Source organism: Streptomyces poriticola (genome assembly GCF_036689765.1).
In the GTDB taxonomy this organism is placed as follows: domain Bacteria; phylum Actinomycetota; class Actinomycetes; order Streptomycetales; family Streptomycetaceae; genus Streptomyces; species Streptomyces poriticola.
This window is the reverse complement of the sequence record NZ_JBAGKH010000005.1, coordinates 166,337-222,723: the sequence shown is the minus strand read 5'-3', so window position 1 is coordinate 222,723 and position 56,387 is coordinate 166,337. Positions and strand designations below refer to the sequence as shown.

The window sequence follows — 56,387 nt, the reverse complement described above, 5'->3', positions numbered from 1 at the left end:
CGGCGGGGGCCCGCGCCGGGAGCGGCCGTTCCGGGAAGATCCGTCCGCGTCGCGCTGTTGGGGAGACCGTGAACGCAGCACGCGAGGTCGATGTCGTCGTCGTGGGCGCGGGTCAGGCGGGCCTGTCCGGCGCCTACCACCTGCTGCGCGCCGGGCTGGAGCCCGGGCGCGGCTTCGTGGTGCTCGACCGCTCCCCCGGCCCGGGCGGCGCCTGGCAGTTCCGCTGGCCGTCGCTGACGTTCGGCAGGGTGCACGGCATGCACGCCCTGCCGGGGACGGAGCCGACCGGGGCGGACCCGGACCGGCCGTCGGCGGAGGTGGTCGCGGAGTACTTCGCCGCCTACGAGCGCGCCTTCGATCTGCGGGTGCGGCGCCCGGTCGACGTCCGCGCGGTGCGGGAGGGGGACGGGGAGCGCCTGCGCGTGGAGACGTCGGCCGGGGTCTGGTCGACGCGGGCGCTGATCAACGCCACCGGCACCTGGGACCGGCCGTTCTGGCCGCGCTACCGGGGCCAGGAGACGTTCCGTGGGCGGCAGTTGCACACCGCGCAGTACGCCGGGCCCGAGGAGTTCGCCGGGCGGCGGGTGACCGTGGTCGGCGGGGGTGCCTCGGGCACCCAGCATCTGCTGGAGATCGCCCCGTACGCCGCCGCCACCACCTGGGTGACCCGGCGACCGCCGGTGTTCCGCGAGGGTCCCTTCGACGCGGAGGCGGGCCGGGCCGCGGTGGCACTGGTGGAGGAGCGGGTGCGGCAGGGGCTGCCGCCGCGGAGCGTGGTGTCGGTGACCGGTCTGCCGCTGAACGACGCGATCCGGGCGGGCCTGGACTCCGGAGTCCTGGACCGGCGGCCCATGTTCCAGCGGATCACGCACGACGGGCTCGTGTGGGCGGACGGGCGGGAGGAGGACGCCGACGTCATCCTGTGGGCGACCGGGTTCCGGCCCGCGGTGGATCATCTGGCGCCGCTGCGGCTGCGCGAGGCGGGCGGCGGCATCCGTGTCGAGGGGACTCGGGCGGTCGCGGACCCGCGGATCCATCTGGTCGGCTACGGCCCGTCGGCCAGCACCATCGGCGCGAACCGGGCGGGCCGCGCGGCGGTACGGGACATCAGGCGGCTGCTGACCGGTAAAGGGGCGGTCGCCGCGTGATGCCCCGTCGGGTCAGCCGGACGTGGCCGAGGCGCTGCGCCGGTTCTTGTTGAACTCGGCGACGTTGCGTTGGTGCTCCTGGTAGTCGGCGGTGAAACGGGTGTCGCCGGGCTTGACCGTGACGAAGTACAGCCAGTCGCCCGGAGCGGGGTTGACGGCGGCGCGCAGCGCGTCGTCGCCGGGGTTGTCGATCGGCGTCGGCGGCAGGCCCATGCGCTGGTACGAGTTGTAGGGGCTGTCGATCTTCGTGTCCTTGATGGTGGTGTGCAGGGTGGTGCGGTTCAGGGCGTAGTTGATGGTGGAGTCCATCTGCAGCGGCATGCCGCGTTCCAGCCGGTTGAAGATCACCCGGGCCACCTTGCCCATCTCGGCCTTGGTCCCGGCCTCGGCCTGCACGATGCTGGCGATGGTGACCGCCTGGTAGACGTTCATGGCGTTGCGCTGGGCTCCGGCGGCGACCGGGGCGCCGTGGAACTTCTTGTTCGCGGTGTCGACCATGGCCGAGAGCAGTTTCCCGGGAGTGGTCCGCTTCCCCTTCTCCTCCAGCGGATACGTCGCCGGGTAGAGATACCCCTCGGGGTTGCCCTCGGCGTCCTCGGGCAGTTTGAGCTCGGCCTCGGGCAGGGACTTCCTGGTGGTTCCGGGGGGCACGGCGAGCGCCTTGTCAACGGCGGCGTAGACCTGGCTCGCGCGCCAGCCCTCGGGGATCACCAGGGAGCCGGGGCGGGAGTCCTCCTCGTCGCCCAGGGTCAGCAGCGGCACCGCCACGGCGGTGCCGGCCACGACGGCTCCGGCCGCCACCAGGGCGATGCGGCCCCGGCGCGTCAGTCGAATCGTGTTCTGCGTGCTCCGTGACGGAGTGTTCGTCTGCATGCGGGCACGGTAACCCTTATATCGTCATAAACCTGGCATATGTTCATTTTGTCGGCTCCAGACGGGCGTCACGCCGCACCAGGGACGCGTAGCGCCCGTTGCGTTCCAGCAGCTCCTCGTGGGTGCCGCGTTCGGCCACCCTCCCGGAGTCGAGCACCACGATCTGGTCGGCACCCCGGACGGTGGACAGGCGGTGCGCGATGGTCACGGTGGTGCGGTCGGCGGTCAGCGCGTCGATCGCCCGCTGCACGGCGGCCTCGGTACGGGTGTCCAGAGCACTGGTCGCCTCGTCGAGGATGAGGACGGGAGGGTCGCGCAGGATGGTGCGGGCGATGGCCAGGCGCTGCTTCTCGCCGCCGGAGAAGCGGTGGCCGCGCTCGCCGACGACGGTGTCGTAACCGTCGGGGAGGGAGACGATGTGGTCGTGGATCTGGGCCGCTCCGGCCGCCTCGACCAGTTCCTCGTCGGTTGCGTCCGGTTTGGCGAAGCGCAGGTTGTCGGCCACGGAGGCGTGGAACAGGTACGTCTCCTGCGAGACGACGCCGACCGCACGGGCGAGGGTGCCGAAGTCGAGGTCGCGCACATCGACCCCGTCGAGGGTGACCCGGCCGTCCGTCACGTCGTAGAGGCGGGGCACCAGATGGCCGAGCGTGGACTTGCCGGCGCCGGTGGGGCCGACGACCGCGAGGCTGCCGCCCGGGGGCACCGTGATGTCGACGCCGTCGAGGACGGCGCCGCTCTCCCCGTCGTAGCGGAATCCGACGTTGTCGAAGCGGATCTCACCCTTGACGCGGTCGAGACGGACGGGGTTGCCGGGCTCGGTGATGTCGATCGGCAGATCCAGGTACTCGAAGATGCGCTGGAACAGCGCCAGCGAGGCCTGGATCTGCACGCCGGTGGACAGCAGGCTGACGGTCGGCCGGAACAGGCCCTGCTGGAGCGAGACGAAGGCGACGAGTGTGCCGATGGAGACCTGCGGGCCGCCGAACTGCAGGGCGAGACCGGCGGTCCAGTAGATGACGGCGGGCATGGCCGACATGACGACGGTGATGACCGCCATGCGCCAGCGGCCGGCCATGCTGGACCTCACCTCCAGATCGACCAGACGCTCGGACTCGTCCGCGAACGTGCGGGTGAGCGAGTCGGAGCGGCCCATGGTCCGGCCGAGCAGGATGCCGCTGACGGAGAGCGACTCGGTGACCGTGGCGGCCATGACGGCCATCTGCTTCTGGCGCCGGGTGGTGATCCTCTTGCGTTCGTCGCCGACCCGGCGGCTGATCCAGACGAACACCGGAAGCAGCAGGAGGGTGACGACGGTCAGCCGCCAGTCGAGGGCGATCATCGCGGCGACGGTGGCGACCACACCGGTGAGGTTGGAGACCAGGGAGGTGGCGGTGGAGGTGACGGTGGCCTGCATGCCGCCGATGTCGTCGGCGATGCGGGACTGGATCTCGCCGGTGCGGGTGCGGGTGAAGAAGGCGAGCGACATGCGCTGCAGACGGCCGTAGACCGCGGTGCGCAGATCGTGCATCACGCGCTGGCCGACGGTGGTGGAGATCAGGGTCTGCAGCACGCCGAAGACACTGGTGAGCACGGCGCCGAGGATCATGCCGAGGGCGAGGAGGCTGAGCAGACCGGTGCGCCCCTCGGGGATGGCGACGTCGAGGATCTCCTTCAGCAGGAAGGGGGTGGCGACCGAGACCAGCGACGCGGCGGCGACCAGCAGGCCGACGACCGCGAGCCGACCGCGGTAGGGACGGAAGAGCCGCAGGATGCGGTGCACCTGCCTGGGCTGCTCCTTCGCTTCGGGAGACGGTGGCCAGAAGGGTTCGCGATCGGGCTTCATGGGCTCCTACGGGGGTCGACGGGCTCCTACCGGGTGCGACGGTGGGGCCGGAGAGGCCTTTCGGATCGTAGCTCATTGTTACCTATACTCACAATGAACGACATCCTGATACTGTTCCCGCATGACCGCCTCCGATCACGACGGCCTGCTGGCGGAGCAGTTGCTGCGACTGACCCGCCGGGTGCACCGCATCCAGAAGCGCCATCTGGAGCGGCGCGATCTGGGCATCACCCCGGCCCAGTCACGGCTGCTGCGCACGCTCGCCCACTATGGCTCGCCGCCGCGCATGGCCGATCTGGCCGCCCGGCTGGAGGTTGTGCCGCGGGCGGTGACGACCCTGGTCGACGGCCTGGAGGCGGCCGGGAAGGTCCGCAGGGTGCCGGATCCGGCCAACCGCAGGGTGATTCGTATCGAACTGACGGACGACGGCCGGACGGCCCTGCGCGAGCTGCGCGCCGCCCGGCGCTCGGCCGCCGAGGAGATCCTCGCCCCGCTCACCGAGACGCAGCGCGGGGCGCTCGGCGCGCTGCTGGACACCTTGGTCGACGGCGCCGCCGTCGAGCCGGGCGGACCCGAGCGTCCTGACAGGCCCGAGCGTCCTGACGGACCCGAGCGTCCCTAGGACTCTCGCCCGATGGCCGCGCAGCCGCATCTCCCGCCGCTCCGTGGCCCGTCGCCCCGCCATGCCACCACTCCGGAAAAATCGGTTGCCCGTCACCACGCTGCGGAGCGAACCTTGCACGGTTTGCAACCTTCCGCCGCCGTGTTCCACGGCGTTCCCCCGATCCGAGCCACTGGGACGTCATGCAGATCCTGGACCTTCCGTATCCCGACCCAGGCGTGCCGGACGCGCGCTCCGGGCCCCGATTCCTGTGGTGGCTCTTCCGGAACCAGCTGGGCGGTCAGCTGAAGGCGCTGGCCTGGGGGCTGCTGCACTTCGCCTCCGTCGCGATGCTGCCCTTCTGCGTCGGGCTCGCGGTGCAGGCCGTGGTCGATCGCGACGGCGGGCGGCTCGCCCTGGCCGGCGCCCTGATGGTGCTGGCCTGCGCCGGCAACGCCCTCGGCGACACCTTCCTGCACCGCGCCGCGGTCACCAACTGGATCACCGCTGCGACCCGCGTCCAGCAGCTGCTGGCCCGCAAGGCCGCCGCACTGGGCGCCGCCATGACCCGGCGGGTCGCAGCCGGCGAGGTGGTGGCCGTGTCCACGGGGGACGTGGAGAAGATCGGCTGGTTCGTCGAGGCCGTGTCCCGCTTCACCGCCGCGGCGGTGACCGTCGTGCTGGTCTGCATCGGTCTGCTCGTGTACCAGCCCGCGCTCGGCGCCGTGGTCGCCGTCGGCCTGCCGGTGCTGGCCCTCGCGGTGCTGCCCCTGCTCCCCCGGGCGACCCGGCGCGCCGACATCCAGCGCGAGAAGGCCGGCCGCGCCACCGAACTGGCCTCCGACACCGTCGCCGGACTGCGCGTCCTGCGCGGTATCGGCGGCGAGGAGCTGTTCCTCGACCGCTACCGCCGGGCCTCCCAGGAGGTGCGTCACGCGGCCGTGCGCAGCGCCCGCATGTGGTCGCTGATCTCGGCTGTCCAGGTGCTGCTGCCGGGCCTGCTGATGTTCGCGGTGGTCTGGCACGGAGTGCAGCTGGCGAGGGACGGCCGCATCGGCATCGGTGAACTCGTGGCCGTCTACAGCTCGGTCCTGATTCTCACCTACCCTCTGCGGCACTTCGAGGAGATCGCCATGGCGTACTCCTTCTCACGGCCCTCGGCCGGGCGTGCCGCCCGGGTGCTGTCCCTGAAGCGGGCCACGGACACCGCCGGATCGCGGGACGGAGGACTGCCCTCCGGCGACCTGTACGACCCCGCCACCGGTCTGCTCGCCCCTGCCGGCCGGCTCACGGCCGTGGTGTGCGGCGACCCGGACGCCGCCGGCCGGCTGGCCGAACGCCTGGGCGGGCATCCCGCCGAGGCGGGTACCTCGGTGCAGCTGGGCGGGGTGCCGCTGGACGAACTGCCGCAGCACTGCGCGCGCACCGCGGTGCTGGTCCAGGACAAGGACCCGGTCCTGCTGTCCGGATCGCTGCGCGAACTGCTCGACGTGCCCGCGTCCGGTGCCGTAGGTGCTGCGGAGGCGCTGGCCGCGGCCCGGTGCGAGGACGTCCTGACCGCTCTGGCACAGGGCTCACCGGAGGCCGGGGACCCGATGGAAGCGCGGATCACCGAACGGGGCCGCTCGCTGTCGGGCGGCCAGCGCCAGCGGCTCGCACTGGCCCGGTCCCTGGTCACGGACCCGGAGGTGCTCGTCCTGGACGAACCGACGTCCGCCGTGGACTCGCACACCGAGGCGCGGATCGCCGAAGGTGTGCGGCACCTGCGGACCGGGCGCACCACGGTGGTCCTCACCTCGTCGCCGCTGCTGCTGGACCGCGCCGACCAGGTGGCCCTCGTGGACGGCGGCGAGCTGGTGGCCGTCGGCACCCACCGCGAGCTGCTGCACCGCGAGCCCCGGTACCGGTCCGTGGTGACCCGCGAGACCGTCGGCGAGACCGCGGCCGCCGGGGCCCTGGACGGCCGGCGGGTCATCGGCACCGAGCAGGTACTGCACCGGGACGACGAACTGGACCGGTCGAAAGAGATCGAGGAGACCGCATGATCGGCGTGGCGCCACCGCCGTACGACCCGGCGGCCCCGGCGGGCACGAGCACGCTGCCCGTCGGCGCTTCGGCGACCGTACGCGCCTACGTGGCGGAGCTGCTGCGCCGGCACCGGCGCGCGTTCCTCCTGCTCGTCGCCGTGAACACCGTCGCCGTGGTCGCCTCGATGGCAGGACCCCACCTGCTGGGTGGGCTGGTGCAACGGGTCGCCGACGGGGCACGGGAGCTGCATCTGGGGCTCACCGCCACGCTGCTCGTGCTGGCGCTGGTCGTCCAGGCCGCATTCGTGCGCGAGGTGCGGATGCGCGGAGCGGTGCTCGGTGAGCGGATGCTGGCCGATCTGCGCGAGGACTTCCTGGTGCGGTCCGTCGGGCTTCCCCCGGGGGTGCTGGAGCGGGCCGGCACCGGTGACCTGCTGTCCCGGATCACCACCGACATCGACCGGCTGGGCAACGCCATGCGCGAGGCCGTGCCCCAGCTGGCGATCGGCGTGGTGTGGGCGGTGCTGCTGCTCGGCGGGCTCGTGGTCACCGCTCCGCCGCTGGCGCCGGCCGTGCTGCTCGCCGTTCCGCTGCTGGTGGTCGGCTGCCGCTGGTACTTCCGGCGGGCGCCCGCCGGCTACCGCTCCGAGGCCGCAGGCTACGCGGCCGTGGCCGCCGCGCTCGCCGAGTCCGTGGACGCCGGGCGTACCGTCGAGGCCCACCGCCTCGAGGCGCGCCGCATCGAGCTGTCCGACCGCCGGATCAAGGAGTGGACGGCCTGGGAGCGCTACACACTGTGGCTGCGGTCGGTTCTCTTCCCGGTCATCAATGTCACCCATGTGACTGTGCTGGCCTCCGTCACCATGATCGGCGGCGTGTTCGTGCTGCAGGGCTGGATCGGCGTCGGTCAGCTGACGACGGGCGCACTGATCGCGCAGATGCTCGTCGATCCGGTCGGCCTCATCCTGCGCTGGTACGACGAGCTGCAGGTGGCACAGGTGTCCCTGGCTCGGCTGGTCGGGGTCCGGGAGATCGAGGCGGACGCCGGCGACATCTGGCTGAGCCCCCAGGGGCGGGACGTGCAGGCCGACCGGGTGCGTTTCGGATACCGCGACGGCGTGGACGTGCTGCACCGGGTGTCCCTGGAGGTCGCCCCCGGGACCCGGCTGGCGCTGGTCGGCCCGTCCGGCGCCGGCAAGTCCACCCTGGGCAGGCTGCTCGCCGGTGTGTACGCGCCGCGTGACGGCCGGATCACCCTGGGCGGTGCCGAGCTGTCCCGGATGTCCGCGGAGCGGGTGCGCTCCCACGTGGCCCTCGTCAACCAGGAGCACCATGTCTTCGTGGGCTCCCTGCGCGACAATCTGCGGCTCGCCCGCGCCCACGCCACCGACGCCGAGCTGTGGGCGGCGCTGGGCGCGGTCGACGCGGACGGCTGGGTCGGCGCGCTGGCCGGCGCCCTGGAGACCGAGGTCGGCTCCGGCGGCTTCGCGCTCACTCCGGCCCAGGCCCAGCAGATCGCGCTGGCCCGGCTGGTACTGGCCGATCCGCACACCCTGGTGCTGGACGAGGCGACGTCGCTGCTCGACCCGCGGGCGGCGCGCAATCTGGAGCGGTCCCTCGGACGGGTACTGGACGGCCGGACAGTGGTGGCGATCGCCCACCGGTTGCACACCGCCCACGACGCGGACGTGATCGCCGTGGTCGAGAACGGCAGGATCACCGAGCTCGGGAGCCACGAGGAGCTGGTCGCCGCCGACGGCGCATACGCGGCGCTGTGGCGTTCGTGGCACGGCTGACCGGAACCGCGCCGGTCCGCGCGGCGCAGCACCCGCGGCCCGCCGACGGGCGACCGGGCTACGCGGACGCGCGTCCGGTGGCCGGCGTGCGCCCCCGGGTCCCCGGGCGGGCCTCGTGCCGTTGCACGTTCCCGAACGGGAGTGGAAGGCTGGGAGGTGGCACCGGCTCGGGGAGCGCCCGAGAGCCGCGAGGTTCGACGAAGGGCGGCGCCTGTGCCCCGCGCAGCGGCCACCCGCCGCGGTCCGCGGTGACGAGGGGCCCGTCCCCACCCCCTGGAGGTACCCGTGAACAGCGCCGACGGATGGGGAGACGACGTCTACCAGCCCGACGGTTCCGACCAGCGGGAGGACACCGGGCTGCTCGACGCGGAGGACACCCTGGAGAACGACGGCGTCGCTGATCCTCTCGACCGGGGCTGGTCCCCGCCGGAGCGGCCCTGGGCCGTCGAGCACAGTGGTGTGACGGCGGCGGAGCGGCACCGGGGCGAGACGCTGGACCAGCGGCTCGCCGAGGAGCGGCCGGATGCCCTGGCACCCGACGGTGACGGTCTCGGCGACTCCCAGGGAACCGACGGGGAACTGCTGGACAACGAGGTCGGAGCGGTCCGCTCCGGTCGGCTGGTCGCCCCCGACGAGGGTGCCCACGAGGACGAGGAACCCGCGCTGGTCGCCAGGGATGTCGGCATCGACGGCGCGGCGGCGTCCGCAGAGGAGGCCGCGATGCACGTGGTGGACGAGGACACCCTGCCCCGCTGAGCCTGTCTGCCGCGCCGGACTCGCCTCCCCCGGTGTGCCGGGGCCGCAGCCTGCCGGCACCCGAGGGCGCGGACCGGTCGGGGGCCGTCCGGCCTCGTACGAGGAGCAGCCATGCATCACGACAAGCACCCCGACTACCACCCGGTGGTCTTCCGCGACCGCGCCGCCGGGTACGCCTTCCTCACCCGGTCGACCGCGTCCAGCGACGAGACCATCGACTGGGACGACGGCCGGACCTACCCGGTGGTGGACGTGGAGATCTCCTCCGAGAGCCATCCGTTCTACACCGGCAGGGCTCGCACCGTGGACGCCGAGGGACGCGTGGCCCGCTTCGAGCGGCGGTACGGCACGGACCCGGGCTCCGGTGCGGACACCGGGGCCGGCACCGGTTGAGCTGCGCGGCCCGCGAGACCCTTGACGGTCCGGGCCGGGCGGCAAGGGCGGGGTCGCGGGCGGCGCCGAGGCGACTGGCGGTGACGTCAGATGACATTCAGTGCCGCGGCGCCGCCCACTCCCCCGAGCACCATGAACGCGGGCATCAGCACCTTGAGCTCCACCCAACTGCCCGCCCGGAACCGCATGGCCTGTGGCGGACCGAGGGGGTACCAGCGCTTGCGGCCGACCGGGATCGGCCAGAGTATCGGGCAGCCCGAGACGGTCAGCGCGTCCCCGATGTCGTGCACCAGCGCGCCCAGCACGATGGGCAGTCCCAGCCACAGGTACTCCTGGCCGGGCGCGGTGAACAGCCAGTCCGCACCACCATCCGGTCTGTCCAGCACCCCGGCGAGGATCCAGGCGCTCGTGGCGGCCAGCAGCCATACCAGCACATCGCTGCTGGAGCCCCGGGTCGCCCGCCACAGCAGTCCCTCGATCGCCAGCACCATGTGCACGAAAAGGATCGCCAGCACGGCCCACCGGCCGCCGGTGATCGCCAGCACCGAGGTGCCGGCACCGATCAGGACCGCCCACAACCAGGTGTGCGTGAGCGTGCGGTGTCCCCCGGAACGGCGCGGGTCGCCCGGCTTCCTCGTGGCCTTGTACACGGCGTACGACAACTTGTCGACGATCTCGCACAGCCCACGCGAGACCGGCCCGAAGGCCCGTGAGATGGTCGCCGCCTTGTGGTCGAGGTCGGGGGCGAGCGCCGCCCCGGCGCAGATCAGGGCTCCGGCCAGCAGGACCGGCCAGGGCATCGTATGGCCGGCCGCGGCCGTGGCCGCGCCGACGCCGAGCCAGGCCGCTGCTCCCGACAGTGAGTGTGCTGGTCCCATCATCGCCGTCGCCCGCCCCATTCCTCGTGTGCCGCTGTCCAGTTGTCCGGCTCTGTCGACATGTCGTCGGCGACACAGCGTAGCGTTCGTGATCTTCGGCCCGGCAGCCGATTCCCGCATCCGGGACCGGGCCAGGCAAGATGGGGGCGTGACCCTCATCGATCAGCTGCCGCAGACCGCCGACCCCGACGCCCTCTACGAAGCCTTCGAGTCGTGGGCCCAGGAACGCGGTCTCACGCTCTACCCCCATCAGGAGGAGGCGCTGATCGAGGTGGTCTCCGGCGCGAACGTGATCGTGTCGACGCCCACCGGCTCCGGCAAGAGCATGATCGCCGCAGGGGCCCACTTCGCCGCGCTGGCCCGGGACGAGGTCACGTTCTACACGGCGCCGATCAAGGCATTGGTTTCGGAGAAGTTCTTCGAGCTGTGCAAGCTGTTCGGCACCGAGAACGTCGGCATGCTCACCGGCGACGCCTCCGTCAATGCGGACGCTCCGGTGATCTGCTGCACCGCCGAGGTGCTCGCCTCGATCGCGCTGCGGGACGGCAAGAACGCGGACATCGGCCAGGTCGTCATGGACGAGTTCCACTTCTACGCGGAGCCGGACCGCGGCTGGGCATGGCAGATCCCCCTTCTGGAGCTGCCCCAGGCGCAGTTCGTGCTGATGTCGGCGACCCTCGGCGACGTCTCGTTCTTCGAGAAGGACCTCACGCGCCGCACCGCGCGCTCCACGGCGGTGGTCCGCTCGGCCACCCGGCCGGTGCCGCTGTCCTACGAGTACCGCTACACGCCGCTCACCGAGACGCTCACCGATCTGCTGTCGAGCAAGCAGGCACCCGTCTACATCGTGCACTTCACTCAGGCCCAGGCGGTGGAGCGGGCGCAGGCGCTGATGAGCATCAACATGTGCACGCGCGAGGAGAAGGACCGGATCGCCGAGCTGATCGGCAACTTCCGGTTCACCACCAAGTTCGGCCGCAATCTGTCCCGCTACGTCAGGCACGGTATCGGCGTGCACCACGCCGGCATGCTGCCCAAGTACCGGCGGCTGGTGGAGAAGCTCGCGCAGGCCGGACTGCTGAAGGTGATCTGCGGCACGGACACGCTCGGTGTGGGCGTCAACGTCCCGATCCGCACCGTGCTGTTCACGGCACTGACCAAGTACGACGGGAGCCGGGTCCGTACGCTGCGAGCCCGGGAGTTCCACCAGATCGCCGGCCGGGCCGGGCGGGCCGGGTTCGACACGGCGGGCCTCGTCGTGGCACAGGCCCCAGAGCACGTCATCGAGAACGAGAAGGCGCTCGCCAAAGCCGGGGACGACCCGAAGAAGCGCCGGAAGGTGGTACGCAAGAAGGCGCCCGAGGGGTTTGTCGGCTGGACGGAGAGCACCTTCGAGAAGCTCATCGCCTCCGAGCCGGAGCCTCTGACGTCCCGCTTCCGGGTCACGCACACGATGCTGCTGTCGGTGATCGCGCGTCCCGGCAACGCCTTCGAGGCGATGCGCCGTCTGCTGGAGGACAGCCATGAGCCGCGCAGGCAGCAGCTGCGGCACATTCGGCGGGCCATCGCGATCTACCGTTCGCTGCTGGACGGGGGCATCGTCGAGAAGCTGGACGCACCCGACGCGGAGGGCCGTATCGTCCGCCTGACGGTGGATCTGCAGCAGGACTTCGCGCTGAACCAGCCGCTGTCCACGTTCGCCCTGGCCGCGTTCGAACTGCTCGACCCGGAGTCGCCGTCGTACGCGCTGGACATGGTCTCCGTGGTGGAGTCGACGCTCGACGACCCGCGGCAGATCCTGGCGGCCCAGCAGAACAAGGCGCGCGGCGAGGCCGTCGCCGCGATGAAGGCCGACGGCGTGGAGTACGAGGAGCGCATGGAGCGGCTCCAGGACATCACCTACCCCAAGCCCCTGGAGGAATTGCTCTTCCACGCCTACAACACCTACCGCCGCAGCCACCCCTGGGTCGGTGACCATCCGCTGTCGCCGAAGTCGGTGATCCGCGACATGTACGAGCGGGCGCTGTCCTTCACGGAGCTGGTGTCGCACTACGAACTCGCCCGTACCGAGGGCATCGTGCTGCGCTACCTCGCCGGCGCGTACAAGACGCTCGACCACACCGTCCCCGACGACCTGAAGTCCGACGACCTGCAGGATCTGATCGAGTGGCTCGGCGAGATGGTCCGGCAGGTGGACTCCAGCCTCCTCGACGAGTGGGAGCAGCTCGCCAATCCGGAGGAGATGACCGCCGAGGAGGCCCAGGAGAAGGCAGACCAGGTCCGGCCGGTGACGACCAACGCGCGCGCCTTCCGGGTGCTGGTCCGCAACGCCCTGTTCCGCCGGGTCGAGCTTGCCGCGCTGGACCAGGTGGGGGAGCTGGGCGAGCTGGACGCCGACGCCGGCTGGGACGCCGACGCCTGGGGCGCGGCCATGGACACGTACTGGGACGAGTACGACGACCTCGGCACGGGTCCGGACGCCCGCGGCCCCAAGCTGCTGGTGATCGAGGAGGAGCCGCAGAACGGTCTGTGGCGTGTGCGGCAGATCTTCGACGACCCGAACGGCGACCACGACTGGGGCATCAGCGCGGAGGTCGACCTCACCGCCTCCGACGCGGAGGGCCGGGCGGTGGTCCGCGTCATCGATGTCGGCCAGCTGTGAGCCAAGGAGCGCACCCATGACCAACCCGGCCGAGAGCCTTGTCGCCCTGCTCGACCTGGAGCAGATCGAGGTGAACATCTTCCGTGGCCGGAGCCCCCAGGAGTCGCTGCAGCGGGTCTTCGGCGGCCAGGTGGCCGGGCAGGCGCTGGTCGCGGCCGGGCGCACCACGGAGGGCGACCGCCCCGTGCACTCGCTGCACGCGTACTTCCTGCGCCCGGGACGGCCGGGCGTACCGATCGTGTACCAGGTCGAGCGGGTCCGGGACGGGCGGTCGTTCACCACCCGACGGGTCACCGCGGTGCAGCAGGGCCGCACGATCTTCAATCTGACCGCTTCCTTTCACCAGCCCGAACAGGGGAGTTTCGAGCATCAGCTGCCGCCTGCGCGGAAGGTGCCGGACCCGGATTCGCTGCCGACCGTCACGGACGAGGTCCGCGAGCATCTGGGTGAGCTGCCCGAGCAACTGGAGCGGATGGCCCGGCGTCAGCCCTTCGACATCCGCTACGTGGACCGGCTGCGCTGGAGCACCGAGGAGATCCAGGGCGCCGATCCGCGCAGCGCGGTGTGGATGCGTGCGGTCGGGCCGCTCGGCGACGACCCACTCGTACACACCTGCGCCCTCACCTATGCCAGCGACATGACCCTCCTGGACGCCGTACGTATCCCGGTGGAGCCGCTGTGGGGTCCGCGGGGCTTCGACATGGCGTCGCTGGACCATGCGATGTGGTTCCATCGCCCGTTCCGCGCGGACGAGTGGTTCCTGTACGACCAGGAGTCACCGATCGCGACCGGCGGGCGGGGCCTGGCCCGCGGGCGCATCTACGACATCGAGGGCCGCCTGCTGGTCTCGGTGGTGCAGGAGGGTCTCTTCCGGGCCCTGTAGCTCGTCCCGGCGGCTCATCCGCCTCCGCGGAACAGCCGGCCCAGCAGCCCGCGGCCCCGCACGGGCTCCGGGGCGGTCGGTTCGGACCGCTCGGGTGCCGCCTTCGGCGCCGGCCGAGGTGCCGGGAGGTGTTCGCGTGCGGTGTCCACCGCGCCGGCCAGGTCGGCGCGCAGCCAGTCGATCTCGTCCGGCTCCGACGCCGTCATGATCTCCTCCGCCACCAGCGCCGCCGGTGAGCCCGGTGATCCGTGCACCGGCAGTGCCGGACGCAGCCGGTGGAGATATGCGCGCTCATACGGGTCCCGGACGGTCTCCGCCACCTCGGCCTCTTCGAGCAGCGCCGCCACCGCCGCGGCCCGCGCCCAGGGATCATCGGCCTTCCGCAGCAGAAACCCGAGGTGCCGGCCGCGCCAGTTGCGCGGCCGCAGGTCCGCCCCCGTCGCGAGCCGCTCCCGCAGGTCTTCCGGCAAACGGCCCTTGAGCAGGGGGGCGCTCTTCTCGTCGGCCGCGAACTGCCGGAGTTCGTCGGCCAGATACAGCCACACCACGGCACGGTAGCGGTTGAGGTAGAAGCGCACCGGCACCAGGAGCCCCAGCCGCGCCAGGCGTGTGAAGCGGGCTTTCGGTACGGCCATGAGGCCGGCACCTTCGGTGCTGCCCACGGTCCGGACGCTCGCGCGCAGTCCCTCGGGGAAGTCCGGTCGGCTGCGCAGCCGCTCGATCTCGGCGAGGGGGACGCGCGGGGTGCCGCGGCCCCCTTCAGCGGATACCGTACGGATGCGCCCGAGGTGCACGGCGATGTCGAACTCACTGCGTTTCAAGGTCAGTTCCCGCGCCGCGTGGCCAGCAGCCAGATGGTCGCGGAGAATGATGGCGCCATGACGATCCGTAGTCGCGTCGGTGTGCGCAAGGGTGTTCCCGGACATGCTCGTCTCCCCCGTGGAGTCCCGTGGTTGATGTGCGGCGGCCGGGCGCCGAAGCGCGGCGCCTGCCCGACACGAGAACCGTAGCCGCCGGGACGAGTGCCGCGCCGAGCCTGTGGAAAACTCCGTGCCCCCGGACGCGGCTGTGGAAAACTGCAGGTCAGAGCTCGATCACGGGAGCCCTCTCTGGGCGGCGTTCGTCCACGGCGAGGTGCTCGCCGACGCGGTTCACCAGCAGGGTCATCTCGTAGGCGATCTGCCCGATGTCGGCCTCGGCGCCGCTCAGCACGCACAGGCAGCTGCCGGTGCCGGCGGCCGTGACGAACAGCACCGCGTCGTCGAACTCGACCATCGTCTGCCGGACCTGACCCGCGCCGAAGTGGCGGCCCGATCCCTTGGCCAGGCTGTGCAGTCCGGACGACACGGCGGCAAGGTGCTCGGCGTCCTCGCGCCGCAGGCCTGTACTGGCCCCCGTGACCAGCCCGTCGTTGGACAGGATCAGCGCATGCCGTACGTGCTCGACGCGCTCGGTCAGGTCGTCCAGCAGCCAGCCGATCCCCTGGTTGTGCGCCATGGTCCGATCTCCCCGTGTTGTTCCCCGCATGTGCCGTACGATCTGTACCCCCCTGGCCGGGGGACCCTTGCGCCAGCCTTCCCCACCGTCGCGCTGCGGGCAAGGGAGGATGGGGACATGGCACAGAAGATGACCGACGAGGAGTGGCGGGCGTTCGTCTCGTCCGGAACCCGCACGGGCAAGCTGTCGACGGTGCGGGCCGACGGCAGTCCGCATGTGACGCCGATCTGGTTCCTGCTGGACGGGGACGAGATCGTGTTCAACACCGGCAAGGGCAGCGTGAAGGGCCGCAATCTGGTCCGGGACGGCCGGGTCGCGCTGTGCGTCGACGACGACCGGCCGCCCTTCGGCTATGTGGTGCTGCGCGGTCGGGCGCGGCTGTCGGAGGACCCGGAGGCGCTGCGGCACTGGGCGGCCCGTATCGGCGCCCGGTACATGGGCGAGGAGCGCGCCGAGGAGTTCGGTGCCCGCAACGGGACACCGGGCGAACTCCTCGTACGCGTCGGCATCGACACGGTTCTGGCGGAGAAGGGCGTGGCGGACTGAGGGGAGTGCTCCGCGCCGCCCCCATGTGACCACGGGTCCCGTCTGCCCGCCGCCGCCCGTCACCCGGGATCTCGTCAGCCGACCGAGTCGAGCAACCGCGCGGTGTGCATGCGGCCGGCGTACTCGACCAGCCGGATCAGCACCTCCTTCCCGGAGTCGCGTTTCCGGGCGTCGCACAGGACTACGGGCGTGCCCGGGTCGAGGTCCAGGGCACGGGAGACCTCCGGCTCCGTGTGGCGGCGGGCGCCGGCGAAGCAGTTGACGGCGACCACGAACGGGATGCGCCGGTGCTCGAAGTAGTCCACGGCGGGGAAACAGTCCTCCAGGCGCCGGGTGTCCGCGAGGACGACGGCTCCGAGGGCTCCCTGAGCCAGTTCGTCCCACAGGAACCAGAAGCGGTCCTGGCCAGGGGTGCCGAAGAGGTACAGGGAGAGCCCGGACCGGATGGTGATGCGTCCGAAGTCCATGGCGACGGTGGTGGTGACCTTGTGGTTCACGCCGCCGATGTCGTCGACGAGCTGTCCGGCCTCGCTCAGCAGTTCCTCGGTGCGCAGCGGCCTGATCTCGCTGACCGCTCCGACCAGGGTCGTCTTGCCCACGCCGAATCCACCGGCGACCAGGACCTTCAGCGCCAGCGCGGCGGTGTCACCGCCGGCGGCTTCGGTGTGCTCGGAGACCATCGCTCACTTCTCTCGGGAGGGGCCGGCCGCGTAGGCGTCGGCGGGTGCCGGCCGCGGCCCCGCGCAGGCGGTGCGCGCGGTGGCGGCACGGGTGTGTGGGATCGTCATGACGGTCCGTCCGGCTGCAGCGCAGGGATCCCGGTCACAGCGCGCGCAGGCCGTCGATCACTTCGCGCAGAATCCGTTCGTCGGGCAGTTGCGCGGGAGGCACGGGACGGCTGACGGTGACGCAGCCGAGTTCCAGCAGGTCGCCGAGGAGTACGCGGACCACGCCGACCGGAAGGTCCGCGCCGGCGGCGAGTTCGGCCACCGACTGGGTCTCCGGGCGGCACAGTTCGAGCAGGGTGCGGTGCTCGGGTCCGAGCAGGGCGCCGTCGGCGGTTCCGGCCGCGCCCTGCTCCAGGGTGACGAGGGCGATCAGGTCGAAGCGCACCCCGGTGGGGCCGGGTCTGGTCCGGCCGCCCGTCATGGCGTACGGGCGGACGAGCGGTCCGGCCTCGTTGTCGTACCACTGGCTGCCCGGCTGTTCCATGCCGTCCGTCGTGTGCTGTCTCATCGATGCCGACCGCCCTCCCGGTTCATCCGGCGGTGGGCGGGTGAACCGCGGTGCGGGGCGCTGTGCGCAGATGCTCGCCGACGCGTCGGACCAGCCGTGCCATCTCGTAGGCGACCAGGCCGATGTCGGCTGTGACCGCCGTGAGCAGGGCGAGGCAGGAGCCTTCGCCGGCGGCGGCCACGAACAGGAAACCGTCGTCCATCTCCACCATGGTCTGCCGGACGCCGCCGGCGCCGAAGTGCCGGCCCGCGCCCTTGGCCAGGCTGTGGAAGCCGGACGCGACGGCTGCCAGGTGTTCGGCGTCGTCGCGGCCGAGGCCGGTCGAGGCACCGATGGCGAGTCCGTCGTTCGACAGCACGACGGCGTGCCGCACCTCGGTGACGCGCATCACCAGGTCGTCTAGCAGCCAGTCGAGTTCGCCGGACCGCTGGGCGGCCGCCATGCTCGGGTCCTTGATCATGCGGAGTCTCCTTCGCTGCTGCCGCCGGCCGCCGCCGGGCCGGGAGCGGGTCCGTGGCCGGGTTGTCTGCCGCCGCCGCGCGCCCAGCCGTCGCGGTATGCGGCCATGCGGTCCCGTACGACTTCGGGGGTACGGTCGGCGTCGCCGCGGGGCGGGGACGCGGGGGCCGGGTCCTCGGGGCGTCCGTCCCGGAGCTGGGGGGCGAGGCTGGCCTGGCGTACCCGGCGGGGCAGATCCGCGGAGTCGCCGCTGCTCTCCTGGGAGTCGTCGTGGAATCGGTGCAGTCGCAAGGTGGCGACTCCTGGGGGTCGGCCGGGGGTGCCGGTCTCCGCGTGGGCGGGGACGGGTGCGGCCAGCGCCGGGCGGTCGGCGGCGGGAACCGGATCCCCGTGCGGCTCGGCGGCGGAGGCGCGCGCGTATGCGAACTCGTCCGGGCGGCGCTGTTCCACCGTGGCGCGGGGTGAACGTTCCGTCGCACCGCTGTGCAGCAGGGCGGTGGGCAGCAGGACGACCGCGGTGGTCCCATCGTACGGTGAGGGCCTCAGGTGGACCTTGATGCCGTGCCGGGCAGCAAGACGGCTGACCACGAAGAGGCCCAGCCGGTCGCTGTCGAAGAGGTCGAGGGCCTCGGACTGGGCGATGCGCCGGTTGGCCTCGGCCAGGGACTCCTGGCCCATGCCGAGCCCGCGGTCCTCGACCTCCACCGCGTAGCCGTTGCCGACGGGCTCACCGGTGATGCGCACGCGCGTGTGGGGTGGCGAGAACTGGGCAGCGTTCTCGATGATCTCGGCGAGCAGGTGGGTGAGGTCGGCGACAGCGGCTCCGGCGACGGACGTCTCGGGAAGCTGTCGTACCTCCACGCGCGCGTAGTCCTCGACCTCGGACACGGCGGCACGGATCACGTTCGTCAAGGAGACCGGCATGCGCCAGGCCCGTCCGGGGGCGGCTCCGGAGAGGATGATCAGGCTCTCCGCATGGCGCCGCATCCGGGTGGTCAGGTGGTCGAGGCGGAACAGGTCGCCGAGTTCGTTCGGGTCCTCGGAGCGCCGCTCCATGCTGTCGAGGAGGCTCAGCTGGCGGTGGACGAGGATCTGGCTGCGACGGGCGAGGTTGACGAAGACTCCGGAGATGCCGCTGGCCAGTTCGGCGCGTTCCACGGCGGCGCGGAGCGCGGCCCGGTGCACGGTGCCCAGGGCCTCGGCGACCTGTCCGGTCTCGTCCTCGGCGGGCCGTCCGGGCGGCGCCTCCGCGCGCACGTCGATCTCCTCGCCCGCGCGCAGTCGCCGCATGGCCTCGGGGAGTTTGCGTCGCGCGATCTCCAGCGCGCTGTTGCGCAGGCTCACCAGCTCCACCACGAGACCGCGGCCGATGCGCACGGAGATCACCAGTGACGCGGCGACGGCGAGGAGGCCCAGGAGAACCGCGGCACCGGCCGGGGTGAGGACTCCGCGGGTGTAGGGGTCGGCCCGGTCGGCGACCGAGCGGGCGGCGTCCTGCTCGATGGTGCGCATACCGTCCTGCACGCGCGCGTGCGCACGTTCCCAGGCACCCGGGGAGGCGGCCGCGTCGAGGGCGGGTGCGTCCTCGACGCCGGCGAGCAGGTGGTCCTCGGCGGCGCGCAGCGCCGCGTGGTCGGTGCCTTCGACGAGCTTCTGCCAGGCGGTGCGTTCGTCGCCGCGCAGGTCGGCGGCAGCTGCGTCGGTGAGCGTGCGACGGGTGTCGACGGCACCGGTGAACAGCCGCAGTTGCGCCCCGTCCAGACGGCCTCCCGGGCGGGCTGCGGCGAGGACCGCGTCCTCCTGGGCCAGGGCTTCGCCCGCGCGGGAGAACTCGACCAGCACGCGCGCCTGGGAGCCGTGGTCGGCGTCCTGGATGCCGCTCAGCGCGCCGCCCACCCCGAAGGCCGACGCGATCGTCTCCGTGTACCGCCCGTAGGCCTCCTGCCAGTCGGCGCCGCGGCCGAGCACGGCGGTGCGCAGCGGGCCCAGTCGCTCGGCGCCGCTGACGAACGTCTCCAGCCGCCGGGCAACCGCAGCAGGAAGTCGGCCGCTGTCGGCGACGGTGTGGCGGTCACCCAGGCGCAGTGCCGCGACGGCCCGGTCCGTCCGCTCGGCGTGTTCCTCGTACTCCCCGCCCAGCACCGACGACGGCTGGGCGGTGTAGCGGACGGCGGCCACCCGCTCGGCCTGCAGTGCGGCGACGGCGGTGGCCAAGGGGGCGCGGACCTCGGTGTCCACGCGCTGCAGCTGGCGCAGCCCGGCGATGTCCTGGGCGGTGGTGACGGTGGCGTACGCCCACAGGGCCAGCAGGGAGACGACCGGCACCATCAGCAGACAGACGATCTTGGCGCGCACGGTGCGGGGCCGGATGCCGCGGCGCCACGCGCGCGCGGGAGCGCGGTCCGGTCCGGAGGGCGCGGGTTCGGCCGGGCCTTCGTCGGCCGGTGGGCCGGCGTGCGCACGACGGCCGCGCAGGGGCGGCGGGTGCGGCGCGTCGGTGCCGGGTGCGGGTATGGGGCGGGGTGTGGGCATGGCCTTCTCGCTCGGGAGTGGATGTCGGGACGTGCTGCGGGTGCCGGCTGGGGCGCTCCGGCCGCTACCGGGTTGCGCTCTCGACGGGCCGTACGGCCGAGGCGGTTGCCTCCCGCTCCCCCGCCGTCGGCGACAGGGCGACGAAGGCCGAGGTCAGGAAGAGGTAGGACCCGAGGCCGACGGCGAGCGGGAAGATGAACTGCATCGCCGTGGCCCCGGCCAGAGCTTCGCCGGAGGGAGTGACCTGCACGCTCACTGCGAACATGCCCGTGTAGTGCATGCTGCTCACGGCGGCGCCCATGATCAGGGAGGCGACGGTGACCGCCACCGGCGACTTGATGTTGAGCGCCGCCCACAGGGCGGCCGTGGCCGCGGCGACAGCGATCAGGACGGAGAGCGCGACGAGCTTCGGGTCGTAGCTCACCTCGCCGTGCAGCCGTACCGCCGCCATGCCCAGGTAGTGCATGCTCGCCACGCCGAGCCCGGTGGTGAGGCCGCCGAGCAGCAATGACCGGAGACGGTCCCGGCCGTAGCCGACGGCGAACACCCCGGCGCAGACCACGACCATGGCGACAAGGAGGCTCAGCAGCGTGAGTGGTACGTCGTAGTGGATGTCCGTCCCGGTGACGCTGAAGCCGAGCATCGCCACGAAGTGCATCGTCCAGATGCCGGTGCCGATCGCGGAGGCCGCCGTCAGCAGCCAGTTGCGGCGGGAGTGTCCGGTGGCGCCGAGGGCGCGGACGGTGCAGCGCAGCCCGAGGGCGGCGCCGGTGCAGGCCATCGCGTACGACAGCACGGGTGTGAGCCAGCCCAGGGCGGCGTGGTCCAGGTGTCCCATGGCCCCGGGACGCTAGCCCTGGCCGGGGGGCGCACAGGGGGCGCATTTCGAAACATGCAGGGATATGACGCAGAGATGTGCTGGAACGATCGCATCCCGCCCGAACATGTGCGCCGTGATGTCATTCGTGCCGGTGAGTCATTCCTGCCGGTAAGGAATCATGCGGAGCATGAGCGACGACCACACACACGTCCAGGAGTTCTTCACCGCGCGGGCCGCCGACTGGGACGCCCGGTTCCCCGACGACGGACCCGCCTACGCTGCGGCGGTCGCCGAGCTCGGCCTGCACCCCGGTGCCCGCGTGCTCGACGCGGGCTGCGGCACCGGGCGGGCCCTGACGCCTCTGCGGGCGGCCGTGGGCCTCTCGGGCGTGGTGGTCGGGGCCGATCTGACGCCGGCCATGCTCCGGGCCGCCGTGCGGGCAGGGCGGGGCCGGGACGGGCGGTTGCTGCTCGCCGATGTCGCCGCGCTGCCGCTGCGGTCGGAGTCGTTGGACGCCGTGTTCGCGGCGGGCCTGATCGCCCATCTGCCCGACCCGGCCGGAAATCTGCGGGAGCTGGCGCGGGTGGTGCGACCCGGCGGTCTGCTGGCGCTCTTCCACCCCATCGGCAGGGCGGCGCTCGCGGCCCGCCAGGGCCGGCGGATCGCGCCGGAGGACCTGCGTGCAGAGCCCAACCTGCGTTCGCTGCTGGCCGGTTCGGGGTGGCGTATGACCTCCTACGTCGACGAGGAGGCCCGGTTCCTGGCGCTGGCCGTGCGCGAGTGAGCCGCCCGGGAGGAGCGGGGCGTCGACGAGGACGGGCGAGTCCCTGAGGTCCGAGTCGTCGGGGAGGAGTACGCGAGGACCGGAAGCCGACGGGGCCGGCGGCCCGTCACGGCCTCCCGGCCTGCACGCGGTCGGCCGGCAGCCGCTCCAGCAGGCCTCGCATCGACGGTCGCGGTGCCCGGATGAGACCGACCGCCGAGCGGTGCCGGGCGCGTCGGTCGGCCAGCCGCATCGGCGCCGCCCGGAGGGAGCCGCGGCTGCCAGCACGCGCGCGTGGCCGCCGCCCACGACATCGTCCTCCGCGTGGGAGGCGATGATGCTGCTGCCCGCGGTCGGCGATGGGAGGCGTGGAGGTCGGCCTCGGCGAGGACCAGGCGGGAGACCAGTTCGGGCAGCCGGTGTGCGAGCACGAGGGCGACGGCGCGGCCATGCTGTGCGCGATCGGTTCGGCGCCGGTCGGTCCGGCCGTGTCCAGGGCCGCCGCGAGGGCGTCTGCATGGTCCTCCAGCGTGTAGCCGACGTCGTCGGGCCGGTCGCTGATGTGGTGTCCGGGCAGGTCGACGAAGAGAGTGCGGCGGCCGGAGACCTCGGGGCGGCCTGTGATGTGGGCGAACCTGCGGCACCTGGGCGACGCCGACGCCCAGGCGGCGGTGGTGCGGCGCCGGCCGGCCTCCCGGAGCAGCCCGCGAGTTTCCGCCACGACGGCGACCGGCCGCCGCGCGCCGAGGACCTGGACGATCTGTTCCGGCCCGGCGTCCTGACCATCGTGCGGGCCACCTTGCAGCCGGAACTCGCCCGGCTCAGGCAGACGCTCGGGTCACTCGGCGGCTGACGCGCCCGCTTGGCGGACCGGGCACCCGCGTACCCCCGGGACCGGACGCGTGCCCAGCTCCGCCAGGCGGTATCCGTTCGGGTAGCTCTTGATCTCCCAGTTCTGCCGCGCATAGTGCGGGGCTCGCCGTGGCGGCAGGAGCCGGACCGCGCGCCCTCGCAGTCGCACCGCACGCCGCACGACCGCGCGCGTGCCGGGGCCCGGCGGCGTGTAACGGAAGGCCCGGAGCAGGGGTTCGTCCAGCAGCGCGAGAGTCGCAGTGCGCAGTAGTGGGGTGAGCGGGCGCGGGTACCACGAGGCCATCAGGTCGAGTGTGGCGTCCGAGACCCGCCGCGCGCCTTCGTCCCAGTCGAAGTGGGCTTCCTCGTAGGCGTCGAGGCAGGCCTCGAACTCCTCGTACGTCTCGGGAATGCCCCTGATGCCCATGTGCCGCCCCAGGGTCCGGTAATGGACCGCGCACGCGATGGTCTCGTGGCGGGACAGCCTGCGCCAGCCGTAGGCGTCGATCCAGCGTCTGGGCATCACGACGAAGGTGCAGAGCACGTAGCGCATGTCGTCGTTGGGGATGTCGTAGCTGCGGTGCATCTGGTTGATCCGGCGGACCGCCGTGCGGCCCTGCTCGCTGGCGAAGCCGTGCTCGACGATGGAGTCGAGGAGGAGCGAGGTGTCGTCGTACCGCCGCTGCGTCCGGTCCGTCAGCTCCGCTGTCCGCGCCAGCAGCCGACCGATGCTCGGAACGGCGTACGTACGGTAGAGGGCGAGTTCCAGGGCGCGGGTGAAGTCCCACGGGAACTCGTAGGCTGAGGTGAGCCGGTAGATCTCGGAAGCGTCCTCGTACGGGTCCATCCGCCGGATCTGTGCCAGCCGTTCGAAGCGCTTCACCGCAACCTGCCCCTTCCGTCGTGGAACCCCCAACTCTATGTCGCCCTCTATGTCGCCCGGCAGGAGATGCCATGGCGTCCTCTCGCCGGGACCGCGGACGGCGGGCTCCGGCGGATGCGTCGGGGCGGCAGCGGCGCGGGTGCAGGCCGCGCCGCTCGGGGCCCGGGGGTCGAATGCACCGAACGCCCGGCTCGTCGTGTTCGCCCCGTAGAGCCGGAAAACTGCAGCTGGGCTGCGTCAGCGAGTCGTGACAAGGCCCTTCCGGTCGGATTAGGGTGCGCGCCGTTGGGTGAACGATGGGGAGGCTGGGATGGCCGGGACGGACGAGAACGCCGTCGCCGCCGCGGACGACGCGCTTTTTGTGCTCACGGCGGTGCTGCTGACGCCCGCCAAGTTCCCGAGCGTGCTGGGCGACGACTACCCGGAGGCGTGTGCCGCGCTCGGCCTCGCACCGCTCGCCGACGGCTACGGACTGGTCCTCGGGCAGGACGGGGAGGGTGCCCGGTGGACCGTCGTCATCGACGACGTCTCGCTGGTCGCCGTCGCCATCGCGTCCTGGGACTGCGGCATGGAGTACGAGCTGTCGCCGGACGAGCGCACGGTTGTCGCCGCGCTGCCCGGCTGGCCCCTCGCGGTCGCGGTGGCCGCTCCGGGGGTGCCCGCGCCGCACGATCCCGCGGTGGAGCCGGACGAGGCGCCCGCGCTGACGCCGCCGGACACGACCGTCTGGGGACCCGCGCAGCGCCGCCTGGGGGCCGACGAGATAGCCCTGCAGTGGGCGCAGTGGCGGGAGCAGATCGACGACGCCGAGTTCCAGGTCCCGGACGAGGGCTCCGAGAGTGCCGGAGCTGCGGAGGAGGACCCTGCCGGGGACGCGGAGCAGGAGCCCGGGGCCGCGGGGCACAGCGGTGTCCGGCGGGTGCTCGCGGAGGCCCGCGCCTATGCGGACACGCCTCCTCCGCTGGGCCGGGTCCGGTCGTCGTTCGCGCCGGGCGGTGCGCGGACGCTGCGTGCGGACGGCCCCGGCTGGTCGCTGGTGGCCCGGACCGACGACATCGCGTTCGTCCTGCTGGACGAGGAACCGGGTGAGGTGCTGCCGGTCGGACGCGGCCCGGAGCTGCCGGGACTGCTGGAGGCCCTCGACGCGATGGCCGTACGCCCCGCCTGAACTGCGTACGGCCCCGTGACCCGGCTCCTCAGCGGCCGAGTTCCCTGCGCGTGTTGCGGCGCAGCCTGCGCCGCTGGGACGGGTCCAGCGCGAGGTACGCACCGGCCGGGACTCCCAGGATGATCAGGAGGGCGGCCCACCAGGGCAGCCAGATCAGCAGCAGGATCCCGACCGCCGCACCCCCCGCGGCGATCTTGGCGTTCTTCGACATGATGTCGCCTCCTTCGCGGCCACTGCCGCTCTCTGTCCTGACAACGGGCCCGCGCTTTCCGCGGTTCCGTACCACGACCCCGAGAAGCCCCTGAGACCGAACCCCTACTCGACCCTGAGACTCCCGGGCCACCCTGCGGTTCGCGAAGGCTCAGGGTGACGCCTCCAGCGTCCCCGCCGGAGCGGGCGGCACAGTCTCCTTCTGCATGGTGGCTCACATCACAGCAGTTCACACCCTCCAGACCCTCGAGTCCACATACAGTCAGCGATCTCAAAACGACTAGTCAAATTTGAGGACTACTCATCGCCACACGGACGACCACCACAGCCACCGCCCCGGCACCGGCACCGGCACCGGCACCGGCACCGGCACCGAGCATGGCGGACATCGAGGACGTCTCCGGGCTTGCCGGTGCTGCGCCGTCCTCGTGCCCGGTGATCCTCCCCGCACCGGCAGGGTCGCGTTCTGGTGCCCCGACGGCGCGGATCCTCCGGCCGCACGGTCGGGTTTCCGGACGCGGAGGGCCAGCTGACGAGGGCTCAGGACGCGGTACGGCCGGCGGCGGACGGCGTGCCACCGGGGGGCCGAACGTCTGGCCGGCGCGACGGGACGCGGCGGGCGGGATTTCGCGTCGGCGGTGCGTGCACGGCGGTTCGGAGGTGCGGCGGGGCTTTCGGTCCTGGAGGAGGAGTGGCCGGTGGAGGGCGAGGCGCTCGCACGCGCGCGTGCCGCCCTGGACGCGGCCTGGGACGAGGACGAACGGCCGCCCCTGCGTGGCGGCGCCAACCGCTGGACGTCGCCGGTGCGCCGCAGCAGATCCGGCTCGGCCGGGACGGGAGGTGGCGGCCGTACCGCAGGGAGCACGACCGCTGGGTCCCCGCGGGGGAGGCGGCCGACGATCCGGCCACCGCACTCGCCACGGCGGCATCCCCGGCGGACCACGAGCCGTAGGAGCACAAGAGGTCGTGGGCTGGCCGACCGGTCGGGCCCGCCGGTCGGTGGCTCTCCACGTCCAAGAGCGGATGCTCCCGTTCCGGCCAGCTGTGCCACCGGTCCGGGCGCCGCCGGAGCTACGGCCTCAGTGCACCGGTCCGCCGTAGCAGAGGGATGACGTGGTCCGAGAGGGCGGGCGACAGCCGCAGACCGGCCTCGTGCCCGGAGATCCACTGAAGGCGGGCGAGTTCCGCGGCGGGGTGGGGACGCCCGTCGATCGCGGCCTCGAAGAGCGTCAACCGCAAGGGCACGCGCTCGAGGGCCGCGAGCGACTCGACCTCGGCCAGCAGCCGCGGCTCCACGGGCTGCACGCCCAGTTCCTCGTCCAGCTCGCGGCGGAGCGCCTCCAGTGAGCCCTCCCCGGGGTCCGGCTTGCCGCCGGGCAGGTAGAAGACGTCGGGTGCGGCCCGCTTGCTGACGACCAGCAGGCGGGCCCGCTCAACGATCACGGCTGCCACCACGTTCAGCTGCCGGGCCGCGCCGGAGCCGCCCGCGACCGGTGCTCCTGCCTCGTCCGTCATGCCGGGCATTCTCGCAGCTCCCCGGGACCACAGGCGGCTTCGGCCGGTGGCCCCGGGCCCTGAGCAGACCGGCTCGGCCGGGCAACCGCCGGCACGCGCGTGTGCGTGCGGTTGCGCAGCCACACTCCCGGGCCGCACACAGCCGTGCGGGCGGCTGCGCAGGGTCAGCGGCGTGCGCCCAGCAGGTGGTCCACGGCAAGCTGGTCGAGGTGTTCGAAGGCCATACCCCGAGCGGCGGCGGCCTCGACGTCGAACTCCTCGAACGCGCCGCGGTCGGTCAGCAGGGACCGGAGACCGTCGGCGGCGGTGGGCCGGGCCAGCTCGTCCAGCCGCGCCGCGCGGAGCGCCTCCCGGACCTCGGGATCGGCCCGGAACGCGGCGGCACGCTCCTTCAGGACGAGGTAGTTGCGCATGCAGCCGGCCGCCGACGCCCACACGCCGCCCGGATCCTCGGTCCGCGGCGGCTTGAAGTCGAAGTGCCGAGGTCCCTCGTAGCCGGCCGACTCCAGCAGATCGACCAGCCAGAAGGCGGACCGCAGATCGCCGGCGCCGAACCGGAGGTCCTGGTCGTACTTGACACCGGACTGGCCGTTGAGGTCGATGTGGAACAGCTTGCCCGCCCACAGAGCCTGCGCGATGCCGTGCGGGAAGTTCAGTCCGGCCATCTGCTCGTGCCCGACCTCCGGGTTGACGCCGTACAGCTCCGGGCGCGCCAACCGCTCGATGAAGGCCAGCGCATGGCCGACGGTGGGCAGCAGGATGTCCCCGCGGGGCTCGTTCGGCTTCGGCTCGATGGCGAACCTCAGGTCGTATCCCTGCGCCGTGACGTACTCGCCGAGCAGGTCGAAGGCCTCCTTCAGCCGCTCCAGGGCATCGCGCACGTCCTTGGCCGCGCCGGACTCCGCACCCTCCCGGCCGCCCCAGGCGACATAGACGCGTGCGCCGAGCTCCGCCGCCAGGTCGATGTTGCGGATGGTCTTGCGCAGCGCGTACCGGCGGACGTCGCGGTCGTTGGCGGTGAAGGCCCCGTCCTTGAACACCGGGTGCGTGAACAGGTTCGTGGTGGCCATCGGCACCTTCATGCCGGTGGCGTCCAGGGCCTGCCGGAACCGTTTGACGGCCGCCTCGCGCTCGGCCTCGCCCGAGCCGAAGGGGATCAGGTCGTCGTCGTGGAAGGTCACTCCGTAGGCGCCCAGTCCGGCCAGGCGCTGCACCGTCTCCACCGGGTCCAGGGCAGCCCGGGTGGCGTCCCCGAACGGGTCCCGGCCCTGCCAGCCGACGGTCCACAGACCGAACGTGAACCTGTCCTCGGGGGTGGGCTGGTAGTTCATGCCGCGGCTCCTTGCTCGCTTCCGGCTCGCTCGTCGGCCACTATTTCGTCATGACGCTTTACAAATTAGTATGCGGGCGCATCGCTGGGAAGGGACAGGGTGTCCTCGAAGTAGAGACCCCGCAGAGCCGCGGAAGAGGGAGAGTCCGATGTCAGCAGCCGAGGGTCCGCTCGTCGTCGGCGTGGACACATCCACCCAGTCCACCAAGGCCCTGGTCGTCGACGCGGCGACCGGAGAGATCGTCGCGAGCGGCCAGGCACCGCACGCCGTGTCCACCGGGGCCGGTCGCGAGAGCGACCCGAGGCGGTGGTGGGACGCCCTGGTCCAAGCGCTGGCGCAGTGCGGGGAGGCGGCGCACGAGGCCGCCGCCGTGTCGATCGGCGGACAGCAGCACGGCCTGGTGACTCTGGACGCCCAGGGCGATCCGGTGCGGCCCGCCCTGCTGTGGAACGACGTCCGCTCGGCGCCGCACGCACGCCGTCTGGTCGGGGAACTGGGCGGGCCCAAGGCGTGGGCCGAGCGGACGGGCAGTGTGCCCGGTGCCTCGTTCACGGTCACCAAGTGGGCCTGGCTGTCCGAGCACGAGCCGGAGGCGGTCCGCGCCACGCAGGCCGTACGGCTCCCCCACGACTACCTCACCGAGCGTCTGACCGGTCGGGGCACCACCGACCGCGGCGACGCTTCCGGCACCGGCTGGTGGGCCACCGGGACGGAGGCGTACGACGAGGAGATCCTCGCGCGCGTGGGGCTCGATCCGGCGCTGCTGCCCAGGGTGGTGCGTCCCGGCGAGGTGGCCGGCACCGTCCGCGACAGCCACGACCTGCCCTTCTCCAAGGGCACGTTGGTGGCTCCCGGAACCGGCGACAATGCCGCCGCCGCGCTGGGCCTCGGGCTGCGGTCCGGGGTGCCGGTGATGAGCCTGGGGACGTCGGGCACGGTGTATGCGGTGTCGCAGCGGCGGCCCGCCGACCCGACCGGCACAGTGGCCGGCTTCGCCGACGCGCGCGGCGACTGGCTCCCGCTGGCCTGCACCCTGAACTGCACGCTCGCCGTCGACCGGGTCGCGGCGCTGCTCGGCCTGGACCGCGAGGCCGTCGAGCCCGGCACCGGCGTCACACTGCTGCCCTATCTCGACGGCGAGCGCACCCCCGACCTGCCGAACGCCTCCGGCCTGCTGCACGGGCTGCGCCACGACACGACCGCCGGGCAGCTGCTCCAGTCGGCGTACGACGGCGCCGTGCACTCGCTGCTCGGGGCACTGGACCGGGTCCTGGACACCGACGCGGACGCCTCCGCGCCGCTGCTGCTCATCGGCGGCGGCGCACGCGGCAGGGCCTGGCAGGAGACCGTACGCCGGCTGTCCGGTCGCCCGGTGCAGATTCCCGAGGCCCGGGAGCTGGTCGCCCTGGGCGCGGCGGCTCAGGCGGCCGGACTGCTCACCGGCGAGGATCCGGCGGCGGTCGCCCGGCGCTGGAACACCGCCGCCGGTCCGGTACTGGAGGCGGTGGATCGAGATGAGGCGACGCTGAGCAGGATCGCCGGGGTACTCTCCGACGCGGCCCCGCTGCTGGAGCGGGGCACGGACCCCCGCTGACGGGCCGCAGTCCGCTCCGGGCACCCGGCGCGGACACCGACACCGGGCGAGGACCACGGACACCGGGCGAGGACCCGAGGACACGGGCCAGGGCCGAGGAGGCATGACAGCACCGCGGAACCAGGCGCAGGAGGCCCGTACCGGGCCTGCCCTGCCGGACACCCAGCAGGGCATGCGCCGCCGCAACCTGGCGCGGGTGATGCACACCGTCAGCTCCGAGGGGCCGCTGTCCCGGGCGGCGGTCGCCTCACACATCGGGCTGACCCGGGCGGCGGTGTCGACGCTGGTCGACGAGCTCACCCGGGCCGGGCTGCTGGACGAGCTGGGGCCCGAGCGGCCGGGCCGGGTGGGCCGCCCGGGCTCGGCGCTCGCGGTCAGCGCGCACGGCCCGGCGGGGATCGGTGCCGAGGTCGGCGTCGACCACCTCGCGGCCTGCGTGGTGGACCTGCGCGGCCAGGTACGCGCGCGGGCGGTGCGGTACGGCGGCAACCGGGGCCGTTCTCCGGGGCCGGTGGTCGAGCAGCTCACCGGCCTGGTGCGGCGCGTCGTCGCCGAGGCGGAGCGCGAGGGCCTGTGGGCGGCCGGGCTCGCGGTGGCGGTGCCCGGCCTGGTGGCGCGGGACGCCCGGACGGTCGTACGCGCCCCGAATCTCGACTGGCACGATGCGGACCTCGGGGCTCTCCTACCGGTGGGCGTGCCGCTCACCGTGGACAACGAGGCCAACTTCGGTGCGCTCGCGGAGCTGTGGCTGGGCGACGGCATGCCGCCCGACTTCCTGCACGTCTCTGCCGAGATCGGTATCGGCGCGGGGGTCGTCGTCGACGGCCGGCTGCTGCGCGGCACCCGGGGTTTCGCCGGCGAGCTGGGGCATGTGCCGGTGTTTCCGGACGGCCCGGAGTGCGCCTGCGGCGGGCGCGGCTGCCTGGAACAGTACGCCGGCGAGGAGGCGGTGCTCCGCGCGGCCGGTCTGGCGGCGGGCGAGGGCCGCGTGGATCTGCTCGCGGAGCGCGCCGAGGCCGGCGACCGGGACGCTCGCCGGGCGCTGCACGACGCCGGGACGGCGCTGGGCATCGCACTGACCGGAGCGGTCAATCTGCTGGACCCGCAGACGGTGGTGCTGGGCGGGGCGCTGGCCGGGCTCGCGCCCTGGCTGCTGCCTCCGCTCCGGGACGAACTGACCCGGCGCACGGCGGGGCCCGCCTGCCCCGTGTCGGTGTCGGCGCTGGGGCCCCGAGGGCCGCTGCTGGGGGCCGCGCACTCGGTCGTGCGGGCTGTGCTGGACGACCCGATGGCGGTGGCGGAGCGGCCCTGAGCGGTCGGCGCCGGACGCCGGCGTTCATCACTTGATCACTCGATCGAGTGAGCGAGTTGTCCACAAGGGTGCGGTCGTCCACCGAATCCGGATGTCTCCTGCTGCCCAACCACCCGTCGTCGTAGCGTGAGTTCCGTCGCCGCGGGCCCTCGGTACAAGGGGTCCGGGCCGCTCAGCACTCCGCTCCTCTGCCGAACGCTCCGCCGTCAGGAACCGCCCAGCCCACCCTCCACCCTCCCTTCCCAGACCTCCACAGCACGAAAGGCGACCTCCCATGGAACGAGCACGACGGGAACGAGCACGCCCGCTGCCCAGCCGACGGCGGCTGCTGACCGGTGCCGCACTCGCCGCCGTCCCTTCCGCCCTGCTGTCGGGCACCCGGGCCGAGGCGCAGCCCCGGGCCGGCGGCTACCCGCCCACGGAGTGGCATCCGGCAAGCAGCTCCAACTACACCGCGTCGAGCCGTCCCACCGCCCACCCCGTCGACTACGTGGTCATCCACGTCGCGCAGGAGACCTACGCCGACACCCTGGCCGTCTTCGCCGACCCGCGCTCGAAGGTGTCCGCACACTATGTGGTCCGCTCCGCCGACGGTCATGTCGCCCAGTGCGTCCGCGAGGCCGACATCGGCTGGCACGCGGGGAACTGGGACTACAACACCCGCAGCATCGGTATCGAGCACGAGGGATGGGTGGACCGTCCGGAGTACTTCACCCACGCCATGTACGAGCAGTCCGCCAGGCTCACGGCGGCGATCTGCACCAGGTACGGCATCCCCAAGGACCGGGCACACATCATCGCGCACCACGAGGTACCGGGCAGCGACCACACGGATCCGGGCCCGCTGTGGGACTGGACGCGCTACATCAGACTCGTCAACTTCGCCTGACTGTTCGGGTGTGCACCACGGTCGGGTGACCTGGCCGGTCGAAGTGGTTGTCGGCGCTCCTCCCCCGAGTGACGATGTCCGCGGCAGCGTCGCCGTCCGGGGAGGCCGAGTTGAGCGATCCATGGGTGGCTCTGGAGCCGGGGGCGGACCCCGTCGAGCACGCGCGTGTGCTGCGCCGCGCGCACGAGACGTTCACGGCCGCGGGCACCGTGCCGCTGCCGGTGCGTTCGGTGGTGGCGGAGTCGTGGCGGCGCTCCGTCCGGGCGGGTGTCGGTCCGGACGGCACCGCCGACGTGGAACTGGGGGACGACGACCTCGGCGCCTACCGGGCCGAGCATCCGCTGGCTCGGGTGATGCCCCTGGTACGGGAACTGATGGGCACGTTCGCCTCCGACGGGGAGCATCTGCTGGCGGTGTGCGACGCCCACGGCAGGCTGCTCTGGGTGGAGGGCCATCCGGCCACCCGTCGGCGGGCGGGGCGGATGAATTTCGTACCGGGTGCGCGGTGGGCGGAGAGCGCGGTCGGGACCAATGCGCCGGGCACCGCGGTCGCCGTCGACCGGCCCGTGCAGGTCTTCGCCGCCGAGCACTTCGTGCGCCGGGTGCAGCCGTGGACCTGCGCAGCGGCTCCGGTGCACGATCCGCGCACCGGGCGGGTGCTCGGGGCCGTCGACATCACGGGCGGGGACCGGCTGGCCCATCCGCACAGTCTGGGCTTCGTACAGGCGGTCGCCCGGGCGGCAGAGTCCCAATTGGCCCTGCTGACACCGCAGCGGCCGGCCGACGAGGCGGCCGAGCTGACCGCCCTGGGACGGGATGAGGCGTGTGTGGCCATCGGTGGGCACCGGGTCCGGCTCAGCCGACGGCACAGCGAGATCGCGGTGCTGCTCGCCCGCCACCCGGAGGGACTGACCGGTGACGAGTTGCTGTGCGCGCTGTACGAGGACGAGAGGGTGACGCCGGTGACGCTGCGCGCCGAGCTGGCACGGCTGCGCCGGACGCTGGGGCCCGGCCGGCTGGCGTCGCGCCCGTACCGCCTCACGGTACCCGTCGAGTCCGACGTCGCCGTCGTCGAGCGGCGGCTGCGCGCCGGTGCGGTCACGGCCGCGGTGGCTGCCTACGGCGGGCCGCTGCTGCCCGGCTCCCAGGCGCCGTCGGTGGTCCGGCTGCGGCACCGGCTCGCCGACGGACTGCGGCACGCGCTGATCACCGGCGGTGACCCCGATCTGCTGGCCGACTGGGCGCATGCCCCCTGGGGCGAGGACGACCTCGACGTCTGGCGCGCCCTCGCCGCGGTGCGACCGACCGCCTCGGTCCGGGCCCGACTGGCGGCGCTGGAAGCGGAACTGGTGGCTCCGCACGTCCGTTGAGAGGGGTGCGGTCGCTGCAGGCGGCAACCGTGCGAGGGAAGACCGGAACCGGTGAGCCACGGCTACCGCCGGGCCGGCGAAGCGGGCGCCGCCCGGCACACGCACCCCCGCAGACCGAACCCCACGCCCGGCCTCCGGCGTCCCGGCCCGCCGAGGTACCGCGGCCGGCGCAACGTCCCTGCAACCTCGCGGTCCCTAGCCTCGCGGCACGAGCTGCCCCCAGGGCGGGCAGCGCTCGACGAGGAGGCACATCAGCATGACCCGTTACGCGGCGCCCGGCACCGACGGCGCGATCGTCTCCTACCAGTCGCGCTACGACCACTTCATCGGCGGCGAGTACGTGCCGCCGGTACGCGGGCAGTACTTCGAGAACCCGACACCCGTGAACGGACAGCCGTTCACGGAGATCGCCCGCGGTACCGCGGAGGACGTGGAGCGGGCGCTGGACGCGGCGCACGCCGCGGCACCGGGCTGGGGCCGCACATCGGTGACCGAACGCGCCGGCATCCTGCTGAAGATCGCCGATCGCATGGAGGCCGGTCTGGAGAAGCTGGCGGTCGCCGAGAGCTGGGAGAACGGCAAGCCGGTACGGGAGACCCTGGCCGCCGACATCCCGCTGGCCATCGACCACTTCCGCTACTTCGCCGGCGCGATCCGGGCGCAGGAGGGTTCGCTGAGCGAGGTCGACGACGACACGGTCGCGTACCACTTCCACGAGCCGCTCGGCGTGGTGGCACAGATCATCCCCTGGAACTTCCCCATCCTCATGGCGGCCTGGAAGCTCGCCCCCGCCCTCGCCGCGGGGAACACGGTCGTCATCAAGCCCGCCGAGCAGACCCCTGCCTCCATCCACTACTGGATGAGCCTGATCTCCGATCTGCTCCCGCCGGGCGTGGTGAACATCGTCAACGGCTTCGGCGTGGAAGCGGGCAAACCGCTCGCGTCCAGCCCGCGGGTGGCGAAGGTGGCGTTCACCGGCGAGACCACCACCGGGCGGCTGATCATGCAGTACGCCTCGGAGAACATCAAACCGGTCACGCTGGAGCTGGGCGGCAAGTCGCCGAACATCTTCTTCGACGACGTCTGGGCGAAGGACGACGACTTCCGGGACAAGGCGCTCGAGGGCTTCACCATGTTCGCGCTCAACCAGGGCGAGGTGTGCACCTGTCCGTCCCGGGCGCTGGTGCAGAGCGGCACATACGCGGAGTTCGTCGAGGCGGCGGTGGCCCGCACCGAGCTGATCACAGCGGGCCACCCGCTGGACACCGGCACGATGATCGGCGCACAGGCGTCCAACGACCAGCTGGAGAAGATCCTCTCCTACCTTGACGTCGGTCGGCAGGAGGGCGCGAAGGTCCTCACGGGCGGTCAGCGCATCGAGCACGACGGCGAGTTGAAGGGCGGCTACTACGTGCAGCCGACCGTCTTCGAGGGCCACAACCGGATGCGGATCTTCCAGGAGGAGATCTTCGGCCCGGTCGTCTCCGTCGCTTCCTTCGACGACTTCGACGACGCGATGAAGATCGCCAACGACACGCTGTACGGCCTGGGAGCAGGGGTGTGGACGCGGGACATCAACACCGCCTACCGCGCGGGGCGCGCCATCCAGGCGGGCCGTGTCTGGACGAACTGCTACCACGCCTACCCGGCGCATGCGGCGTTCGGCGGCTACAAGCAGTCGGGCATCGGGCGGGAGACACACCGGATGATGCTGGAGCACTACCAGCAGACGAAGAATCTCCTGGTGTCCTACTCCCCGAAGAAGCTGGGCTTCTTCTAGCGGCCCGGGAAAGGGCGCCGGGCAGGGCAGATGCCCAGCAGACGCCCTCCCCTCGCTGCTTCCGGACGACTTGGCGGACACCGCGCGGCTGCCTGGCGGCCACCGAGACCCGGTCATTCGGAGTCGCTGTGCCTTCGGCGGCAGTGCCGTGTACCGCCCGGTCCGCCGTCGCAACCGATGACACGGGTTTCACCTTGCCCTGGAGCACGCCGCCGTCCGTCGGTCCCGGCGGGTGGCGACGTCGCTCCCGGCGGCGGTCATGCCAGCTCCAGGACGAGCTTGCCGACGTTCTCCCCGCGGAAGAGCATCTGCAGCGTCTCGGGGAAGTCGTCCACGCTCCCCGTCACCACATGCTCCTTGACCTTGATGCGGCCGGCGCCGATCCAGGCGGAGATCTCCTGCGCGGCCTGCGCGTAGCGCTTGGCGTAGTCGAAGACGACGAAGCCCTCCATGCGGGCGCGGCGCACCAGCAGGGTGAGGTAGTTGGACGGGCCCTTGACCGGTGCGGCGTTGTTGTACTGGCTGATCGCACCGCAGACCACGACGCGCGCGTGCATCGCCAGCCGCGTCAGGGCCGCGTCGAGGATGTCACCGCCGACGTTGTCGAAATAGACGTCGATGCCGTCGGGGGCCTCCCGGCGCAGCGCCTTCCTGACGTCCTCGGCGCGGTAGTCGATCGCGGCGTCGAATCCCAGTTCGTCGACGAGCATGGCGCACTTGTCCGGGCCTCCGGCGATGCCCACGACCCGGCAGCCCTTGGCCTTGGCGATCTGACCGGCGATGGTGCCGACCGCCCCGGCCGCACCGGACACCACGACGGTCTCGCCGTCCTTCAGCGCACCGACGTCCAGCAGGCCGAAGTAGGCGGTCATGCCGGGCATACCCAGCGCCCCGAGGTAGGTCGAGGGCGGGGCGAGGGAGGTGTCGATCTTCAGTGCGCCCTTGCCGTCCGAGACCACGTGTTCCTGGACCCCGAACGTGCCGACCACGTGATCGCCCGGCTGGAAGTCGGGGTTGTTGGACGCGGTGACCTCGATGACCGATCCGGCGCGCATCACCTCCCCGATGCCCACCGGCGGCAGATAGGAGGGACGGTCGTCCAGCCAGCCCCGCATCGCCGGGTCCAGGGAGATCACGCGCGTCCGGCCCGCGAATCGGCCCGGGCCCGGCTCGTCGACGGGTCCCGCAAAGTGCTCCCAGTCATCGGGCTTGACCTCGCCCACGGGGCGGGCTGCCAGACGGATCTGGCGGTTGGTCGCAGACATCGCGCCTCCTGTCGCTCACGGCTTCGCCGCATGGTACCGACCGGTAGGTATGTCGAAGTGTGTGATGTTCGCCACAGGGCAGGCCGTACGGCCTCGAAATGCGAGGCACAGCGCCCCCATGGACATCCCAACCAGCCGGTGCTGCGCGCCGCCCCCGCCGGAACTCGTCCCCGCCGACCGTCACTCGTCCGATCCGCAGCGGAAGGCCCCGGCGATGACGTTCGCCGGCGAGAACCGGTACCCGTCCCCGGACACGGGTGACGGCCGCCCCACGCCGAACCCCGGTGGTACGCCCACCGGCACCTGATGACGTCGGCTGCGAGCATCTCGCCGAACACGCGACCCCTTTCGGCCACGCCGTCGTCGAAGCCTGCCTGCTCAAGTTCGGCCGACCGCCGGCCCGTACCCGGAAGCCGAGTGACGGCTCGTCTCCGGACGACCACGCCCGCGGCGTGGTGGATGCCGCCACGGATCCAGCAGCCGGCAGCCATGGTTGCGAGGGGACCCACTCGGCTCCTCGGCGCTCGGGCGGTTTCCGCCCGATGCAGCGTGCCGTCTCTTTCCGGTCATTCCCCTACCGGTCGGTAGACACGAGGTTCCCTGAATGGAACGCTCCCTACAGAGCAAGCCGGCTCACCCGCCGTTCGCCCTCCGCCATCCCCGCGGCTCCGGCCCGCCTCGCCGCTCCGGCGCACTCCGGAAGACGCCCCGCCGCATCTCGCAACCGAGCCGCACCCCGCACCGGCACAAGACCCTCGTACCAGCCGAGTCACCCGCTCTCGCATCAGCCACAAGCCCTTCCCCCTTGCTCGCCGAGAGGAGTTCATGTGATGCACATCCGAACCGGTCCGGCTGCACTGGCCATCGCCCTCGCCACGGCAGCCGCACTCGCAGCCCCCACCGCCAGGGCCGCCGCGCCCACGGACGACGGACCGGCGGAGTTCACCGTGGACACCACGTCCGATGCGGTCGACACCGATCCGTCGGACGGCCTGTGCCGCACCGCGTCGGGTGCCTGCAGCCTGCGCGCCGCGGTGATGGCCGCCAACTCCCGCCCGGGCAGCACCATCACACTGCCTCCGGGCCACCACCGGCTGACCATCCCACCCGATCCCCGCCTGATCACCGGAGACAATCCCGACCCGACCACGGGCGACCTGAACGTCACCGCACCCACCACGATCCGCGGCTCCGGCGCGCGGACCACCGTCATCGACGCCAACCGCCTCGACCGCGCCTTCCGCATGCAGGCGGACACGACGCTGTCCGATCTGACCATCACCGGTGGAGTGGCCAGGCAACGCGAACTCCCCATCACCGACACCGGTGGCGGCGGCATCGCCAACGGACACCGCCTGCTGCTGCGACGGGTCGCCGTGACCGGGAACTCCGCGGGCTACGGCGGTGGCATCTTCAACGTCCCCGGCTCGCACCTCGATCTGATCGACAGCACCGTCAGCGGAAACAAAGCGGGAGAGGCCGGGGGCATCAGATTCGACGACAGCGGCACCGTGACCAACTCCACGGTCGCCGACAACCACGTGACGAATCCGGGCGACCGCCCCGGCAGCCTCGCCGGATACGGCGGAGGAATCGACATCCGCGGACTGGAGCCCGTTGCGATCGTCAACTCGACGATTTCCGGGAACAGTTCGAGTGACGGCGGAGGCGGGATCAACATCGCCCCCGCCTACCTCGACAGCCTGCCCTTCCCGATCCCCGACATCGTCGATCTGCCGCTGGGGCGGCTGACGTTGCGCAACTCCGTCGTGGCCGGGAACACCGTCGACGGCAAGGCGGCCGACTGCAAGAGGGCCTTCGCCGCCATCGTGTCGCAAGGCCACAACCTCGACGGTGACGGCAGTTGCCGACTCACCGCCGCGGGCGACCTGCCCAGCCGTGCACCGCTGATCGGCCCGCTCGCCGACAACGGCGGCCCCACGGACACCGCCGCGCTGCTGCCGGGAAGCCCCGCCCTTGACGCAGCGGTCGACTGCCCGGCCACCGATCAGCGCGGAGTCTCCCGCCCCCAGGGCACCGCCTGCGACATCGGCGCCTACGAGCACACGCCATGACCACGCCACCCGCGCCGGCATCAGGAGATGCGATGAGCTCACCGAGCCTGCGCACCACCCTGGCCCGCGCCGTGACCGCGGTTCTGGCCCTGCTGCTGTCCACCCTCGCCGCTCCTCCGCCCACGGCCCGGGCCGATGCCGCTCCCGGCTCCCTGGTCGTGCGCACCGACCGCGGCTGGGTGCGCGGCGCGGCCCACCGCGACGGCGGCCGGGTCTTCCAGGGCATCCCCTTCGCCGCTCCCCCGACGGGTGAGCGGCGCTGGCGTCCCCCGGGGCCGGCCGGACGATGGTCCGGCGTACGCGACGCCACCGCACCGGCCGACCCCTGTCCCCAACCGCCCCTGACACTGCTCCCCGACGGCGGCCCCGTCCTGCCCGGCGAGTCCAACCGCACCGGCAGCACGACGGAGGACTGCCTGTACCTGAACGTGTGGACACCGGCCCGCACCGGCGTCCGGCCCCTCCCGGTGCTGGTGTGGCTGCACGGCGGCGGCAACGCCTTCGGCGCGGGCAGCGACTACGACGGCTCCGCGCTGGCCGCGCACGGCGTGGTCGTGGTGACCGTCAACTACCGTCTGGGAGCACTGGGGTTCCTCGCCCACCCCGCTCTGTCGTCGGAGAGCAGCGACCAGGCATCCGGCGACTACGGCCTGATGGATCAGCAGGCCGCGCTGCGCTGGGTTCGGCGCAACATCGACGCCTTCGGGGGCGACCACAGCCGGGTGACCCTGGGCGGCCAGTCAGCCGGATCGGCGGACACCTGCGCCCACATCGCCTCCCCGACCGCCAGAGGCCTGTTCCAGCGGGCGATCCAGCAGAGCGGGAGCTGCGCCTCGGAAGGCGGTCCGGCACCGCTGACGCTCGGCGCGGCAGAGCAGAAGGGAAGCGACTTCGCCGCCTCGGTCGGCTGCCCGGACCCGACGACCGCAGCGTCGTGTCTGCGCGCCCTGCCCGCCACCGAGTTCCTTCGCGGCGCCGGGACCGGGGCGGCCTCCTTGTGGAGCCCGAACACCGGGCCACGTGTCCTGCCGCGCCCTCCGCACCAGGCGTGGGCCGAGGGCCGGGTGAATGCGGTCCCGACCCTGAACGGCAACACCCACGACGAGTACCGGTACTTCACCGCCCTGTACGTGGATCTGCTCGGCGGCGGCCCCCTCACGGACGCCTCGTACGCCGCCCTGATCCGGCTCCGGCACGGCGCCCGCGCGGCAGCGGTCCTCGCCACGTATCCGGCCGCGGCATACCCGTCCCCCAACCTGGCCTATTCCGCCGTCAGCACCGATCAGCGGTTCGCCTGCCCGGCTCGGGCCGACAGCCGGCTCTACGCCGGCCGGGCGCCCGTGTACGCCTACGAGTTCCACGACCCCCAGGCACCACCGTTCATCCCGGCCCCCCACACGCCACAGGGCGCGTTCCACGCCTCCGAACTGGCCTACCTCTTCCCCGTTGACTCCCTGCACCTGACGCCCGCCCAGCAGCGGCTGTCCGCCACGATGACGGCGTACTGGGCCCGGTTCGCCGCCACCGGCGACCCCAACGGGCGCGGCGCCCCCGCCTGGCCCCGCTACACGGCCGAAGGGGACGGCATCCAGGTACTGGCGCCGGACCGGGTCGCACCCACGAAGGACTTCGCGACCGACCACCGCTGCGCGTTCTGGCTCCCCTCCCTCACCTCGCGGGAGTCCGGGCGATGACATCGAGTCGCCTGCGCCGCAACGCGACCCCACAGTGCCCGAGACGTTCCTGGAGAGCGCCCCGCACGTCGGCCTGTGCCCGGTCGGTCGCCCGGCACACGTCCAGTCGTCATTCCCCGTACTCCCCGTCCGCGACGCCGCAGGAAAGGGCTCCCCCGCCCGAGGATCCGCGCGCCGGAGCGTTGTGGTGGGCCGCGAGCGCCAGCAGGGCGACGCGCAACGGCCTGGTCTCCAGGACGACGCCCGGTTCGAACCAGCGGGCGACGGCGGTGCCGCTCGCCAATCTGAGTGTGAAGCGCGCCAGTTCGTCCGCAACCTCCGGGCGGTCATCCAGTCCGAAGACGGCGCTCAGCGCATCCCGGGCCCAGACCACCAGCGCGTCGCGGTAGTGGTGCACCTCGGCCACGGCCGCCGCGCTGGCGTCCTGCTGCACCATGCCCAGCCCCAGCAGCAGTTTCAGACCGTGCGGGTGGCGCCGGAAGGCGTCCTCGACCTCCGCGAGGAAGGCGTCCAGGCGCTGCGCGACGTCGGCGCCCGGCACCTCGACCGGTGGCAGGGCCGCCAGGAGCTCGATCCTGGCGCGCTCCAGCACCGCGACGTAGATCCCGTCCTTGCTGCCGAAGTGCCAGTAGATCGAGCTGGGCGGCAGACCGCACTCGGCCGAGATCATGGAGATGGACGTGGCGGCGTAGCCGTACCGCGACATCAGTTCGGCGGCGGTGTCGAGAATCGCGTCGCGGGACCGTGCGCCGCGGTCCGGGGCCGGTGCCTGTGTCATGCCGCCGACTGTAGGCGAGAAGCCGGTGCCCGATCGGCCGCGCGGAACTTCTCGGCATCACATCCGGCCGTGTCCGGCGGCCTTCGTCGGCCGAGAGGAGCCGGCGCCGCAACGGACACCTCCCGGCGCCGGGGTCCACCGCCGTGCCGCCCGGGAACCGGCCCGCGGCTGTGCAGCCCCGAGACATACCGGGCGCGACGACATCCTGGGCGCGGTGCCGGACAGTGACGGATGCCGTCGGCGGGCGGCCGTCACTGTCCGAAGAGCCGGGTGCCCAGGCAGGACCGGCTGCCGGGAAATCCGTTCGCGCGCCCCGCCACCGGCCTGGGAGACCACGACGGAGATCGCTCCACGCACCATCAGCCGCCTGTCCACTCCTCCTGGCGCCCGCTCGGTGAGGTCGACGCAGGGTGCTCCACCACCGTCTGCTGGTATCCGCCCGGAGACCACATCAAGTCCGAAACGTGATCCACGACGGACTTACTGACATCCCAACCAGTCGGTATGGTGCGCCGCCTGAAGCATTCTTCTCTGTTCACCCTCACGGATTCGAGCCGTAGCGGAAGGCCAGGCGATGACGTACGCCGACGAGAACCGGTACCGACCATCAGCACCTGCGGGATGGCCGCCGCCGCACTCCGAACGCCACGGGATCCCCTCCGGACCCGAGGCACACGGGCAGCGTCCGTGGCCGGAGCCGTACGGCCACGACGCCCCGCGATACGACTCGTACGGGCGGCACGCCACCTGGGACGCCGCCCACGCGCAGGAGATTCACCGGCCCGACGCCGACCTCACCGCCCTCCGCGCGGCCTACCGTCTGCTCCGGCGGATCTCCACGCTCACCGCCCTCGGCTCCTTCGTGGTGTACGTCATGCTGTCCTGCTACACGCCCGGCCTGATGGCTTCCAAGATCAGCGGAGAACTGAGTCTGGGCATGGCCTTGGGAGTCCTCCAACTCGTCGTCGTCTTCGCGGCCGTCTCCTGGTACGGACGCAGCGCACAACGTTCGGTGGATCCGCTGGCCCGCGCCGTCAGGGAGCGGACGGTCCCCGCCGGCCGGAACGCGGGGGCGGCGAGATGACCGACTTCAGCTCCGGGACGCAGGCCATCGTCCTGGTTCTGTTCACCACGCTGGTCACCGTCACGCTCTTGATGGCCGTCATGGCGGGACCGGACCGGGACGACCTGACGAACTTCTACACCGGTTACCTGTCTCTCACTCCGCTCAAGAACGGCCTGGCGATCGCGGGCGACTACATCTCCGCGGCCACGGTGCTGAGCACGACCGGCATCGTCGCGCTCACCGGATACGACGGCTATGTCCTCGCCGTCAGTACCGCCCTGTCCCTGGTGCTGCTGATGTTCCTGCTGGCCGAACCTCTGCGCAACGCCGGCAGGTTCACCATGGGCGACGTCCTGGCCCGTCACATGCCCGGACGGGCCGTGCGTATCGCTGCCTGCCTGGTGACGCTCTCGGCGACCGTGCCCTTCCTGGTCGTCCAGCTCTCCGGAGCCGGGTCGCTGCTCACCTTCATCCTGAACATCCCGCACGCGGCGGGCGGCAGGACGGCGTCCATCGTCATCGTCGGCACTCTGATGATCATTTATGCGGCGATCGGCGGTATGAGGGGCACCGCGCTCATCCAGATGATCAAGATCATAATCCTCCTGGGCACCAGCATCGTGGTCGCCGCTCTCGTACTGAACCGCTTCGACTGGAGTCCCGGCGCCGTCCTCAGGGCCGCCCAGCACGGCAGCGGCGCGGGCCCCGCCTACCTTCAGCAGGGCTTGCAGCTCGGCACTTCGGCCGGTGGCCGGCTGGACTTCGTCAGTTTCCAGATCACCGTCATCCTCGGGGTGGCCTGCCTGCCCCACATCACGATGCGCCTGTACTCCGCGCGGGACGTACCGGCCGTGCGTCGCTCCATGTCATGGGCCGTGGGCACCGTCACCACGTTCTGCCTGCTCGTGATCATCATGGGTACGGGCGCGGCGGCCCTGGTGGGGTCGCAGCACATCACCGCGGCCGATCCGCACGGCAGGACGGCGGTGCTCATGCTGTCCCAGATGCTCGGCGGAGCCCCCGGCTCCGCAGGCGCGACGATGCTCTACTCGGCCGTGGCGGGCATGGTGTTCATCACCCTGCTGTCGTCGGTCGCCGGGATGACCCTGGCGGCGGCCTCGTCACTCGGCCACGACCTGTTCGCCCATGCCGTGCGGCGGGGACAGGCCGAGCCGCGTACCGAGATGACGGTGGCGGGGTGGGCGAGCGTGGTCGTGGGGATCATCGCCATCGGGCTCGCCACGGCGGTGCAGAACCGGGACGTCGGGGTACTGACCACTCTGGCCGTCTGCATAGGAGCATCGGCGGTGGCACCCGCGCTCACCTACTCACTGTTCTGGCGAGGGTTCACGCGCACCGGCCTGCTCGCCACCCTCTACGGCGGCGCGGCCAGCGCCCTGCTGCTCATGGTTTTCTCCCAGGCCGTTTCGGGCACGCCGTCCGCCGTCTTCCCGAACGCCGACTTCGACCTGTTCCCCATGCAGACCACCGGACTGGTCTCCATCCCGCTCGGCTACCTCGCGGGCTGGCTGGGCAGCCGCCTCGACCACCGGCGCCGCGCCGCCGACAGCCGTGAACACCGGCGCCTGTACGAGGAGGGCGAGGCACGGCTGCTCGCCGCAGCCGAGTGACCAGGGCGGCGCGGGCCGGGCGGCTCCGGGCGGCCCCACGCGCCGGCCGCGAGGACAGTCAGACGAGCGTGCCGGTCAACGGCTGTTCGGTCCACACGGTCTTGCCCTCGCGGGTGTAGCGGGTACCCCATCGCTCGGACATCTGGGCCACCAGGAACAGGCCGCGCCCGCCTTCGTCGGTGGTGCGGGCGCGGCGCAGGTGGGGTGCGGTGTGGCTGCTGTCGCTGACCTCGCACACCAGAGTCCGTTCTCGGACCAGGCGCAGGGTCGCGGGCCCGTCGGCGTACCGGTAGACATTGGTGACGAGTTCGCTGGCGATCAACTCGGTGGTGAACGCCAAGTGCTCCAGACCCCACTCGGTCAGCTTGGCCTTGGCCAACGCCCTGGCCCGGGCGGCGCCGGCAGGCCCCGGCGGCAGACGCCATGAGGCGACGTTGTCCGACGCCAGCACGCGCGTGCGGGCGATCAGCAGTACGACGTCGTCGCTGGGGCGCGAGGGCACAAGGGCGTCGACCACCGCCTGGCAGGTGCGTTCCAGGGCGCCCGCGGGGCGGGCGAGCGCTGCACACAGCTGCGTCAGGCCGACGTCGGCATCGATGTGGCGTTCGCCGAAGATTCCGTTGGTGTACAGGCACAGCAGGCTTCCCTCGGCCAGTTCGATCTCCCTGGCCTCGAACGGCAGGCCACCCAGGCCGAGCGGTGGTCCGGCGGGCAGGTCGAGCGGTGCCGCGTGCCCGTCCGGAGCGGTCACCACCGGCGGCGGGTGGCCGGCGCGAGCCACCGAGCACCGCCGGGAGACCGGGTCGTAGACCGCGTACAGGCAGGTGGCGCCGACGACCTGCTCGCCCACGGGCCGTTCGCCGGCTCCTTCCTGTTCGGCCGCCAGCAGGTTGACCAGGTCGTCAAGGCGGGAGAGGACCTCGTCCGGTTCCAGGTCGAGGCTGGCGAGCGTGTGGACGGCGGTACGCAGCCGGCCCATGGTCGCGGCAGCATGGATGCCGCGCCCCACCACGTCTCCGACGACGAGTGCGACCCGGGCCCCGGACAGGGGAATGACGTCGAACCAGTCACCACCCAGCCCCGGACCGGCGCTGGCCGGCAGGTACCTCAGGGCCACCTCGACGGCCGACTGGTCCGGAACCGCCCGGGGCAGCAGGCTGCTCTGCAAGGCGAACGCGGTCTGCTGCTGCTGGGTGAAGCGCCGGGCGTTGTCGATGGCGACGCCGGCGCGCGAGGCGAGTTCCTGGGCGAGGGTGAGATCGGCCGCCTCGAAGGCATCGGGGCGGCGCGAGCGCCACAGGGTCATCACGCCGAGCACCAGCCCACGCGCGGCGAGAGGTACCACGATCAGGGAGTGGGAGCCCGGATCCGGAGCGTGGGCACCCCGGCGGTCTTCCGCCGAGAACCAGTCGGGCGGGACAACCGGCTCCAGGACGGGCCGCCCCTCGGCCAGGCAGCCGGCCTGTGGCGTATCGGGCCCGAACGCCACGGGCTCGCCCTGGGGGTGGGGCGGGCCGGGTTGCTGGGCACCGACACTGCAGGTCCCCAGTCGGACCACGGCACCCCCGAGGGCGCGCGTCGGTTCCTCACCGCGCGTCACCGGCTGGAGCAGGTCCACGGACGCATGGTCTGCGAGGTGAGGCACCGTCACCTCGGCGAGTTCCCTGGCAGTCTCGGCCACGTCGAGAGTGGTTCCGATACGGCTGCCGAGCTGGTCGAGAAGGGCGAGCCGACGCTGGGCCCGATGGCGTTCGGTGATGTCCTCGATCATCTCGGCCACACCCAGGATGCGGCCGGAGGGACCTTCCATCCGGAAGGAGGAGACCAACGCGACCCGCTCGCGTGTCGGCTCCTGCTCCAGGCGGACGAACTGCTCCGAGTAGACCAGGGGCCTTCCGGTCTCCATCACCTGCCGCACCCGGTCCACTGCCATGCGTGCGTCGTCGGGGAGGAGCATCCAGCCGGTGGGCAGCCCCTCGAAGTCCGCTGCCGGGACGCCGCTGAACCGTTCGATGGCACGGTTGACGCGGAGAATCCTCAGGTCGGGGCTGTGGATGACCAAGCCGATCGGACACTGGCGGTACAGCCCGTCGAGAACCGCGCGGTCCCTCTGCCATGCGAGGACGTCACCCGCAAGTGCCCCGGCAAGGAACCATTCACGGGCCCGGCCGTCGCCGGACAGTTCATGAGCCCTGAGCCCCAGCTCCACGGGCCGCCCGTCCCGGTGACTCAGTCTGAGGACGCCGGCCCAGCCGCCGGCACTGCGGCAGTTCGCCGCGGCCGCGACGACAGCGGGCAGATCAGAAGGATCGACAAGGACCTCGGACGCCGGACGACCGATCACGGCTGTGCCCTGGTAGCCCAGCAGTTCCTCGGCCCGCCGGTTCCATCCGACCACTACTCCCCGGTCGTCGAGCACCGCCGAGGCAGCGAGGTGCGGGGCGAACGGATCGTCGTAGCTTGCGCTGAGCTCCGTCATCCGCTTCTCCACCACTGGCATCACCGTGTACCCGGCCGCTGACGTCCTGCCGCGGGTCCCGACGGTGGCCGGTGACCGGCACGACGGCGTCCGTGGCGGTGGCTCGGCGTTCCCGAATGCACCTGACCTGCTGACGTTGCAAGCCTATGGCAATCCCGCGGAGGCCCCGGCCTCGCCCGCCGCGTGGCGTGGCGGGGATGAGGGAGGAGGGAGGAGGGATGAGGGATGGCGATGATGTCAGGCACGGGCGGCCCTCAGGACGAACCACCACGGGACTTCGCCCCGCGCCCTCCGGTGACGGGCGGGGGCGGTTCCGAGAGGGTCAGGGCACCGACCGGAACCGCCCCGTCGGCTCACTCCGCCAGCGGGCCGAACTCCTTACGGGTGTCCACCGGCTTGCCGAACAGCTGCCACCGCTCGCCCTCGAACCGCATCAGCTGCATCGTCTCGATCGGGAAGGCGTCATCGGGCCCGGTGGAGAGGGTGACCCCGGGGAGCAGCATGCCCACCTCGACGTCCTCGAGGTTGCGCACCGCGTCCCGCAGCCCCTCCCTGGTCGGGCACTCCATCGCGTCCAGGGCCTTGTGCAGGCTGGAGGCGGCGGCCCAGCCGTAGGCGTTGAACTGGTTGGTCGGGTCGGAGTCGGGCGTGTACTTGCGCAGGGCGGCCTGGTACGTCTTCATCTCCGCGTCGTCGGCCCACTGCGGATCGGCGGGGTCCTTGAAATAGGTCGCCGAGACCACGCCCTGGACGTTCTCGAACCCGACGGGCTTGAGCACGGTGGCGGACGAGGACACGTTGTTCACGATGTGCAGCGGGTTCCACTTGGTGTTCCTGGCATCGGCGGCGAGGGCCTGGCTGCCGAACTTCGGCGTGGTGATGTCGAGCAGCACATCCGCCCCGGACCGGGCGAGGCTCGTCATCTGCGCCGAGACGGAGGGGTCGGTGACCTCGTAGCTCTCCTCGGCGACCACCTTGATGCCGCTGCCGGCGACGGCCTCCTTGAACCCGCCGAGCAGATCCTTGCCGAAGTCGTCGTTCTGGTAGAGGACGGCGACCTCGGCCTCCGGCTTCTCCTCCTTGAGGTACTTGGCGTACACACGTGCCTCGGCGATGTAGTTGGGCTGCCAGCCGGAGGTCCACGGGTGGTCACCGTCCGTGCCCCAGACGGAGGCGCCGGTGGCGACGAAGGGCTGCGGCACCTTGCGCTTGTTGAGGTAGTCCCAGACGGCGGCCGTGGACGGGGTGCCCAGGGTCTGGAAGACGGCGAAGACCTTCTCCTGCTCGACGAGTCTGCGGGCCTCCTCGACCGCCTTGGGCGGCTGGTAGCCGTCGTCACGGACGACGAACTCCACGGTGCGGCCGTCTATGCCGCCCTTGTCGTTGACGTGGTCGAAGTAGGCGCTCACGCCGTTGCTGATCGTGCCGTACGCGGAGGCCGGTCCCGACAGCGGATAGATGCCGCCCAGCTTGATGGACTTGTCGGTGATACCGGTGGTCTGCTGGCCCTGGCACGCTCCGTCGGCGGCGGCGTCCTTCTCATCCTGCCCGCGCTGGCTGTTGCAGGCGGTGGCGAGAAGCAGGGCGGCGGACGCGGCCGCGGCCGCCCGCAGAGTGGTCGTCATGCGCATGTGGTTCATTCCTTTTCCGTGCGGGGCGGTGCGCCCACGGGTTCGGCATCGGCAGGGGCGGGATCGGCCGGAGTGGGGGGCGCGGAGGGTTCGGAGCCGGACGTCCGGTCGCCGGCGGCGGGCGCGGTGGTGCGGGTGAGGCGACTGGCGGCGACGCCGCGGAGACGGCCCGCCAGGCCCGCCAGTCCCGTCGGCGCGACGAACATCACCGCGATGATCAGCAGGCCGAACACCACGCCGGGCGCCGCCTCGCTGATGTCCTGGGCCACGCTCGGCACGTACATCACGAAGGCCGCCCCCAGCAGTGGTCCGTACAGCGAGGCGAGCCCACCGACCACCAGGCCCGCCAGCAGCGTGATGGACAGCACGAAGCTGAAGGAGTCGGGGGAGACGAAGCCGATCACCCAGGTGTAGACGCACCCGGCCACACCCGCGAACAGCGCGCTCCATGCGAAGGCGAGGGTCTTGTGCAGCGACAGCCGTACCCCCATGACCTCGGCGGCGCTCTCGTTGTCCCGCATGGCGAGCAGGGCCCGGCCGACCCGGGACCGCAGCAGGTTGCGGGCGAGCAGCAGAGCCACCGCGGTGACGGCGAGGACGATGAAGTACGTCCACTGGTCATCGGCCAGAGCGCTCCACGCGGGCGCTTGCAGCTTGTCCACGGTCAGTCCCATGGAGCCGCCCGTGACCGGTTCGAGCCGCTTGAGCAGGGGCGGCAGGAACACCGCGAACGCGAGCGTGACCAGGGCCAGGTACAGCCCCCGCAGACGCAGTGCCGGCACGCCGAAACCGAGGCCCAGCAGGAAGCATCCGACGGCAGCGACCGGCAGGGTGGCCAGGTGGCCGGTGTCGTAGCGGTCGAGCATGACCGCCGCCGTGTAGGCACCCGCCGCGAAGAAGGCGCCGTGCCCGAGCGAGATCTGCCCGCCGAACCCGACCAGCAGGTTCAGCCCCGCCAGCGCCACGGCGTACAGCAGCACCATGGTCAGCTGGAAGACCTGGAAGGGGGCGAAGTAGAAGGGTGCACCGACGGCCACGCCCGCTGCGAGCAGCGCGATGAGCGTGGCCCGCAGGCGTCGGGTGCGGTCGGCGCCGGGAGTTGCGGTGACCGTGCTCATGCGCGTTCCACCGCCGCCCGCCCGAAGAGCCCCTGGGGCCGCACCAGCAGCACCGCCAGGATGATCACCAGGGGTACGCCGACCTTGAGATCGGCACCGACCACGTCCACGTACGCCCCGGCCAGCGTCTCGGCGACGCCCACGAACAGCCCGCCGACGACCGCGCCGACCGGGCTGTCGAAGCCGCCGAGGGTGGCCGCGGCGAAGGCGTAGATCAGCACCCCGCCCATCATGTTGGGCTCCAGGAACAGCACCGGGGCGACGAGCACGCCCGACACCGCGCCGACCGTCGCGGCCAGCCCCCAGCCGAGCATCAGCACGCGGCCGACCCTGATACCCGACAGCCGGGCGGAGGCGGGGTTGCCGGCGACCGCCCGCATCACCAGGCCGATGGAGGTGTGCTGGAACAGCACGTACAGCAGGCCCATCATGACGGCCACCACCGCGATGATCCCGAGGCTCGACCAGTCCACGCGCACCCCGCCCAGGTCGATCCCGCCGTCGGGGAACGGCTGCGGAAAGTCCTTCACGGTGAACGACCAGATCAGACCGGCCAGCGCGTTGACGAAGACGAACAGGCCCACCGTGACGATGACCATCGTGAGTTCGGGCGCGTGCTGCACCGGGCGGATGATGATCCGTTCGACCAGCATGCCGCCGGCGAAGGACACCGCCAGGGTCACCGGCAGTGCCAGCCAGAACGACATCCCGGACGCCACCAGCTGCCACGCCACGTACGTGGAGATCATGGCGAGCTCACCCTGAGCGAAGTTGACGATCCCGGTGAACCGGTGGATCAGTACCAGGGCCAGCGCCAGGCTGGCGTAGATCGCGCCGGAGCCGACGCCTTCCACCACTTGCTGGAGCAGTTCGGTCACGGCGCTCACCCGCCCTTTCCGGAGCGGACGGAGACACCGAGGTACACCTCGGCGACCTGCCCGTCCTCGCGGATCTCCTGGGAGGACCCGGACAGCACCAGGCGGCCGGCCTCCAGTACGTGGGCCCGGTGCGCGACATCCAGCGCGAGTTGGGCGTTCTGCTCGACGACGACCACGGTGGTGCGTTCCTCCTCGTTGACGGCCCGGACGATCTCGAACAGCTCGCGCGTGACCAGCGGCGCGAGGCCCAGCGACGGCTCGTCCAGGAGCAGCAGCGAGGGCCGCAGCATCAGCGCCCTGCCGATGGCGAGCATCTGCTGTTCGCCGCCGCTGAGGCTGCCGGCAGCCTGCCGGGACCGCTGCCGGAGCTTGGGGAAGTAGCCGTAGATGCGCTCCAGGTCCATCGCGGCGGCCGCGCGTTGGGCGCGGGCGTCGCGCCGCCACCGGCCGGTGCGCAGGTGGGCGCCGATGCGGAGGTTCTCCTCCACGGTCAGGTCGTTGAAGGTGCCCCGGCCCTCGGGTACGTGTGCGACGCGGAGACGGGCCGTCTGCTCGGGCGAGCGGCCCAGCAGCTCCGTTCCGTCCAAGGTCACCGAGCCGCGTCCGCGGACCATGCCGCACAGGGCTCGCAGTGTTGTCGTCTTGCCCGCGCCGTTCGGGCCGAGGATCGCGCACACCTCGCCGCGGGCGACGGAGAAGTCGAGCCCCTGGAGCACGCGGGCCTGGCCGTATCCGGCGTGCAGGCCGGTGACCTGCAGGAAGTCCACTGCCGCAGTCGCCTGGTCGGCCTCGGTGCTGTCGGTGACGGGTTTCGTCATGCCGCCGCCCCCAGGTACGCCTCGACGACCGCCGGGTCGCGCTGGATCTGCTCCGGCGTGCCCTCGGCGATCTTGCGTCCGAAGTCGAGGCAGACCACCTTGTCGCACAGGCCCATCACGAACCCCATGTGGTGTTCGACCACCACGAGCGAGAGGTCGAACTCCTGGCGCACCGACCGGACCAGCTCCGCGAACTGGTCGACCTCGCCGTGGCTGAGTCCGTTGACGGGCTCGTCGAGCAACAGCAGCCGGGGCCGTACCGCGAGCGCCCGGGCGAGTTCGACGCGTTTGAGGGTTCCGAACGGCAGCCCGGACGCGGGATGGTCGGCCACCTCCGCCAGGTCGAGTCGCCGCAGCAAGTCGTCGGCCCGGTCACGTAGTTCCCTCTCCTCCCGCCGGACGCGGGGCAGCCGGAGCGCCGCGGCGAGGTGTCGCGTGTGCCCCCGGCTGTGGGCGCCGACCATGACGTTCTCCCGGACCGTGAGCCGTGGGAACAGACCGAGGTTCTGGAAGGTTCGGGCGATGCCGTGCCCGGCCACGGAGTGCGGCGGGAGGGCGAGCAGGTCCTCGTCCTCGAACCGCACCGTCCCGGCATCTGGGGCGCAGCGCCTGGTGAGGCAGTTGAACAAGGTGGTCTTGCCGGCTCCGTTCGGTCCGATGAGCCCCACGGCGGTGCCCGGCTCGACGGTGAACGCGACACCGTCCAGTGCCGTGATCCCGCCGAAGCGCACGCTGATACCGTCGACCGCGAGCATGAGTGACGCCCCTTCCGAGGTGCAGGGGGGGTGGGCGAGCGTCACAGTAGGTGGGGGTCTTCCGAGCGCACATTGGGTGCGAGCACCCAACTTCGTGGCCATCGGTTTGTGCGCCGCGCCCAGCACTCCCGGTATATCGGCCGCCGAGCCTGTTGACGGGACACGAGGAGTGCGGCGACGATCGGTCCATGCCTCGCGGACCCGCCCTCGCGGCCCCCGCCCTGACCGACCCCCTCAGCCGGGAGCGGCGCCGGATCCTGCACGCGGTCCAGGACCGGCTCGAAGACGTGGCGAAGACCGCCGTCGCGGTCATGCGCACGGAGATTCCGTCCTACGCGCTGCAGGACGAGCGGTTCTTCGACGACGTGCGGGACCAGGTCCTCACGCACTACCGGATGCAGCTGGCCGCGCTGGCCGGCGACCGGGACATCGCGCCCGAGGACCTGGCCTTCAGCCGCGCGGCAGCCATGCGCAGAGCACGGGCCGGGTTCGCCCTCGAGGACTGGATCAGTGCCTTCCGGGTCGGCCGGCAGGTGCTGTGGGACGTGCTGGTGGACTGCGCGGGCACCTCCGCCGAGGCGCAGCAGGCCGCGCTGTCCCTCGTCACCCCGCTGATGCGGTACGTCGACTACGCCAGCACCCATGCCGCGCAGGCCTATGTCGAGTACGAACAGCACGTGGTGGCCGACGCGGACCGGGAGCGCCGGGATCTCCTGGACCAGCTCCTGGCCGGCGCGGCACCGGCACGCGGTCCACTTCTCGCGGCGGCGCAGGCGTACGGCATCGGCCCCCACTCGCCGATGATGGCGGTCGTGGCGGTGTGCGTGGACGACACCCGCACCGGCGACCTCACCTCGGCCGAGCACGGCTACGCGACCAGCGCGTCCATCGGCATCGCCGGGCCCTGGGCCGGCCGAACCCTGGTCGTCGTACGCCACGGCGAGGTGGTGGCCGTGCCGGTGATCCGCACCGGCATGGACGCGGAGGATCTCTGTACCCACTTCGAGGCGGTGCAGCGGCGGCTCGCACGCGAGGGAACCATGCTCTCCATGGGCATCAGCACCGTCGCCGAAGGCGCGGGCGAACTGCCGCGCGCCTACGAGGAGGCACGGGCCGCCCTCGACCTCGTGCCGGGCGGGGGCGGGGTGGCGGCGCTGCCGCGGCTGTCCTCCTTCGACTACCTGGCGCTGCGCGCGGACGACCTCGCCCGCCAGCTGGTCGATCCCCGCGTGCGTGCGCTGCTGGAGGACGACCGCAGGCGTGGCGACACACTGGCGGCCACCATCCGGGCCTTCGCGGAGGCCGATCTCAATCTGCGGCTGGCCGCCGACCGGCTGCGGGTGCACCACAACACGGCCCACTACCGACTGCGCCGGATCGAGGAACGCACCGGGCGCAATCCGCGCCGGATCGCCGACCTCCTGGAACTGCTGGTCGCTCTCGCCGTCCGCGACGGCGTCGGGGAAAACGAGGATCACCAGTGAGCGGCATCGTGGAGCCCGCCGGGACCGAGGCGGCACGTCGGCTGCCGGAGCCGCAGGAGGGCACGGGGCAGCCTCAGACCGGTCTGCCCGAGACCCCCACGGAACAGGACCGAACGGTCCGGAAGGCGCTTCTGGACGCCGCGCTGGAGGTCTTCACCGAGCGCGGCTACGCCCAGGCCGGTATCGCCGAGATCGCGGCGCGCTCCGGCATCCGGGTGGGCAGCCTCTTCCAGCACTACGGCGGAAAGCGAGGGCTCTACCTCGCCCTCTGGGAGGAGTTCCGGGAGGAACAGGAACGCCGGACCGCGACCACGCTGTCCGCCGAGCGTGGCCGCGGCGTGAACGACCCCATCGCCCTCTTCGTGGCGGGAGCCAGGGCCTACCTGGAGGGCGCCTGGGACAACCGGCGGTTCGGCAGACTCCTCGTGGAGGACGACGGCCCCACGGGCTTCGACGCCCTGCGCCGCCGGTGGGACCGCGCCTGGGTGCGGCGCAACGCACGGCTCCTCGAAGTCGACGAGAAGCGCCGCGCCGGCCGGGTCCGGGTGCGGGTACTGACCACCGTCATCGGAGGGGCGGCACGCGAACTGGGCGACTGCGCGGACGAGAGTGAGGCTCGGGAGATCGTCGACGAGGTGTGCGGCATTCTCACGCACCTGTCGGCTGCGCCCGGCTGAGACACCCGGCGCAGGGCCGGGTGGGTGGCCCCACGGGACCCCCGCAGGGATTCCGTCCACCGCCCTCCCCGGCGGGGGCGCGCCCTGCATCAGCGAGGCGCCGGGTCCCGGGAGGATTCCGGGGGCCGGAGCGGGGAACCGCTGCATGCCGGCGAGGTGCTCCTCCCCTCTCCTTGACACCTGGGTGTCGAGGCTCTGCGCGCAGGCGATCGGATCAGATGCCTGCCGTGTCGGCGACCTCGTGGGCCTTCGCCACCAGTGCGTCGATGCGCCCTGCGTCCGGCGTCCCGGACGCGGCCTTGTTCCGGGGTTCGTCCCTCGCGCGGCGTAGGACGCCCTCCCCGATGATCGCGATCTTCCACAGTCCCATCGCGTGCCAGTAGCCCAGCGCCGTCAGGTCTCGTCCCGACGCCACCGAGTAGGCGGCCACGAGCTCCGCGCGGGACGGGAAGCCGTCGAGAGCCGTCGCGACGAAGTCGCCCGAGGTGTCCTCGCCCTTGGCCGGCCAGTAGGCCAGCAGGCTGCCCAGGTCCGCCAGCGGATCCCCCAGCGTCGACAGCTCCCAGTCGAGGGCAGCGGTCACCTCCCCGGTGTCGTGGGAGGTGATGACGTTGCGCAGATGGAAGTCGCCGTGCACGAGCGTCAGTTCGCGCTGGTCCGGCACAGCTGCGACGAGTCGCCGGGTGAGGTCCTCGAGAGCGGGCAGCTCACGGGTTCTGGATCTCTCCCACTGGGCCGACCACCGCTTGAGCTGACGCTGCGCGTACGGCTTGTGACTGGCCAGACCGGTCAGCCCGGTCGCCTCGAGATCGACCGCGTGGATCTTCGCCAGCGTCCGCGGCAACGACATCCCGATCGCCCGGCGGCGCTCGGGCGTCAGCGACCGCGCGATCGACATCTTGTCGACGACCTCACCGTCCACGAACTCCATGAGCAGCAGCGGGACGTCGGTCACGGCGGGATCATCGGTCAGCCCGAGCACCCGCGGGGTCGGGACGGCGGTCCTCTCCAGGGCAGTCAGGATCCGCGCCTCGCGGGCCACGTCGTGCGCCGACGCCAGCAGACGACCCAGCGGTGGGCGCCGCAGCACCCATCTGCCGCCGTACTGGTCCTGTACGAGATATGTCAGATTCGACTGGCCGAGCCCGATCCGCTCGAAGGCCAAGGGCCCGGCGAAGTCGACGCCGAGGGCCGTGAACCAGCGGCTCACCGCCCCGGCGTCGATTCCGACGATGTGCGCGCTAGACACCGGTGCCGGCTCCTTGCCTGAACGGCCGTGCGTCACCGAGCAGTTGACCTCCGTCGATCACCATGGTCTCGCCGGTGATCCAACTCGCGGCGTCCGAGACGAGGAAGGCGACCGCGGAGGCGATGTCGGCAGGCTCCCCAATGCGGCCCAGCGCCGCCGAGGCGGACACCGCCTGCTCGTGCTCCTTCCACAGAGCCTCGGCCAGCTTCGTGCGCACCACACCCGGTGCCACCGCGTTGACGCGGACCTGCGGCGAGAGCTCCAGGGCCAGTTGCCTGGTGAGATGGATCAGTGCCGCCTTCGACGCGTTGTACAGCCCGATGTTCGCCTGGGCGGCCACACCCCCCAGCGACGTGGTGTTGACGACCGCTCCGCCGTGCTCCCCCATCCAGGACCGGGTGGCCAGCCCCGTCCACAGGACGGGTGCCCACAGGTTCACGTCGAAGGTCTTCGCGAACCGACCGTGCTCCTGGTCGATGACCGGCCCGAAGGCCGGGTTGGTCCCCGCGTTGTTGACCAGGATGTCCAGGCTGCCGAAGCGCTCGAGCGTCAGATCCACACAGCGCTGGGCCGCCTCTTCGTCGACCGCGTGCGCACCGACGCCGAGCGCGGTGCCCTCGACCTGGGCCGCGGCGGCGTCCGCCGCCTCCTGGGACCGGGAGGTGAGGACGACGTTTCCGCCGGCCTCCGCGATGGCCTGGGCGATCGCCAGCCCGATACCGCGCGAGGCCCCGGTGACGACGGCGGTGCGACCGGTGAGATCGAGTCCTGCCATGTCAGCTCACCGCCGCCGTCGCCGTCGCCGTGTCACGGTAGCGCCGCAGCTCCTGCTTGGCGATGGCCCGCTTGTGCACCTCGTCGGGACCGTCGGCCAGCCGCAGCGTCCGCAGACCCGCGTACATCATCGCCAGGGGGAAGTCGTCGGTCACTCCCGCTCCCCCGTGCACCTGGATCGCGCGGTCGACGATCTTCAGCGCGATGTTGGGGGCGGCCACCTTGATCGCCGCGATCTCGGTGCGCGCCTCCTTGTTCCCGACGGTGTCCATGAGATACGCGGCCTTGAGCGTCAGCAGGCGGAGCATCTCGATGTCGATACGCGCTTCCGCGATCCAGTCCTGGATGTTGGACCGTTCGGCAACCGGACTGCCGAAGGTCACCCGTGACTGCGCGCGCCGGCACATCAGTTCCAGCGCCCGCTCGGCCGCGCCGATGGCCCGCATGCAGTGGTGGATACGACCGGGCCCCAGCCGGGCCTGGCTGATCGCGAAACCCTCGCCCTCGCCCTTGAGCAGGTCCTTGGCCGGCACCCGGACGTTTTCGAAGATGATCTCCGCATGGCCCTCACGATCCGCGTACCCGAACACCGGGAGGTTCCGGACCACGGTGACCCCGGGGGCGTCGATCGGGACGACCATCATCGACTGCTGGCGATGCGGGGCCGCCGTGGGATCGGTCTTGCCCATCACGATGAGCACCTTGCAGTTCTTGTGCATCGCGTTGGAGGCGAACCACTTGCGGCCGTTGAGCACGTACGCGTCGCCGTCGCGCTCCATCCGCAGCTCGATGTTGGTGGCGTCGGAGCTGGCGACACGCGGCTCGGTCATCGCGAAGGCCGAGGCCATCGTTCCGTCGAGCAGGGGCTTGAGGTACTTCTCCTTGTGCTCGTCACTGCCGAACAGCGTGAGCACCTCCATGTTGCCGGTGTCGGGCGCGTTGCAGTTGCACGCCTCGGAGGCGATGTGGCTGCGGCCCATGATCTCCGCCAGCGGCGCGTACTCGAGATTGGTCAGACCCGGGCCCCACTCCGGGTGCGGGTGGAACAGGTTCCACAGTCCACGCCTGCGCGCCTCCGCCTTGAGCTCCTCGAGGATCGGCGGGTGGAAGTGCGGGTCACCCGACGCGGCCATCTGTTCGTGGTAGACCGCCTCGGCGGGATAGATGTGCGCGTCCATGAACTCGAGCAGATCCGCCCGGTATTTCGCGGCGCGGTCCGACATCTCAAACAGGGACATCCGAACTCCTGACGGGTAGAGAGGGAAAGTCGGGCAGGCGCCTCTCCAGGTGACTGGTCACGCCCTCGACGACGTCGGACCCGCGGAAGGCCTGGAGCATGAGGCCCTCCGCCCGGGCCACGGAATCGGCATAGGTGCCGTCCGCGTCGTTGCTCAG

49 protein-coding genes and 1 pseudogene (1 of these 50 cut by a window edge) are annotated in these 56,387 nt (G+C 72.0%); 23 read left to right on the top strand and 27 right to left on the bottom strand.

Features of this window, described 5'->3' with window-relative positions:
- Positions 1-68 precede the first annotated feature (68 nt).
- Positions 69-1,148 (top strand): NAD(P)-binding domain-containing protein, encoded by a 1,080-nt coding sequence (locus V5O46_RS11045; RefSeq protein WP_332884346.1) that lies wholly within the window; start codon positions 69-71, stop codon positions 1,146-1,148.
- A 12-nt stretch (positions 1,149-1,160) separates the two neighbouring features.
- On the opposite strand, the gene mltG is transcribed toward V5O46_RS11045, so the two are convergent.
- Both mltG and V5O46_RS11035 read right to left on the bottom strand, forming a co-directional pair.
- Complete coding sequence (gene mltG / locus V5O46_RS11040) at positions 1,161-2,021, bottom strand: endolytic transglycosylase MltG (protein WP_332884345.1); 861 nt, start codon at positions 2,019-2,021, stop codon at positions 1,161-1,163.
- Positions 2,022-2,064: 43 nt separating this feature from the next.
- Positions 2,065-3,867, bottom strand: a complete 1,803-nt coding sequence (locus tag V5O46_RS11035; RefSeq protein WP_332884344.1) for an ABC transporter ATP-binding protein — start codon at positions 3,865-3,867, stop codon at positions 2,065-2,067.
- A 121-nt stretch (positions 3,868-3,988) separates the two neighbouring features.
- Here V5O46_RS11035 and V5O46_RS11030 point away from each other — a divergent pair, with 121 nt between their 5' ends.
- The 5 genes from V5O46_RS11030 (at position 3,989) to V5O46_RS11010 (ending at position 9,440) form a co-directional block, all read left to right on the top strand.
- On the top strand, positions 3,989-4,489 hold the full coding sequence (locus tag V5O46_RS11030; protein WP_332884343.1) for a MarR family winged helix-turn-helix transcriptional regulator: 501 nt from the start codon (positions 3,989-3,991) through the stop codon (positions 4,487-4,489).
- A gap of 182 nt (positions 4,490-4,671) precedes the next feature.
- Positions 4,672-6,513, top strand: coding sequence for an ABC transporter ATP-binding protein (locus tag V5O46_RS11025; protein WP_332884342.1), 1,842 nt, complete (start codon positions 4,672-4,674; stop codon positions 6,511-6,513).
- Positions 6,510-8,291: an ABC transporter ATP-binding protein gene (locus V5O46_RS11020; RefSeq protein ID WP_332884341.1), complete on the top strand. Its 1,782-nt coding sequence runs from the start codon at positions 6,510-6,512 to the stop codon at positions 8,289-8,291. The genes V5O46_RS11025 and V5O46_RS11020 overlap by 4 nt, the downstream gene beginning before the upstream one ends.
- Positions 8,292-8,576: 285 nt before the next feature.
- Positions 8,577-9,047 (top strand): DUF5709 domain-containing protein, encoded by a 471-nt coding sequence (locus V5O46_RS11015; RefSeq protein ID WP_332884340.1) that lies wholly within the window; start codon positions 8,577-8,579, stop codon positions 9,045-9,047.
- Positions 9,048-9,158: 111 nt separating this feature from the next.
- Positions 9,159-9,440 carry a type B 50S ribosomal protein L31 gene (locus V5O46_RS11010; RefSeq protein ID WP_332884339.1) on the top strand — a complete coding sequence of 94 codons (282 nt, stop codon included), beginning with the start codon at positions 9,159-9,161 and terminating at the stop codon, positions 9,438-9,440.
- 86 nt (positions 9,441-9,526) lie between these two features.
- Here V5O46_RS11010 and V5O46_RS11005 read toward each other — a convergent pair whose 3' ends face one another.
- A complete protein-coding gene (locus tag V5O46_RS11005) occupies positions 9,527-10,321 on the bottom strand; it encodes a metal-dependent hydrolase (protein ID WP_332884338.1) in 795 nt (264 codons plus the stop codon).
- A 145-nt stretch (positions 10,322-10,466) separates the two neighbouring features.
- Between V5O46_RS11005 and V5O46_RS11000 the strand changes: the two genes are divergently transcribed.
- Both V5O46_RS11000 and V5O46_RS10995 read left to right on the top strand, forming a co-directional pair.
- Positions 10,467-12,980, top strand: a complete 2,514-nt coding sequence (locus V5O46_RS11000) for a DEAD/DEAH box helicase (protein WP_332884337.1) — start codon at positions 10,467-10,469, stop codon at positions 12,978-12,980.
- 16 nt (positions 12,981-12,996) lie between these two features.
- Positions 12,997-13,863 (top strand): acyl-CoA thioesterase, encoded by an 867-nt coding sequence (locus V5O46_RS10995; protein ID WP_332884336.1) that lies wholly within the window; start codon positions 12,997-12,999, stop codon positions 13,861-13,863.
- Positions 13,864-13,877: 14 nt separating this feature from the next.
- Here the strand turns inward: V5O46_RS10995 and V5O46_RS10990 are convergent, their stop codons facing one another.
- Both V5O46_RS10990 and V5O46_RS10985 read right to left on the bottom strand, forming a co-directional pair.
- A complete protein-coding gene (locus V5O46_RS10990; protein ID WP_332884335.1) occupies positions 13,878-14,789 on the bottom strand; it encodes a DUF6397 family protein in 912 nt (303 codons plus the stop codon).
- Positions 14,790-14,946: 157 nt separating this feature from the next.
- Positions 14,947-15,360, bottom strand: coding sequence for a roadblock/LC7 domain-containing protein (locus V5O46_RS10985; protein ID WP_332884334.1), 414 nt, complete (start codon positions 15,358-15,360; stop codon positions 14,947-14,949).
- A gap of 117 nt (positions 15,361-15,477) precedes the next feature.
- On the opposite strand from V5O46_RS10985, the gene V5O46_RS10980 reads away from it, so the two are divergent.
- On the top strand, positions 15,478-15,906 hold the full coding sequence (locus V5O46_RS10980) for a PPOX class F420-dependent oxidoreductase (RefSeq protein WP_332884333.1): 429 nt from the start codon (positions 15,478-15,480) through the stop codon (positions 15,904-15,906).
- A 74-nt stretch (positions 15,907-15,980) separates the two neighbouring features.
- Here the strand turns inward: V5O46_RS10980 and V5O46_RS10975 are convergent, their stop codons facing one another.
- The 5 genes from V5O46_RS10975 to V5O46_RS10955 all read right to left on the bottom strand — a co-directional run bounded on the left by V5O46_RS10975 (position 15,981) and on the right by V5O46_RS10955 (position 20,971).
- Positions 15,981-16,586 carry a GTP-binding protein gene (locus V5O46_RS10975; protein WP_332884332.1) on the bottom strand — a complete coding sequence of 202 codons (606 nt, stop codon included), beginning with the start codon at positions 16,584-16,586 and terminating at the stop codon, positions 15,981-15,983.
- A gap of 142 nt (positions 16,587-16,728) precedes the next feature.
- Positions 16,729-17,142 carry a DUF742 domain-containing protein gene (locus tag V5O46_RS10970; protein ID WP_332884331.1) on the bottom strand — a complete coding sequence of 138 codons (414 nt, stop codon included), beginning with the start codon at positions 17,140-17,142 and terminating at the stop codon, positions 16,729-16,731.
- Between the two features lie 22 nt (positions 17,143-17,164).
- Positions 17,165-17,602 carry a roadblock/LC7 domain-containing protein gene (locus V5O46_RS10965; protein WP_332884330.1) on the bottom strand — a complete coding sequence of 146 codons (438 nt, stop codon included), beginning with the start codon at positions 17,600-17,602 and terminating at the stop codon, positions 17,165-17,167.
- Positions 17,599-20,133, bottom strand: coding sequence for a sensor histidine kinase (locus tag V5O46_RS10960; RefSeq protein WP_332884329.1), 2,535 nt, complete (start codon positions 20,131-20,133; stop codon positions 17,599-17,601). The genes V5O46_RS10965 and V5O46_RS10960 overlap by 4 nt, the downstream gene beginning before the upstream one ends.
- A gap of 64 nt (positions 20,134-20,197) precedes the next feature.
- On the bottom strand, positions 20,198-20,971 hold the full coding sequence (locus V5O46_RS10955; RefSeq protein ID WP_332884328.1) for an MHYT domain-containing protein: 774 nt from the start codon (positions 20,969-20,971) through the stop codon (positions 20,198-20,200).
- Between the two features lie 169 nt (positions 20,972-21,140).
- Here V5O46_RS10955 and V5O46_RS10950 point away from each other — a divergent pair, with 169 nt between their 5' ends.
- Positions 21,141-21,737, top strand: a complete 597-nt coding sequence (locus V5O46_RS10950; protein WP_332884327.1) for a class I SAM-dependent methyltransferase — start codon at positions 21,141-21,143, stop codon at positions 21,735-21,737.
- Positions 21,738-21,861: 124 nt separating this feature from the next.
- Here V5O46_RS10950 and V5O46_RS10945 read toward each other — a convergent pair.
- A pseudogene (locus V5O46_RS10945) lies at positions 21,862-22,341 on the bottom strand (alpha/beta fold hydrolase); the annotation flags it as partial.
- Between V5O46_RS10945 and V5O46_RS10940 the strand changes: the two are divergent.
- Positions 22,234-22,569 (top strand): hypothetical protein, encoded by a 336-nt coding sequence (locus tag V5O46_RS10940; protein ID WP_408648969.1) that lies wholly within the window; start codon positions 22,234-22,236, stop codon positions 22,567-22,569. The pseudogene V5O46_RS10945 and the gene V5O46_RS10940 overlap by 108 nt on opposite strands.
- On the opposite strand, the gene V5O46_RS10935 is transcribed toward V5O46_RS10940, so the two are convergent.
- Complete coding sequence (locus V5O46_RS10935) at positions 22,555-23,451, bottom strand: oxygenase MpaB family protein (protein ID WP_332884326.1); 897 nt, start codon at positions 23,449-23,451, stop codon at positions 22,555-22,557. The two genes, V5O46_RS10940 and V5O46_RS10935, sit on opposite strands and share 15 nt — an antisense overlap.
- Before the next feature lie 310 nt (positions 23,452-23,761).
- Here V5O46_RS10935 and V5O46_RS10930 point away from each other — a divergent pair, with 310 nt between their 5' ends.
- Positions 23,762-24,619 (top strand): hypothetical protein, encoded by an 858-nt coding sequence (locus V5O46_RS10930; protein ID WP_332884325.1) that lies wholly within the window; start codon positions 23,762-23,764, stop codon positions 24,617-24,619.
- Positions 24,620-24,647: 28 nt separating this feature from the next.
- On the opposite strand, the gene V5O46_RS10925 is transcribed toward V5O46_RS10930, so the two are convergent.
- From V5O46_RS10925 to xylA, 3 genes are all read right to left on the bottom strand, one after another.
- Positions 24,648-24,830, bottom strand: coding sequence for a hypothetical protein (locus V5O46_RS10925; RefSeq protein ID WP_332884324.1), 183 nt, complete (start codon positions 24,828-24,830; stop codon positions 24,648-24,650).
- Between the two features lie 1,070 nt (positions 24,831-25,900).
- The gene (locus V5O46_RS10915) at positions 25,901-26,344 is read right to left on the bottom strand and encodes an NUDIX hydrolase (RefSeq protein WP_332884323.1); all 444 of its coding nucleotides are present in this window, start codon (positions 26,342-26,344) and stop codon (positions 25,901-25,903) included.
- Positions 26,345-26,508: 164 nt separating this feature from the next.
- Entirely contained in the window at positions 26,509-27,675 is a 1,167-nt protein-coding gene (gene xylA, locus V5O46_RS10910) for a xylose isomerase (RefSeq protein WP_332884322.1), read from the bottom strand.
- A 148-nt stretch (positions 27,676-27,823) separates the two neighbouring features.
- On the opposite strand from xylA, the gene xylB reads away from it, so the two are divergent.
- From xylB to exaC, 5 genes are all read left to right on the top strand, one after another.
- Complete coding sequence (xylB, locus tag V5O46_RS10905; protein ID WP_332884321.1) at positions 27,824-29,269, top strand: xylulokinase; 1,446 nt, start codon at positions 27,824-27,826, stop codon at positions 29,267-29,269.
- A 103-nt stretch (positions 29,270-29,372) separates the two neighbouring features.
- Positions 29,373-30,581, top strand: a complete 1,209-nt coding sequence (locus tag V5O46_RS10900) for an ROK family transcriptional regulator (RefSeq protein WP_332884320.1) — start codon at positions 29,373-29,375, stop codon at positions 30,579-30,581.
- A gap of 274 nt (positions 30,582-30,855) precedes the next feature.
- Complete coding sequence (locus V5O46_RS10895; protein ID WP_332884319.1) at positions 30,856-31,470, top strand: N-acetylmuramoyl-L-alanine amidase; 615 nt, start codon at positions 30,856-30,858, stop codon at positions 31,468-31,470.
- A 74-nt stretch (positions 31,471-31,544) separates the two neighbouring features.
- Positions 31,545-32,840: a GAF domain-containing protein gene (locus V5O46_RS10890; RefSeq protein WP_408648958.1), complete on the top strand. Its 1,296-nt coding sequence runs from the start codon at positions 31,545-31,547 to the stop codon at positions 32,838-32,840.
- Between the two features lie 256 nt (positions 32,841-33,096).
- Positions 33,097-34,620 (top strand): acetaldehyde dehydrogenase ExaC, encoded by a 1,524-nt coding sequence (gene exaC, locus V5O46_RS10885; RefSeq protein WP_332884317.1) that lies wholly within the window; start codon positions 33,097-33,099, stop codon positions 34,618-34,620.
- A 257-nt stretch (positions 34,621-34,877) separates the two neighbouring features.
- On the opposite strand, the gene V5O46_RS10880 is transcribed toward exaC, so the two are convergent.
- Complete coding sequence (locus tag V5O46_RS10880) at positions 34,878-35,885, bottom strand: NADP-dependent oxidoreductase (RefSeq protein WP_332884316.1); 1,008 nt, start codon at positions 35,883-35,885, stop codon at positions 34,878-34,880.
- Positions 35,886-36,715: 830 nt separating this feature from the next.
- On the opposite strand from V5O46_RS10880, the gene V5O46_RS10875 reads away from it, so the two are divergent.
- The gene (locus V5O46_RS10875; protein WP_332884315.1) at positions 36,716-37,960 is read left to right on the top strand and encodes a choice-of-anchor Q domain-containing protein; all 1,245 of its coding nucleotides are present in this window, start codon (positions 36,716-36,718) and stop codon (positions 37,958-37,960) included.
- A gap of 32 nt (positions 37,961-37,992) precedes the next feature.
- Positions 37,993-39,654, top strand: coding sequence for a carboxylesterase/lipase family protein (locus V5O46_RS10870; RefSeq protein ID WP_332884314.1), 1,662 nt, complete (start codon positions 37,993-37,995; stop codon positions 39,652-39,654).
- A gap of 109 nt (positions 39,655-39,763) precedes the next feature.
- Here the strand turns inward: V5O46_RS10870 and V5O46_RS10865 are convergent, their stop codons facing one another.
- Positions 39,764-40,432: a TetR/AcrR family transcriptional regulator gene (locus V5O46_RS10865; protein ID WP_332884313.1), complete on the bottom strand. Its 669-nt coding sequence runs from the start codon at positions 40,430-40,432 to the stop codon at positions 39,764-39,766.
- Positions 40,433-41,006: 574 nt separating this feature from the next.
- Between V5O46_RS10865 and V5O46_RS10860 the strand changes: the two genes are divergently transcribed.
- Together V5O46_RS10860 and V5O46_RS10855 are read left to right on the top strand one after the other, a co-directional pair.
- The gene (locus tag V5O46_RS10860) at positions 41,007-41,516 is read left to right on the top strand and encodes a DUF485 domain-containing protein (RefSeq protein ID WP_332884312.1); all 510 of its coding nucleotides are present in this window, start codon (positions 41,007-41,009) and stop codon (positions 41,514-41,516) included.
- Positions 41,513-43,129, top strand: coding sequence for a sodium/solute symporter (locus V5O46_RS10855; RefSeq protein ID WP_332884311.1), 1,617 nt, complete (start codon positions 41,513-41,515; stop codon positions 43,127-43,129). The genes V5O46_RS10860 and V5O46_RS10855 overlap by 4 nt, the downstream gene beginning before the upstream one ends.
- Before the next feature lie 58 nt (positions 43,130-43,187).
- On the opposite strand, the gene V5O46_RS10850 is transcribed toward V5O46_RS10855, so the two are convergent.
- The 6 genes from V5O46_RS10850 to V5O46_RS10825 all read right to left on the bottom strand — a co-directional run bounded on the left by V5O46_RS10850 (position 43,188) and on the right by V5O46_RS10825 (position 50,808).
- On the bottom strand, positions 43,188-45,608 hold the full coding sequence (locus V5O46_RS10850) for a SpoIIE family protein phosphatase (RefSeq protein WP_332884310.1): 2,421 nt from the start codon (positions 45,606-45,608) through the stop codon (positions 43,188-43,190).
- Between the two features lie 353 nt (positions 45,609-45,961).
- Complete coding sequence (locus V5O46_RS10845; RefSeq protein WP_332884309.1) at positions 45,962-47,239, bottom strand: ABC transporter substrate-binding protein; 1,278 nt, start codon at positions 47,237-47,239, stop codon at positions 45,962-45,964.
- 5 nt (positions 47,240-47,244) lie between these two features.
- A complete protein-coding gene (locus tag V5O46_RS10840; RefSeq protein ID WP_332884308.1) occupies positions 47,245-48,357 on the bottom strand; it encodes a branched-chain amino acid ABC transporter permease in 1,113 nt (370 codons plus the stop codon).
- Positions 48,354-49,244: a branched-chain amino acid ABC transporter permease gene (locus tag V5O46_RS10835; RefSeq protein ID WP_332884307.1), complete on the bottom strand. Its 891-nt coding sequence runs from the start codon at positions 49,242-49,244 to the stop codon at positions 48,354-48,356. The genes V5O46_RS10840 and V5O46_RS10835 overlap by 4 nt, the downstream gene beginning before the upstream one ends.
- A complete protein-coding gene (locus V5O46_RS10830; RefSeq protein WP_332884306.1) occupies positions 49,241-50,053 on the bottom strand; it encodes an ABC transporter ATP-binding protein in 813 nt (270 codons plus the stop codon). Before V5O46_RS10830 ends, V5O46_RS10835 begins: the two co-directional genes overlap by 4 nt.
- On the bottom strand, positions 50,050-50,808 hold the full coding sequence (locus V5O46_RS10825) for an ABC transporter ATP-binding protein (protein WP_332884305.1): 759 nt from the start codon (positions 50,806-50,808) through the stop codon (positions 50,050-50,052). Before V5O46_RS10825 ends, V5O46_RS10830 begins: the two co-directional genes overlap by 4 nt.
- A gap of 188 nt (positions 50,809-50,996) precedes the next feature.
- On the opposite strand from V5O46_RS10825, the gene V5O46_RS10820 reads away from it, so the two are divergent.
- Entirely contained in the window at positions 50,997-52,292 is a 1,296-nt protein-coding gene (locus V5O46_RS10820) for a PucR family transcriptional regulator (RefSeq protein ID WP_332884304.1), read from the top strand.
- Positions 52,289-52,969 (top strand): TetR/AcrR family transcriptional regulator, encoded by a 681-nt coding sequence (locus V5O46_RS10815; RefSeq protein WP_332884303.1) that lies wholly within the window; start codon positions 52,289-52,291, stop codon positions 52,967-52,969. The genes V5O46_RS10820 and V5O46_RS10815 overlap by 4 nt, the downstream gene beginning before the upstream one ends.
- 214 nt (positions 52,970-53,183) lie before the next feature.
- On the opposite strand, the gene V5O46_RS10810 is transcribed toward V5O46_RS10815, so the two are convergent.
- The 4 genes in view from V5O46_RS10810 to V5O46_RS10795 are tightly spaced (at most 1 nt apart) and all read right to left on the bottom strand, a layout consistent with a single transcriptional unit that may run on beyond the window.
- Positions 53,184-54,218, bottom strand: a complete 1,035-nt coding sequence (locus tag V5O46_RS10810) for a phosphotransferase family protein (protein ID WP_332884302.1) — start codon at positions 54,216-54,218, stop codon at positions 53,184-53,186.
- Complete coding sequence (locus V5O46_RS10805) at positions 54,211-54,993, bottom strand: SDR family oxidoreductase (RefSeq protein ID WP_332884301.1); 783 nt, start codon at positions 54,991-54,993, stop codon at positions 54,211-54,213. Before V5O46_RS10805 ends, V5O46_RS10810 begins: the two co-directional genes overlap by 8 nt.
- 1 nt (position 54,994) lies before the next feature.
- Positions 54,995-56,230, bottom strand: a complete 1,236-nt coding sequence (locus V5O46_RS10800; RefSeq protein ID WP_332884300.1) for an acyl-CoA dehydrogenase family protein — start codon at positions 56,228-56,230, stop codon at positions 54,995-54,997.
- A protein-coding gene (locus V5O46_RS10795; protein WP_332884299.1) for an enoyl-CoA hydratase-related protein crosses the window boundary here: on the bottom strand, positions 56,217-56,387 show its final stretch. 651 nt of this gene lie beyond the right edge of the window; 171 of the gene's 822 nt are visible here — the last part of the coding sequence; its start codon lies beyond the right edge, outside the window — the gene reads right to left on this strand; its stop codon occupies positions 56,217-56,219. The genes V5O46_RS10800 and V5O46_RS10795 overlap by 14 nt, the downstream gene beginning before the upstream one ends.

Excerpts from the sequence above, each read along its gene's own strand:
- mltG (WP_332884345.1), bottom strand. The coding sequence starts at position 2,021 with ATGCAGACGAACACTCCGTCACGGAGCACGCAGAACACGATTCGACTG.
- V5O46_RS11035 (WP_332884344.1), bottom strand. The coding sequence starts at position 3,867 with ATGAAGCCCGATCGCGAACCCTTCTGGCCACCGTCTCCCGAAGCGAAG.
- V5O46_RS11030 (WP_332884343.1), top strand. The coding sequence starts at position 3,989 with ATGACCGCCTCCGATCACGACGGCCTGCTGGCGGAGCAGTTGCTGCGA.
- V5O46_RS11025 (WP_332884342.1), top strand. The coding sequence starts at position 4,672 with ATGCAGATCCTGGACCTTCCGTATCCCGACCCAGGCGTGCCGGACGCG.
- V5O46_RS11020 (WP_332884341.1), top strand. The coding sequence starts at position 6,510 with ATGATCGGCGTGGCGCCACCGCCGTACGACCCGGCGGCCCCGGCGGGC.
- V5O46_RS11010 (WP_332884339.1), top strand. The coding sequence starts at position 9,159 with ATGCATCACGACAAGCACCCCGACTACCACCCGGTGGTCTTCCGCGAC.
- V5O46_RS11005 (WP_332884338.1), bottom strand. The coding sequence starts at position 10,321 with ATGATGGGACCAGCACACTCACTGTCGGGAGCAGCGGCCTGGCTCGGC.
- V5O46_RS10995 (WP_332884336.1), top strand. The coding sequence starts at position 12,997 with ATGACCAACCCGGCCGAGAGCCTTGTCGCCCTGCTCGACCTGGAGCAG.
- V5O46_RS10990 (WP_332884335.1), bottom strand. The coding sequence starts at position 14,789 with ATGTCCGGGAACACCCTTGCGCACACCGACGCGACTACGGATCGTCAT.
- V5O46_RS10985 (WP_332884334.1), bottom strand. The coding sequence starts at position 15,360 with ATGGCGCACAACCAGGGGATCGGCTGGCTGCTGGACGACCTGACCGAG.
- V5O46_RS10980 (WP_332884333.1), top strand. The coding sequence starts at position 15,478 with ATGGCACAGAAGATGACCGACGAGGAGTGGCGGGCGTTCGTCTCGTCC.
- V5O46_RS10975 (WP_332884332.1), bottom strand. The coding sequence starts at position 16,586 with ATGGTCTCCGAGCACACCGAAGCCGCCGGCGGTGACACCGCCGCGCTG.
- V5O46_RS10970 (WP_332884331.1), bottom strand. The coding sequence starts at position 17,142 with ATGAGACAGCACACGACGGACGGCATGGAACAGCCGGGCAGCCAGTGG.
- V5O46_RS10965 (WP_332884330.1), bottom strand. The coding sequence starts at position 17,602 with ATGATCAAGGACCCGAGCATGGCGGCCGCCCAGCGGTCCGGCGAACTC.
- V5O46_RS10960 (WP_332884329.1), bottom strand. The coding sequence starts at position 20,133 with ATGCCCACACCCCGCCCCATACCCGCACCCGGCACCGACGCGCCGCAC.
- V5O46_RS10955 (WP_332884328.1), bottom strand. The coding sequence starts at position 20,971 with ATGGGACACCTGGACCACGCCGCCCTGGGCTGGCTCACACCCGTGCTG.
- V5O46_RS10950 (WP_332884327.1), top strand. The coding sequence starts at position 21,141 with ATGAGCGACGACCACACACACGTCCAGGAGTTCTTCACCGCGCGGGCC.
- V5O46_RS10940 (WP_408648969.1), top strand. The coding sequence starts at position 22,234 with ATGGTCCTCCAGCGTGTAGCCGACGTCGTCGGGCCGGTCGCTGATGTG.
- V5O46_RS10930 (WP_332884325.1), top strand. The coding sequence starts at position 23,762 with ATGGCCGGGACGGACGAGAACGCCGTCGCCGCCGCGGACGACGCGCTT.
- V5O46_RS10925 (WP_332884324.1), bottom strand. The coding sequence starts at position 24,830 with ATGTCGAAGAACGCCAAGATCGCCGCGGGGGGTGCGGCGGTCGGGATC.
- V5O46_RS10915 (WP_332884323.1), bottom strand. The coding sequence starts at position 26,344 with ATGACGGACGAGGCAGGAGCACCGGTCGCGGGCGGCTCCGGCGCGGCC.
- xylA (WP_332884322.1), bottom strand. The coding sequence starts at position 27,675 with ATGAACTACCAGCCCACCCCCGAGGACAGGTTCACGTTCGGTCTGTGG.
- xylB (WP_332884321.1), top strand. The coding sequence starts at position 27,824 with ATGTCAGCAGCCGAGGGTCCGCTCGTCGTCGGCGTGGACACATCCACC.
- V5O46_RS10900 (WP_332884320.1), top strand. The coding sequence starts at position 29,373 with ATGACAGCACCGCGGAACCAGGCGCAGGAGGCCCGTACCGGGCCTGCC.
- V5O46_RS10895 (WP_332884319.1), top strand. The coding sequence starts at position 30,856 with ATGGAACGAGCACGACGGGAACGAGCACGCCCGCTGCCCAGCCGACGG.
- V5O46_RS10890 (WP_408648958.1), top strand. The coding sequence starts at position 31,545 with ATGTCCGCGGCAGCGTCGCCGTCCGGGGAGGCCGAGTTGAGCGATCCA.
- exaC (WP_332884317.1), top strand. The coding sequence starts at position 33,097 with ATGACCCGTTACGCGGCGCCCGGCACCGACGGCGCGATCGTCTCCTAC.
- V5O46_RS10880 (WP_332884316.1), bottom strand. The coding sequence starts at position 35,885 with ATGTCTGCGACCAACCGCCAGATCCGTCTGGCAGCCCGCCCCGTGGGC.
- V5O46_RS10875 (WP_332884315.1), top strand. The coding sequence starts at position 36,716 with ATGCACATCCGAACCGGTCCGGCTGCACTGGCCATCGCCCTCGCCACG.
- V5O46_RS10870 (WP_332884314.1), top strand. The coding sequence starts at position 37,993 with ATGAGCTCACCGAGCCTGCGCACCACCCTGGCCCGCGCCGTGACCGCG.
- V5O46_RS10865 (WP_332884313.1), bottom strand. The coding sequence starts at position 40,432 with ATGACACAGGCACCGGCCCCGGACCGCGGCGCACGGTCCCGCGACGCG.
- V5O46_RS10860 (WP_332884312.1), top strand. The coding sequence starts at position 41,007 with ATGACGTACGCCGACGAGAACCGGTACCGACCATCAGCACCTGCGGGA.
- V5O46_RS10855 (WP_332884311.1), top strand. The coding sequence starts at position 41,513 with ATGACCGACTTCAGCTCCGGGACGCAGGCCATCGTCCTGGTTCTGTTC.
- V5O46_RS10850 (WP_332884310.1), bottom strand. The coding sequence starts at position 45,608 with ATGACGGAGCTCAGCGCAAGCTACGACGATCCGTTCGCCCCGCACCTC.
- V5O46_RS10845 (WP_332884309.1), bottom strand. The coding sequence starts at position 47,239 with ATGCGCATGACGACCACTCTGCGGGCGGCCGCGGCCGCGTCCGCCGCC.
- V5O46_RS10840 (WP_332884308.1), bottom strand. The coding sequence starts at position 48,357 with ATGAGCACGGTCACCGCAACTCCCGGCGCCGACCGCACCCGACGCCTG.
- V5O46_RS10830 (WP_332884306.1), bottom strand. The coding sequence starts at position 50,053 with ATGACGAAACCCGTCACCGACAGCACCGAGGCCGACCAGGCGACTGCG.
- V5O46_RS10825 (WP_332884305.1), bottom strand. The coding sequence starts at position 50,808 with ATGCTCGCGGTCGACGGTATCAGCGTGCGCTTCGGCGGGATCACGGCA.
- V5O46_RS10820 (WP_332884304.1), top strand. The coding sequence starts at position 50,997 with ATGCCTCGCGGACCCGCCCTCGCGGCCCCCGCCCTGACCGACCCCCTC.
- V5O46_RS10805 (WP_332884301.1), bottom strand. The coding sequence starts at position 54,993 with ATGGCAGGACTCGATCTCACCGGTCGCACCGCCGTCGTCACCGGGGCC.
- V5O46_RS10800 (WP_332884300.1), bottom strand. The coding sequence starts at position 56,230 with ATGTCCCTGTTTGAGATGTCGGACCGCGCCGCGAAATACCGGGCGGAT.